The sequence below is a fragment of the Devosia sp. 2618 genome (assembly GCF_040546815.1).
Lineage (GTDB): Bacteria > Pseudomonadota > Alphaproteobacteria > Rhizobiales > Devosiaceae > Devosia.
The window spans coordinates 2,978,788-3,034,177 of sequence record NZ_JBEPOO010000001.1; the positions used below are offsets into that span (position 1 = coordinate 2,978,788).

The following is a 55,390-nucleotide window of genomic DNA, read 5'->3' on the forward strand; positions in this document are numbered from 1 at the left end:
GATCGCGTCGGTGAGGTAACGGAAGTCGATGATCGAGACGAGTTGCTCGGGCGTCATGTCGGCGACGAGTTGCCAAACCGGCTTGCCGGCATCCTTGGCGAGCAAGTCCCAGACGGCATTGACTACAGCGCCGGTTGCCAGATGCATCGCGCCCTTGTCTGGGCCGATCCAGCGCAACTGGCTGTCGCCCGTTACATGTCGCCAGAAGCGGCCCGGGTTCTCGGCAATCCAGCTGAGTTCAAGACCAATCACTCGGCTTTCCAGCGCCTTGATCGCCGCAACCACAACTTCATTGCCGCGCCCGATGGAGAAGGTCAGCCCGTGGCCTTCATGCGCACCGTCGGTGCCGAGGATCACATAGGCCGCCGAGTAATCGGGATCCGGGTTCATCGCGTCCGACCCATCGAGCGAGGCGGAGGTGGGGAAACGCAGGTCGTGGGTGGAAAGGGTGGTGATCTTGGTCATTGGATACTCGGTGGCAAGACCGCGTGGTTCGGCGCGCGGCACCATGGGGTCTACTGATAGGTCTGTGTGCGGCTCAAAAAGTCTCAGTAGACCTCATCCCGAGCCTGTCGAAGGACGAGGTCGTGCTATCGAAATCAGGCCGTCCAGCCGCCATCAATGATCTGGACCTGTCCGGTCGTGTAGGTTGCTCCCGCCAGATAAACTGCGAGGTCGGCGACTTCGTCGGGACGCGCGATGCGGCCGATCGGCTGGCGGGCGATGAAGGCCTTTTTGGCGGCTTCAAAGTCGCCGGTGGCGTGCCAGCGCTCATGCAGGCTTGGGCTTTCCACCGTGCCGGGGCAGATGGCGTTGACGCGAATGTTCTGCGTCACATAGTCGGCAGCAACCGACTTGGTGAGGCCGACGACGGCAGCCTTGGAGATGGAGTAGGCGGCGCGGTTTGGCACGCTTTTGACCGAACTGGCGACTGTGGCCATGTTGATGATGGCGCCGTCCTGGCGTTCGATCATCTGCGGCAGCACAGCCTGAATGGTTCGGATCTGGGCGCGTACATTCAGGTCCAGTGCGAAATCGAGGTCCTTATCGCTCATTTCAAGCACGGTGCCGGAATGGACCACGCCTGCGCAGTTGAACAAGACATCGATCCGGCCGATCTCGGCAACGGCAGTCTTGACCGCATCAGCCGACAAAACGTCTAGCAGGCGGGTTGTGACACCCGGAACGCCATCGAGTTCCGCAAGCTTGGCTGCATTAACGTCAGTCGCGATCACCTTGGCGCCCGCCTTGACGAAGGCTTCAACCGAGGCGCGGCCAATGCCCTGTGCGGCGGCGGTGATGAGAACGATTTTGCCGGTGAGGTCAGACATAGAGGATTTCCTGCAGAGAGAATGGGCCGGACTTTGCCGCCCGGCCCGGTTATTTTAGTCGTAGAGAACCGCCGCGATGTCGGCGTCGTTCATGTTCTTGGCGTCGTAGAAGTAGAAGCCAGTGTCGATGATTGGAGGCAGGGTTTCGCCCTTCAGCGCCTTGACGGCAGCCGAGACGGTTTCGTAGCCGATGCCAACCGGGTTCTGGGTAATGGCGCCGGCCATGACGCCACTTGCAACCATGGCCTTCTGGGCTGCACCGGAGTCGAAGCCGATAACCACGACGTCGCTGTTCAGCTCCGTCTTGCCATTGGCCACACCAATGGCGGAACCTTCGTTGGCGCCGAAAATGCCCTTGAGGTCAGGGGTTGCAAGCAGGATCGACTTGGTGATTTCAGTCGACTGCAGTTGGTCGCCGCCACCGTACTGGACGGTCACCACTTCGATGTTGGGATAGGCTTCCTTGATGCGGTTGACGAACCCGTCAACGCGATCAATGCCGGTGCGGCTGGTCTGGTCGTGGGCGACGACGGCAACCTTGCCCGAACCGCCGATGAGTTCGGCCATCTTGTCGGCGGCCAGTGCGGCAGCCGCGACGTTGTCGGTGGTGGCGGTGGTCAACGGGATGTCGCTGTCGACGCCGGAGTCAAAAGCGATGACCGGAATGTTGGCGGCCTTGGCCTGTTCCAGCAGCGGGATAGCAGCCTGGCTGTCGAGCGCGGCAAAACCGATGGCGCTTGGCTTACGGGCAAGAGCTGCGGCCAGCATATCGATCTGACGGTCGACCTGGGTCTCATTGTCTGGACCTTCGAAGGTCACCGTGACGCCGAGTTCAGCTGCGGCCTTGTCGGCACCGGCCTTCACAGCCTGCCAGAACTGGTGCTGGAAGCCTTTGGAGATCAGCGCGATGTCGTACTTTTCCTGGGCGGTGGCGAAACCGGTCGCGGCCAGGAGCGAAATGGCGCTAAGGGCGCCGAGCAGGGTGCGTCTGGTGAACATTGTTAGTCCTCCCGTTTGAGTGATGGTCGTCATCAGGCGGAGCTTAGGCTCTCTTGTTGGCGCCCGAAGGCGCATGGATCGTCGGCGCCTAAAGTGTGCGGCGCCGCAGGATATCGGCATAGACCGCCAGGATGATGATCGAGCCGGTGACCACCGTCTGCCATTCCTGGGGGACCAAAAGGATGCGCAGGCCACTGGCCAGCACGGCGATGATCAGCGCGCCAATCAGCGTGCCAAGGATGGTGCCGCGACCGCCACTGAGCGAGGTGCCGCCAATGACCACGGCCGCGATGGCATCAAGCTCATAGCCCTGCCCGAGGGCTGGCTGCGCCGAATTGAGGCGCGAGGCGATCAAGAGACCTGCAACACCGCAGATGGCGCCGGCGGTCGCGTAAACCGCGATCTTCCAGCGATCGACATTGACGCCCGAGAGCCGCACGGCTTCTTCATTGCTGCCGAGCGCGAAGGTATAGCGACCCAGTGCCGTCTTGCTCAGAACGAAGGCGGCAATAATGGCGACAGCGAACAGGATCAACACGCCATTGGGGATGGGAACAGCCGGGAAGACATTGCCGACGATCGAACCGAGCGCGATCTGGTTAAAGCCCGGCGTGCCGTTAAAGTAGATCGGCTTGGTGCCCGAGATCACCAGCGACAGGCCCTTGAGCACCATCATCATGCCCAGCGTGGCAATGAAGGGTGGCACCTTGAGCTTGGCAATGATGGTGCCCGAGACCAGGCCACAGGCGGTGCCGGCGAGGATCGAGGCCAGCACACCCAGTGGTAGCGGCAGACCGAGATAGGTCAGCACCACACCGGTGATCACGGCGCAGAAGGTCATCAGCGTGCCGACCGACAGATCGATGCCGCCGGTGATGATCACCAGGGTCGCGGCAATCGCCAGCACGCCATTGACCGAGGTGGCCTGCAGAATAGCCAGAATGTTCTGGGTCTGCATGAAGTTAGGCGAGGCCAGCGAGAACACCACGACCAGCGCGATCAGGCCGGAAAAGGCCAGCAGCCGATGGAAGGCGCCCGAAATCTTGATGCCGCCAGACTTGGTTGCGGGGGCTGCAGTGTCGGTCATGCTGACCTCCGTTCAGGGGTTGGTTCGGCAACGGCGCTGGGGCGCAGGGTGGCCAGCCGCATGATCTCTTCCTGCGAGGCGCCGCCGGGCAGTGTGCCGGTCAGGCGCCCTTCGCACATCACGGCGATCCGGTGCGACAAGCGCAGCACTTCCGGGAGTTCCGAGGAGATCATGATGATCGCCTTGCCCTCGGCGGCCAGTGCATTGAGCAGTTTGTAGATTTCTGACTTGGCGCCGACATCGATGCCGCGGGTGGGTTCGTCAAAGATCAGGATATCGCAATCGCGCAGCAGCCATTTGGCAATGACCACCTTTTGCTGATTGCCGCCCGACAGCAGCCGGGCTTCCTGCGCATCGCTTGGCGTCTTGATGGCCAGCTGCTTGATGTATTGGACGGCGGTGTCGTGGATGGCGCCATCATTGAGCACGCCACCAATCCCTGTGAACCGCGACAGGCTGGGCAGCGCGATATTGTTGCGGACATCCAACCCGGTCGCGAGGCCGAAATTCTTGCGGTCTTCGGACAGATAACCAATGCCGGCCCGCACGGCATCCTGCGGCGAAGAGATGCCGACGCGGTTGCCATTGACCCAGATCTCGCCGCCCTCGCGTCGATCGGCGCCAAAGATGGCGCGGGCGACTTCGGTGCGCCCTGCCCCCATCAGTCCGGCAAAGCCGAGGATCTCGCCTTTGCGCACCGAAAAGCTGACATCGCGGATTTCGCGGCCACGGTTGAGGTTGCGCACTTCGAGCGCCACCGGCGCCGCCGAGGTGTTGGGGAACACCGGCTTTTCATTGCTGAGGGTCCGCCCCACCATCATCGAAATGATGGTCTCGATGGAGGTTTCCGCCGCCGGCACTGTCCCGACAAACTCGCCATCGCGCATGATGGTGACGCGGTCCGAGATGCGTTTGATCTCGTCCATCTTGTGCGAGATGTAGACGATGCCAACGCCTTCGGCCTTGAGCCGATTGATGATGGCGAACAGTTCGGCAATCTCGGCATCGTTGAGCGCAGCCGTCGGCTCATCCATGATGAGCACCCGCGACTTGTAGCTCAGCGCCTTGGCGATCTCGACCATCTGCTGGCGGGCAATGGTCAGGGTTTCCACCTTTACCGTCGGGTCGAGCTTGAGGTTCATCGAGTCAAAGATCGTCTGCGCCCGGCGATTGAGCTCGCGCTCATCGAGCCAGAAGGCCCGACGCGGTTCGCGGCCGATGAAAATGTTCTGCGCCGCCGTCAGGTCGCGCATCAGCGCCAGTTCCTGATGGATGATGCCGATCCCCATATCCTGGGCCTGGCGCGGGCTGGTGATCTCCACCGGCTGACCATCGAGACGGACCTCGCCAGCATCCCGCGTGTAGACGCCCGCCAAAATTTTCATCAGCGTCGACTTGCCCGCGCCGTTCTCCCCCATCAGGGCATGAACCTCACCGGGGCGCAGATCGAAACGGGCCTTCGACAGCGCCCGAACGCCTGGAAACGACTTGTCGATATCCTGCATCTCGACAAGCGGCTGCACGTCATCATGCGCCGAGCTGGCGGGGATAAGCGGCATTGATCGAAAGTCCTCCCAGCACATTCTTGCGATGCGCATACGAACAATCTATTCATAAATGAAACAAGCTGGCAAGGACCAACCGTGCCAAGCCATAGTGCACACGAAAACGTGGGGAGGCGAAGTGACGAATGGGAGAGGAACCCGAAGACCGCTACCGCGCGCCGGCGCTGGACAAGGGGCTCGACATTCTCGAGCTGCTGGCAGCCACTGCGGATGGGCTGAGCCAAGCCGAGATTGCCAAGGCGCTCGACCGCTCGCCCAATGAAATTTACCGCATGCTCGACCGGCTAGTGCGCCGCGACTATGTGCGCCGCACCAGCGAGGATCGTTATGAGGTGACGCTCAAGCTGTTCGAGCTGGCGCATCAGCGGCCGCCGCTGCACCGACTGGTCAGCCAGGCGACGCCCGTGCTGCGCGGCTTTGCGTTACGAGCGGAGCAGGCGGTGCATCTGGTGGTGCAGGATCGAAATCTTTTGGTCGTCATCGCCCAGTTCGACAGTCCCGGCTACTGGAACGTCTCGATTCGCATCGGCTCCCGCATCAGTCTGGTCAATACCGGTTCAGGCCATGTGTTCCTGGCCTTCGCCTCGCCCGAGGAACGCAAGCTGATGCTGGAAGAACAAGGTCTGGACGGTCCCGAAAAAATGCCCAAGGGGTTGGAGGCTCGGCTCGTCAGCATTCGTGAGCAGGGCTACGAGACCATGCCCAGCGCCCAGGTCAGCGGCGTGTTCAACCTGACGGTGCCAATCTTTGGGCCAATGGGCAGTGTGCTTGCGGTTATCACTTGCCCTTACACGCAACGACTGGACAAATACGACGCGCCAGACATGCAGCGCGCTCTTGAGATGCTGCGCGATGCCGGGCGCGAGATTTCTCAACGTTCCAAAGGATAGTTCATGCGTCTTCTCGATACCCATCTGCACCTGATCTATCCTGATTGCTTCACCTATCCGTGGCTGGCCAATGCGCCCGCGCTCAACAAGCCATGGAGCCTTGAGAGCTATTTTGCCGAGGCGGTGCCGCTGGGGATCGAGTCGGCGCTGCATATGGAAGTCGACGTCGCCGAGGCAGACATTGTCGGCGAAACCGAATTCGTGCTCGGCCTACCGCGTATTGCCGGCGCGATTGCCGCCTGCCGCCCGGAACACATGAATTTCGTCGACCAGATCGAGCGCCTGAGCGAGCATGCGCATATCAAAGGTGTGCGGCGCATTTTGCACGAGTCACCCGACGATCTCAGTCAGTCAGACCTGTTTGTCGAAAACCTGCGCCACCTGCCCGATTACGACCTGAGCTTTGATCTCTGCCTGCGCGCTGACCAGCTGCATCTGGGCGTTGATCTGGCACAGAAGGCGCCGGACGTGACCTTCATTCTCGACCATTGCGGCAATCCCGACATCAATGGTCTGGGGCTCGATCCATGGCGGGCGAGCCTTAAGGAAATCGCCAAGAACCAGAACGTGGTCGGCAAGATTTCCGGCATCGTCAATCACTGCAATCCCGGCTGGACGGCCGAAACCCTACGCCCTTACGTGGAGCATGTGATCGAAAGCTTTGGCTGGGATCGCGTGGTCTGGGGTTCGGATCATCCCGTGGCGACGGTGACCCGCGGCACGCTGACCGATTGGGTCAAGGCCATCAGGCACATCGTCAAGGATGCCAGCGAAGACGAGCAGGCCAAGCTGTTCCACCGCAACGCGGAGCATTTCTACAAGGTCTGATTGTTTGCCAGTCTGAACGGATACTTTCACCCGCTTCGGCGTTATCCCAGCACCATAAATACAAGGAAGCAGCCATGCCTCAGATCAGTGCCGACCGTATCGCCGTCTCAACCTGGTCGCTGCACCGACTGCTTGGAGCCGTCTATCCGCATGATCTGACGACCAACGAGATCGGTCCGATGACCGAGACGTATGGTGAGGGCGAGGAGTCGCTGCTCGGGCTGCCTTCAGTGCTGGCCAATCACGGCTATAACAGGCTCGAAATCGTGTCGTTTCACCTGCGCAGCCGTGATCCGGTTTATCTCGGCGAGTTGCGCGACCAGCTCAAGATCGCCGACGTGAAACTGCAGACGCTGCTGATCGATGCGGGCGACATAACCGACCCCGTGCATGGCCTGCGTGACCAGAAATGGATCGCCGGTTGGATCGAAGTGGCCAACGAGCTGGGCGCTGAAAAGGCGCGCGTTATCGCCGGCAAGCAGAAGCCGACCAGCGAAACGCTGGACCGCTCTGCACGAGCGCTCAACGAGTTGGCGGCCGGAAATGCCGGATCGTCGGTGCGGCTGGTGACCGAGAACTGGTTCGAACTGCTGTCCGAACCTGCCCACGTCCACTACTTGCTCGACCGGCTGGAAGGCCGTGTTGGCCTGCTGGGCGATTTCGGCAACTGGAGCGGGCCGGAAAAATACAGCGACCTCAAGTCGATCTTCAGCCGGGCAGAGCTTTGCCACGCACGGGCGAATTTTGTCGATGGCGATTTGGATGAAGCCGACTACGGCGCTTGTGTAACGCTGGCGGAAGAAGCCGGCTACAAGGGTCCCTACACGCTGATCTTTGACAATGAAATTCCCAACGAGTGGCACGGCCTTTCGGTCGAGAGGGACTTCATCACCTCGCGCGATCTTTAAGCGCGATCAGGTCAGCGGCTTGAGATCGGCCAGCAAGGTCGGGATCAATTCGCTGACGGTCGGGTGAATGTGCACCGTGTGCATCATGGTGGTGTAGGGCGTGCCCGCCACCATCAGTTGCAGCAGGGAATGCACCACTTCATCGCCCCCAATACCCAAAAGGGCGGCGCCGAGGATTTTCTTGGACTCGGCGTCGACCAGAACTTTCATCAGGCCCTGCGTTTCACCGCGCTCTCTGGCACGAGCGACCTTGGCCATCGACATGACGCCCATCAATGCCCTCTTGCCCGACTTGCGGACTTCGGTTTCGCTCATCCCGATGCGGCCCAGCGGCGGGTCGATGAACAGTCCATAGACCGGCACGCGTCCGGCTATAGAGCGCTTGCCGCCGTCGATGACATTGTCAGCCACGATTTCGAAGTCATTGTAGGACGTGTGGGTGAAGGCGCCGCGACCGTTGACGTCGCCCATGGCCCAGATGCCTTTGACCTCGGTGCGGAGGTGATCGTCGACCGGGATGTAGCCGCGTTCGTCGGTTTTGATCCCGGCAGCGGCCAGGTTGAGGTCGGCGCTGTTGGGCGTGCGACCCAGCGCCACCAGGAGGTGCGAGCCTTCCACGGACGCGAGGCGTTCGCCGCGCCGGATCGACAGAAGCACGCCATGCCCGGCCTTGGCCACCGCTTCGATAGTGCTATCGAAAAAGAAGGTGACGCCTTCGGCTTCGAGAATGGCACGAATGGCGGCCGAGATATCCTCGTCTTCGCGCGAGGCCGGGCGCGGGCCGCGTTCGATGACCGTGACCTTGGCGCCGAAGCGGGCGTACATCTGCGCAAATTCGAGGCCGATATAGCTGGCGCCGGCAATGATGAGATGGCTCGGCAGCGTATCGACATTCATCATCGAGGTATTGGTCAGATAGGGCACGCTTTTGAGCCCCGGCCAATCGGGGATCGTGGCCGTTGCGCCGGAATTGATGAAAATCTCGGGCGCGGTCAGGGTGCGTTTGCCGACTGTCACTTCGGTAGGTGAAATAAAGCTGCCGGTGCCCTTGATGTATTCAAGCGTCTTGAGGCCGCCCAACCAGTCGGTGAGGCTTTTGACGGAAGCGTTGACGACGCGATCCTTGCGCGCCTTGACCGCCTTCATATCGACGCTGATCTGGCCCTTGATGGTCACACCGAAATCGGCGGCATGGCGGGCGGACCAGGCGGCGCGGGCACTGGCGACGAGCGTCTTGGTTGGGGTGCAGCCATCGTTGACGCAGGTGCCGCCAATGTGTTGGCGCTCGATGACGGCGACCTTGCGCCCGGCTTCGGCCAGACGGGCCGCAAGAAAGGGGCCGGATTGACCAGCCCCTATGACAATTGCATCGAATTTCTCTGACATGGCACCCCTCCAAATCCATGCAAGCTTACGGCGATGCCAAATCGCGCGCCAGAGGATTTGAGGGGCGTGCATCACCGCAATCCGTCTAAGACGACTGGTGTTGAGCGGCTACGTTATTGCGGGCGATTGACACGCTGGCGCTCGAGGCTATGGTCCGCTCGAATTCATCCAAGGAAACAGCCATGTCTCACGCCGATCTCGCCAAGACCATTGATGCCGCCTTCGAGGCGCGTTCCGAGATCCGTTTTGACACCAAAGGGGAAGTGCGTGATGCCGTGGAAACGGCGCTGCGTCTGCTCGATACCGGCGCAGCCCGCGTGGCCGAAAAGGTTGACGGCGCGTGGCAGGTCAATCAGTGGCTGAAGAAAGCCGTGCTGTTGAACTTCCGCCTCAACGACAACAAGCTGATCGAAGGCGCACCCGGTGGCTCGCACTATTGGGACAAGGTCGACACCAAGTTTGAAGGCTGGGGCGAGAGCGAATTCCGCGCCGCTGGCTTCCGCGCCGTTCCCGGCGCCGTGGTGCGCAGCCCGGCCTATATCGCCAAGAACGTCATTTTGATGCCAAGCTTTGTCAATGTCGGCGCCTATGTCGATGAAGGCACGATGGTCGACACCTGGGTCACCGTCGGCTCCTGCGCACAGATCGGCAAGAACGTGCATATCTCGGGCGGCGTCGGCATTGGCGGCGTGCTGGAGCCACTGCAGGCCGGTCCCGTCATCATCGAGGACAACTGCTTCATCGGCGCGCGTTCGGAAGTTGTCGAAGGCGTTGTCGTCGGCGAAGGCGCCGTGATTTCGATGGGCGTGTTCATCGGCGCATCGACCAAGATCGTCGACCGCAGCACTGGCGAAATCCACATTGGCAAGGTGCCACCCTACTCTGTGGTCGTCTCGGGCTCGCTGCCCGGCAAGCCGCTGCCAGATGGCACGCCCGGCCCCAACCTTTACTGCGCCGTGATCGTCAAGACCGTGGACGCACAGACCCGTTCCAAGACCGGCATCAACGACCTGCTGCGCGACTAAGCCGGACTGGCGGGTTTCTTGCGATTCACCTAAGGTATGGACGCGTTGGATGGGTCCCGACGCGTTCATTTTCCGAGGGGGAAATCCATGGACACTCTGAAGGCTCTCTACACCAATTCTGACGGCCGTATTTCGCGCAAGCAATGGTGGCTGGGCACTCTGGGCCTTATCGTCGCCAGCATCGTGCTCAGCGTCATCCTGTCCTTCGTCGGGCTCAGTGCATTTTCGGGCGCGGCGCAGTTCGATCCCACCGCCAATGCCGAAACAATGGCCGCCTTTGCCAATGCGTCGATCCGCAATAGCGCCTGGGGCAATCTGGTCATCTTCGCGATCCTCGCCTATCCGGCCTATTGCCTGTCGCTGAAGCGCCGGCATGATCGTGGCAGCGCCGGCAAGGACGTGCTGATCTATGTGGGGATCACTCTGCTTTCGCTGTTGTTGCAGGTGACAGGACTGACAATGACCTTTGCAACGTTGGAGTCGGGCGTGGTTATGCCCCCTCAGTTGGCGTTCTGGTTTGCCCCCGTCGCCTTCGCGCTTGGCATCTTCGCGATCTATCTCTTTGTCGTGCTTGGCTTTTTGCGCGGCACAAATGGTACCAATGCATACGGCGCCGATCCGCTCGGCTACGCCGTTGCAGCATGAATGAACAAGGACGGGATTGCCTGTGACTGTTGAACGACCGGACGATCCCGTCCGCCTACTCAAGCGCCTGATCGCCTGCCCCTCGGTGACGCCCGAGGAGGCAGGAGCCCTCGATGTGCTCGATGAAGCGCTCAGCGCTATCGGCTTTGCGGTGACGCGGCTGCGCTTTGAGGGCGATGGGTCCTATCCGGTCGACAACCTCTTTGCCATTCGCGGCGCAGGCGGACGGCGGTTGCTGTTTGCCGGCCATACCGACGTGGTGCCACCGGGTGATCACGCCCTCTGGACTTCGGACCCGTTCGAGCCGCGCGAGGCCGATGGCACGCTCTATGGGCGCGGCGCGGCCGACATGAAGTCCGGCATTGCAGCATTCGTTGCGGCGGCCGCTGCCGTTCCGGCCGATGCCGGCACCGTCATGCTGGCCATCACCAATGACGAAGAAGCCGACGCCATCAATGGCACCGACAAGCTGATGGTCTGGGCCGAGGCGCAGCAGCATCGGTTCGACTTTGCCATCGTCGGCGAGCCAAGTTCGTCGGCGCTGTTGGGTGACAGCATCAAGATCGGGCGGCGCGGCTCGCTGTCGGGCACCATTACGGTGACCGGCACGCAGGGGCATGTCGCCTATCCAGAGCGGGCCAATAATCCCCTGCCCGTGCTGGCCCGGATCGTGACCGCGCTCGATACCAAGATCGACGATGGCACCGAGCATTTTCCGGCGACAAATCTGGAAGTGACGTCGATCGACGTGGGCAATGCCGTATCCAACGTCATCCCCTCGGCCGGCACCATTCGCTTCAACGTCCGCTACAACGATCTCTGGACGCCCGAGACGCTGGCTGACTGGGTGCGCGGCCGCATCGCAACGGTCGATGCTGCGGGCGCCTCAGTGGCGTTCGCCGTTGCCGGCAAGCCATCGCGGTCGTTCCTGTCGCCGCTGAGCGGCGATGTGGACACGCTGACCGATGCCATTGCCGAGGTTGCAGGGCACCGCCCAGCGCTATCGACCGGCGGCGGCACCTCCGATGCCCGCTTTATCGCGCAATACGGCCCGGTGGTCGAATGTGGCCTTGTGGGCCCATCCATGCACAAGGCGGACGAGCATATCGCCATCTCGGACCTCACTGGGCTGACCGAGATCTATCGCAGCTTTATGGTCCGCTTTTTTGGAGCGACGGCATGAAGCTCTGGGGCGCGCTGAGCAATGCGGTGATCGGCTGGGTGATGATCCTGCGCGGCGACGACAGCTGGCGAGAGCATTTCAAACTGACATGGCCGGGGCTGGCGACCAGCCTTGTCATCTTCCTGTTCGCTGCGTTTCTCGCGATAGCCTTGGCTTCGTCCTATCAGGGCATGCCGGGCGGGTTGGCGATCATCGACGCGCTGCTGGCCCAGAGCATCTGGATCATCGCCGTCATCATCGGCATGCGCGTCACTGCCGCGATCTTAAAGACCAAGATCCGCAATCTCGATGTGCTGATTCCGGCCATTTATCTGCTGGTTGGATATCTGGCTGTCGGGTCGCTGCTCAACATGGCATTTCCCATCGTTGTGTTACTACTGACGATTGCCCTGCTCTATCCGATGGTCCAGCTTGGCCGCATGGCAGCGAGTTGGCCGCTGCCCAATGCCATCGGTTTCGCGGTTTTGACCGTGGTACTGCTTGTCGGATTGCCCCAGGCACTCTACATCGTGACCAACGCTTCCGCCCTGCCGCCCACCTGACCATCGAGACAAAAGCCCTTGGCCAAATCTACCGCGACATTCTTCGATGAACTGATGGCGGCCACTCGTGGCTGTATTGCTCTTCTGGTGGGGAACCGTCAGGCGCCATCCTATTTCGATTTCAGCCAGCGCGGCCTGATCGGCAGCCTGATCGCGACGGTGATTGCCGTTGGTCTCGCCGGTTTTGGGCCCTTGCTGGCCGGCGTTCCGCTGCCTCCCGGCTCTGCGACGCAGTCGATAATCGTCAATGGCGTGCTGTTTGTGGCGCAGGCCGCGACCGCTTATCTGGCGTTGCGCCAGATGGGACGGCATGACGGGTTTATCCCCTATCTGGTGGCGTCCAACTGGGTCACGCTGGCCTCGGCGGTACTGCTGACCCTCTCGACATTCCTCGGGCCGCTGGGCATTCTGATCCTGGTGCTGGTGGTTATTCTGGCGCTGGCGACCTTCGTCAATATCGGCCGCTTCATCGTGACGCTGACGCCGCTACAGATCGGCATTCTGTTCGTGTCGCAGGCCGTGGGCGTGTTCTTTGCGCTGGCTATCGTTGCCGTGCTGATCGGACCGCCGGTTCCGGCGGTCTAGTAGTCGACCCGCGTCAGATAAAGCCCCGATGACGGCGCCATGGCGCCGCAACGGCGGCGATCCCTGGCGTCGAGCGCAGCCCGGAAATCGGCGGGCCGCCACTTGCCCTCACCCACCATTTTGAGCGAGCCCACCATCGAACGCACCTGATGATGTAGGAAGCTGCGGGCGCTGGCGGTGATGACGATGTGTTCCAGCTCGCGCCGCACGGCGAAAGCATCGAGCGTGCGGATCGGTGAGTTGGCCTGACATTCCGACGAGCGAAACGTCGTGAAATCGTGCGAGCCGAGGATCAGCCCGGCGGCATGATCCATCGCGTCGGCGTCAAGCGGCATGGGCAGGTGCCAGACATGATTGCGCTCGATGACTGGAGGGGCGCGGCGATTAAGGACGCGATACTCGTAATGGCGCGCCTTGGCCGAAAAGCGAGCCTCGAAGCTTTCGTCGACCGCCTCGGCCAAAATGACGGCAACCGGATCGGGACGCAGGTGATAGTTCAGCGCTTCCCGGATGCGGAACGGGTCCCAGGCTTTCGAGAGATCAAAATGTGCCACCTGCCCCAGACCATGCACGCCCGCGTCGGTGCGGCCGGCTGCCTGGGTGTTCACCCGCTCGCCGGACATGGCAAAGATCGCCTCTTCGAGCGCCTGCTGCACGCTGGGCCGCTCGGTCTGGCGCTGCCAGCCTGAGAAAGGCGTACCGTCATATTCGATGGTGAGTTTGTAGCGGTGCATTTAACGGACTGTCGGCGGCAGGGCCCCGGCTCCGCGCAGGAACGTCGCGGCATCCATGGCGCCCTTGCCTTCGCGCTGCACCTGGGTGAGGCGGACGGAGCCGGTGCCGCAGGCGATGGTGAGATTATCGAGCAGCGTGCCGGGAGCGCCGTTGCCCTGACCGATGGTTGAGCGCAGCGCCTTGACGCGCACAGGCTTGCCGCCGAGGTCAAGCTCGAACCACGCGCCGGGAAATGGTGAAAGGCCACGAATGTGGTTGTGCACCTCAGCCGCGGGCAGCGACCAGTCGATACGCGCTTCGGCCTTTTCGATCTTCTTGGCGTAGAGCGCGCCCTCGTCGGGCTGCGGTTTGAAATCGAGGCTGCCGCGTTCAAGGGCCGCCAGTGCCCGGCCCATCAAATCGGCACCAACGCGCATCATAGTATCGTGCAATTCACCGGCGGTGGTATCGGGGCCAAGCGGGATAACTTCGCCAACGGCGACCGGGCCGGTATCGAGCCCTTCATCCATCTGCATGACCATGACGCCCGTCTGGCTATCGCCGGCCATGACGGCGCGCTGGATGGGCGCCGCGCCGCGCCAGCGTGGCAGGAGCGAACCATGCAGGTTCAGGCAACCATATTCGGGCGCATCGAGCACCGGCTTGGGCAGCAACAGACCATAGGCGACGACGATGGCGACTTCGGCCTGATGGCTGGCAAAGATGATCTGCTCGGCCTCGCCCTTGAGCGAACGCGGGGTATAAACCGGAATGCCAAAGCCTTCAGCGGCCAGATGTACCGGCGATTTGCGCTCTTCCTGTCCACGACCGGCTGGTTTTGGCGCGCGGGTATAAACCGCGACGACCTCATGGCCGGAGGAAACGATCTCGGTCAGCGTTGGAACGGAAAAATCCGGCGTGCCCATGAAAACGACGCGCATATGTTGGGCTTTCTCTTGTTCCTCTCCCCATCGGGGAGAGGGTGGATCGCCCGGAGGGCGAGACGGATGAGGGGGACTATTTCACCCCTCACCCTCATCCGGCGCTGCGCGCCACCTTCTCCCCAATGGGGAGAAGAACAGGTGCGTTAACCAGCGGCGCGCTTGGCTTGTTTGTCGAACTTCTTGATGACGCGGTCGCGCTTGAGGCGGCTGAGATAGTCGATATAGAGCACGCCATCGAGGTGATCGAGTTCGTGCTGGATGCAGACGGCGAGCTTGCCTTCGGCTTCCTTGACGACTTCGTTGCCATCGAGATCGGTGTATTTCACCGTAACCTCATTGGGCCGCTCGACTTCGTAATAGAGCTCGGGGATCGACAGGCACCCTTCTTCGGTGACCTGCATCTGTTCGCCAAAATGTGTGATTTCGGGATTGATCAGCACCATTGGCTCAGGCGTTTCGCCTTCGGCAGCAAGGTCCATGACGACGATGCGCTTCATTACGCCGATCTGTGGCGCGGCAAGGCCGATGCCGGGCGCGTCATACATTGTGTCGAGCATGTCCTTGGCCAGCGTCTTGATTTCGTCGTCGACCTCGATGATCGGATCGGCAACAGCGCGCAAGCGGGCATCGGGAATGACGAGAATGGGGCGTACAGCCATGGCAAAGGTCCGGCAGAAAGGGAGTTGCCTCTCGATATGGTATTTGACGCGCCGCGGTCAACTCTTGCTGGGTATAAATGGGAACATTCCGCGAACACCCGAATCGGCGTAACAAGGAGGCATGGACAATGTGCTCTTTATCCTCGGCGACGCTTCGATAACCCTGGCGACCGCCATTGCGGGCGGACTGGCGCTGGTCGGCGTGCTGCTGGTGGTGATGCTGGTGGCGCAGGCCCGCACCGGGCGCGAACGGGCTGACGAAGCCCATGAAGCGCTGGTACGTTCGGCCGAGATGGAGCGTCATCTCGCGGGCATGATGCAGGTGCAGTCGGAAATGACCGGCCGCATGCAGACGATGTCGGAGATTTTCGGCTCGCGAACGTCTGATCTGGCGCGGCTGGTCAATGAGCGGCTTGATTCGACCAGCCAGCGTGTCGGGCAGGCTCTGCAGGAAACGCGTGCCAAGACCGACGAGGGGCTCAACAAGCTGCATGAGCGGCTGGCGGTGATCGACCGGGCGCAATCGACCATGACCTCGCTGTCGGGCGAGATCGTGTCGCTGCAGTCGATCCTATCCAACAAGCAGACGCGCGGGGCGTTTGGGCAGGGGCGGATGGAGGCGATCATTGCCGATGGGCTGGCGCCGAACGGCTATTCGTTCCAGTCGATGCTATCGAACGGCTATCGCCCGGACTGCCTGATCATGATGCCCAATGAGGCGCCGACGTTGGTGATCGACGCGAAATTTCCGCTCGAAAGCTGGCAGCGGATCAGCGCGGCGAGCAATCCCGATGAGTTGCGGCAGGCGCAGGCGGGCTTTCGCTCTGATGTGGGCGTGCATGTCAAAGCCATCTCGGACAAGTACCTGATCCCCGGCGAAACGCAGGACACGGCCTTTATGTTCGTGCCCTCGGAATCGATCTTTGCCGACCTGCACGAGCATTTCGAAGACGTCGTGCAAAAGGCATCGCGGGCGCGGGTGGTGATCGTGTCGCCCGCGCTGCTCATGCTGTCGATCCAGGTCATTCAGGCTCTGCTGCGCGATGTGCGGATGCGTGAACAGGCCCACTTGATCCAAAAGGAAGTCCGCGAACTGCTCGCCGATATTACACGGCTGGATGATCGCGTGAATAAGTTACAGACCCACTTCACCCAGGCCAGTGCCGACATCGGCAATATCCTCACCTCGACCGGCAAGATCGCGCGGCGCGGCGAGCGGATCGACGCGATGGATTTCGAGGAGCCGCAGCGGCTGGCCGGGGAATGAGCTTTTCCTCTAAAGGATGAAATCGCTACCAGTCAGATTGAAATGGCCGATGAGTTCAAGCTGGAAGTCCGCAATTTTATCCCCATCGCGGTCGCCCGAGATGATGGTGCGAGCCGTGTCACCCGAGCCGATCTTGTCCCAGTAAAGCTGGCCGGCGGCACCGGTAAACCCGCTCTGCTCGCCACTGCGCAGCGTGAAGGCCTGATTGCCGGACACTTTGGTATTTGCGTCGATGGCCGAAAAATCGATTTTGTCGGAGCCCCGAACGAAGTCAGTGATGACGTCGCGTTTGCTGGAGGTTGCTGTCTGCGAGATCTCGGCGACTGATTTGAATACAAAGCGATCGTCACCACTGCCGCCGGTCAAGGTGTCCTTGCCCTCACCGCCACGTAGTTTGTCGTTCCCGCTTCCACCGTTGAGTTTATCGTTTCCGGCCCCGCCGTTTAGAGTGTCGTTGCCACTGTCGCCTTTGAGGTCGTCGTTGCCGTCATCGCCTGAAATCACATCGGTGCCAGAACCGCCCTGCAACAGATCGTTGCCGCTGCCACCTTCCATCGTGTCGTTACCAGCCTCGCCGAACAGCTTGTCACTACCGCTGTCCCCAAACAGTTTGTCGTTCCCGTCCTCGCCAAAAAGTCGGTCATTGCCAGAGCCCCCGTGCAGCCGATCATTGCCGGCACCACCCTGCAATTCGTCATTGCCGGCGCCGCCCTTGAGAATGTCGTTACCGCCCAAACCGGCGATCAGATCGTTGCCGCCGAAGCCTTCGAGCAGATTGGCGACGTCGTTGCCAACGATAGTGTCGGCATTGTTGCTGCCGCGGACATTTTCGATGCTGATCAAGGTTTCGAAGGTGGCGTTGCCGGTAAAGGCCTTTCCCTCGTTGAGGCGGACGTCAACCCCAGTGCGGCCGATGGATGTGGTTTCGTCGCTGCGTGGTACGTAGCTGATGGTATCGCTGCCACTGCCGCCATTGAATGTGTTGCTGAAACCAATCGACTCAAACAGATCATTGCCGCTGTCGCCAAAATACTGGCTGGCGCGGGTCTCCACCCCTATTTGGTCATTGCCGGCACCAGCGCGAACGATGTCCCCGACACCAAAATTGAAGCCGAAGTTCACATAGATATCATTGCCGCTGCCGAGCAGGATTTCGTTGCCACCTTCGAAGTGGTTGATCACAGTGTCGTTGCCGCTGCCGGCATCGACGAAATTATTCCCGCCAGTATCCCCGGCGCTCAGCAGCCGGACAATGTCGTTGCCACCGAGCGCGCGAACGTCATTGTTGCCGTGGCGAACATCAATGGTGTCCTTGCCATTGGTGCCGTTGATTGCAGTTCTCGCCATGGTGTGATCCGTCCGAGTTTGCGGGTTTGGTGCCGAATTCTAGAAAATCACGGCAAGGCGGGCATCGGACACATGTTCGATACCGATCACGAAATGGACGCTTATCGAACCCTCCGGCGCGAACTGCGTTGTGGTGAAACACACCAAGCACGGGAGACGAGAATGGCACAGCATCACGACCATCGCGGCACCATGGTGCCGCAGCAAACCAATTTCGATAATGCCGACCAGCCCGGAATTGCTCAGCCTTACAGCCAGAGCGAGATAGAGGACCTGCTCTATGGCGATAATCGGCCAGCCGCCGAGCGCCTGGCGCGCTTGCGGGAATTGCGCGATGAATCGAGCATTCGCGAGAGCGGTGATTGGGGCGATCAGGACCCGGCGGCCATGCTGGACGAACTGGATCGGGCCATAGACGAGCTCAGCGCCAGCATTGCCAATGACGAAGACAGCGAAGATTATGCGGGGCTGGGCACGAGCTTTGACAACGATCCGGCCGACCGGCTCGATGCTTTATCCCCCGACGATGAAGAGGCCCGCGAGGCTATTGAAGGGGATGAGGACCCCGAGGAGAAGCCCTGGGAGGGGAGCGATGAGTTCCGGCCGGACCGGGACTTCCACTAGATATTGGTGCGGGCGCGCAATGCCTGGCTGAGCGTACCTTCATCAAGGTAATCAAGCTCGCCGCCCACGGGGACACCGTGGGCGAGGCGGGTGATCTTGATGCCGGAGCCGGCGAGGCGGTCGGTGATGTAATGCGCCGTGGTCTGGCCCTCGACGGTGGCGTTTACGGCGAGGACGATTTCGGTGAAATCGGGGGCGCGGGCAAGCAGGGCCTCGATGGTGATATCATCGGGGCCGACGCCATCGAGGGGGGACAGAACCCCGCCCAGAACATGGTATTTTACCGCGCCGACGCCAGCGCGCTCGAGTGCCCATAAGTCGGCGACGTCTTCGACGACGATCAGCATTCCAGACTCCGCGCGGCGCGGGTCCGAGCAGATCGAGCAGGGGCTGATGGTATCGACATTGCCGCAGATTTCGCAGCTTTTGACGGCGACGACGGCCCGGTCGAGGGCCGCCGAGAGCGGGATCATCAGCTGTTCTTTTTTCTTGATCAGCTGCAGAACGGCACGGCGAGCCGAGCGCGGGCCAAAGCCTGGAAGGCGGGCCATGAGCTGGATCAGCTGTTCGATTTCGGGTCCGCCGGAAGCCATTTTCTCGTTAACTCAAGGCTGAATTGGCTAGCACATTGTTAGCGTTGACGCAGAAACGTGCGGTTTTTTTAGAACGGCAGCTTCATGCCGGGAGGCAGCGGCAGGCCGGCGGTGACTTCGGACATCTTGGCCTGGGTCTCGGCTTCGGCTTTTGCCTTGGCATCGGCGTGAGCAGCGATGATGAGATCTTCGAGGACCTCGACGTCATCTTCCTTGAACAGCGATGGGTCGATCTTGAGACCCTTGAGCTCGCCCTTGCCGCTGAGCGACACGGTGACCATGCCGCCGCCGGAACGGCCTTCGACGACCAGATTGGCAAGCTCGGCCTGCATGGCCTCCATCTTGCCTTTCATCTCGCTGGCGGCCTTCATCATACCCATGATGTCTTTCATTCGTCGTCCTCTTCGGGTGGGGGCGGTGGATTTTCAGGCGCGGTGGCGGTTGCGTCATCGCGCACCGTCACATTGACGACCTTGGCACCGGGGAATGTATCGAGAATGGCTTTGACCAGCGGATCTTCGTGGGCGGCCGCATGGGCTGCCTCGCGGCGCTGGGCGGTCTCCTGCCGGATGGTGAGACCCTCAGGCGGCTTGGTCGAGACCATGACCAACCAACGCTCGCCAGTCCAGAGCTGGAGGCGCGCGGAGAGCGTCGCGATCATGCCAGGATCGGCGCCTTCGGTGAGGGCAACTTCGATACGGCCCTGCTCAAAGGAAATCGGGCGCATCTGGCCTTCGAGGGCCAGCTTGACCAGCACGTCGCGCTTGGCCGTGGCCAGCGCAATGAGTTCTTTATAGCTGGCGACGGTCGCCATGGCAGGTGGCGGCACGGCAGGCTGGGCGACGGCATCGACCGGACGCGGGGCTTCGACCCGCATCGCCGAGGGACCACCACCACCGCCGCCACCGCCCGATGGGCCGCGCGACATGGGCGCGGCAGGCGGCAGGCTTGGCGCGGGAGCCGGCTGATTGGAGAGCCTGGCGATCAGATCGTCAGGGCTGGGCAGGTCGGCGGCATAGGCCAGCCGGATCAGCGCCATTTCGGCGGCCTGTAATGCATTGTTGGCGCGGGCGACTTCGTCGTGGCCCTTGAACAGAATTTGCCAGGCGCGGGTCAGTGCGCGCATCGGCAGCTTGCCGGCGAGTTCGGCACCGCGCTTGCGCTCGTCGGGGGTGAGCGAAACGTCATCGGCAGCGGCGGGCACGACCTTGATGCGGGTCACCAGATGGGTGAAATCGGCGAGGTCGGCGACCAGTGTCTGGGGATCGGCGCCCATGTCGTAGAGCGAGCGCATGGTGTCGATGGCCTGACCGATCTGGCCGCCCATCAGTTCTTCGAACAGGTCGATGATGCGGGCGCGGTCGCCGAGGCCGAGCATGGCTTTGACGGTGGCCGCGGTCACCGTGCCATTGCCGTGGGCGATGGCTTGATCGAGCAGGCTGAGGTTATCGCGGGCCGAGCCTTCGCCGGCGCGGACGATCATCGCCAGCGCCTCGGGTTCGAAGGTTATCCCCTCCTGCCCCAGGATCGATTCGAGATAGGCTGTCATGATCTCGGGCGTGATGCGGCGCAGGTCGAAGCGCATGCAGCGGCTGAGGATCGTCACCGGCACCTTGCGGATTTCGGTGGTGGCGAAAATGAACTTCACATAGGGCGGCGGCTCTTCGAGCGTTTTGAGCAGGCCGTTAAAGGCCGCCGTCGAGAGCATGTGCACTTCGTCGATGACGTAGACTTTGTAGGGCGCGGACGACGGCGCGTATTTCACCGAGTCGATGATTTCGCGGATGTCGTTGATGCCGGTATTGCTGGCGGCGTCCATCTCGATGACGTCGACATGGCGGCCTTCGATGATGGCGCGGCAGTGTTCGCCCTCGACGCTCAGATCAAGCGTGGGGTGGGGACCGGTCGCGTCTTCATAGTTGAAGGCGCGGGCCAGAATACGGGCCGTGGTGGTTTTGCCGACGCCGCGAACGCCCGTCAGAATGAAAGCGTGGTGGATGCGGTTCTGCGCAAAGGCATTGCCCAGCGTCTGGACCATCGCATCCTGGCCGACAAGCGTGGTGAAGTCGCGCGGCCGATACTTACGGGCGAGAACGAGATAGGGCGACGAAGGGGAATCGGGACCAGCCATTTCGCTTTCTTACCACATCGGGTGGGAAAGCCTCTGCTTGAGCCGCTCGAAACAGCTTGAATGGGCAAAAGGCCGAAGTAGGAGGCTGGCATCGACCCGTGAAGGTCTCGTTGGGGCTGCTTCCTTCCGGACCTGACCCGGTTGGCGAGGAACACGTCCGCGCCAACCTCCCGACAGCTATATGCGAACAAAACGTGGCTTTGGCAAGACCCGAAGACCACACTATTGGGCGTAACCCACCCAGCCGCGAAAGCTGAATGCGGCATAGAACTGGCTGACGCCGGTAAATCCGGCTTCGGCCAGCAGCCTCTCCTCTTCCTCCGGCGCCAGAACCGGCAGCTTTGTTCCGATGGACTGGGCGGCGATGGCCAACTGCTCGGGCGGCGTGTTGTCGGGGGAGCCAAAGGCGATGTGACGGGCCGTGGCCAGCGAGCGCTCGGGCTCGGTCTGGGGAAAACTAATATGGGCCGCAACAAACGGCGCGCCCGGCTTCAGGCGGCGGCGAATCTGGGTGAGCGTTTCGAGACGCTGATCACGCGGCACGAAATGAAGGGTGAGGATGCAGCTGGCAGCATCAAACGGCCCGTCCGGCGCTGCGTCGATATAGCCTTCATGCAGATGCACGCGATTGGCGTGGGCGCCGACCGTGCTTTCGGCCAGCCGAAGCATCGGGCCGGAGGGGTCGACGCCATCAAACTTCCAGCCGGGCTGCATATCGGCAAAGGCTTTAAGCTCAAGGCCGCCCCCTGCCCCCAGCACCAGCACGCGCGCGTCGGAGGGCGCACGCTCGGCCAGCAACATGGCGGTCATCCGCAGCAGGCTCGTATAGCCGGGCACCTTGCGCGGGGGGCCATCGAGATAGTTCGCAGCCGCTTGTTCGCCGAAGAAGGACGACATCAGAGTGCTCCAGGTGATTTCATGTAACTTATTCTGTTACATTAAAGTCGGAAGCGTCAAGGGCTGGTGATGGGGAAGTCGAAATAGGTGTCCGGGAACGGTTCACTGGCGAGGGTGTAGTGCCACCATTCTTCGGCATAGGGCTTAAAGCCATGGCGGACGAGAAGGTCGGACAGCTGCTGGCGATTGGCGGTTGCCTCGGCGGAAATGCCGCTGGCGCCGTGATGGGCGCGGTCGTCGAAACAATCATAGCCGGTGCCGAATTCGAGAACGCCGTCATCGAACCTCTCGGGGGAGGCGCAATCGACGAGCGGATCGCCACTTTGCCAGCCGAGGCGTGGGATTTCGCCGAGTGCTTCGATAGTGAGGTCCACCGTGCTGCCGCGACTATGGCCGGAGCGCTCGGCGATATAGCCCAGCTCGAACAGGCGGGATTTATCGACGCGGGGATAGAATTCGGCCTGCATGGTCAGATCAGCGAGATCGCTGGCCCATGCGACGAAATCGGCGACGGCGCGGGCGGGGCGGTAGCAATCATAAACGCGAAGGTTGAGACCGAGGCTGACGAGATCGGCGGACGCTGCGGCCAGCGCGTCGGCGGATTCGCGGGTCAGGATACATTCGGCGGCGTCATAGCCGGTAATCGGGCGGCCGACGAAATTGTGTTCGCCGGCATATCGGATGTGCTGGCTGATTTCGGGGGCGACGTCGCGCAGATGGACAAAGCCGTCTGGCAGGCCGGTTTCGTTGGCGAAAGCCGGTGAGGCGGCGATGGCAAGCGTGACGGCAAGGACAATGGAGCGGTTTTGCATCGGGCACTCGGCAGATCGGGACTTCGGCCCGACCTTAAAAGCTTCAGCCTTTGCAACAGCCTAACGGCGGCCGCGTTGCGGCGTAAACCATAAGAGCATTTCGGGCGCGACGAAGGGGGCGGCGGCGCGTTAAGCTTTCGTCAACCATATGCGGGAGCCTGCCATGCGTGTTCCATCCATCGGCCAGCCACTTGATGAACGCCTGATCGTGCGGGAGGGCTATCGTCTGGCCGAGCGCATGATGCGGGACTATCAGGACCCACCGAGCATTTTTGCCATTATCGGCAGGTGGGTGTCGCAGGTTCGCATCACGGTTCTGGCGCGGCATTAGGCTCGGGCTGATAGGCTTTGGGCGGATGCACCAGCGTCACCAACACCACTGAAATCAGCATCAGCAGATACCACGAGCCCAGCTTTGCCCAGCTGACCAGCGCCCAGCCATTGGCCTGATCAGGATAGATCCAGGCGCGGGACCAGGTGCCGATGTTTTCGGCGATCCAGATGAACAGCGCGACCAGCAGAAACGCCAGCAGCATGGGCATGCGATGGCGGAAGCGGAACACGCGATAATGCATGGAGCTGTGGAAGTAGAGCAGCGCCACCACGGCAAACAGCAGCCAGCGGAAATCGTAGATGAAATGGTGGCTGAAGAAATTGACGTAGATGGCCGCCGCCAGCAGCACCGTCAGCCAGACCGGCGGGTAGTTGGTGAAGGTGATGTCGAAAATGCGCTGGATGCGGGCCATGTAGGAGCCGACACAGGCATACATGAAGCCCGAGAAAAGCGGCACGCCGCCGATGCGGAAAAACGCCTCTTCGGGATAAATCCATGAGCCGGCGGCAGTCTTGAACAGCTCCATGCCCGTGCCGACGACATGGAAGATCAGGATGACCTTGGCCTCGCTCCAGGTTTCGAGCCGAAACACCAGCATCAGGATTTGGATGAGGAGCGCTGCGAGAAAGAACACGTCATAGCGATCCAGCCCATCCTCGGGCCACCAGAGGCGGGTGACGATGATCATGGCCAGCATCAGCCCGCCAAAGAGGCACGCCCAAGCCTGCTTGAGGCCAAAGACCAGGAACTCGACGAGGCCATCGGCAACCTTGCCGCGTGGCAGGCGCGCCAGCACGACATGTGCCACCGCATCGATGCGCGATTCCAAACTCGTGAACCGGTTCCAGCGCACTGCCCTTGCTCCCCTGCCTCGGGCTGGTTATGCCCTGTGCAAAGTTTCGGAATTGTGGCACGCGCCTGGTTCGGAGCAGCAATTGGAGAAGCCCCGCATGGCCAAACGTCGCCCCACATCGTTGCGCAGCTCGGCCGAGGACGTGGCCGCATCCAAACGCGCCCCGTCGACACCCCAGACCGAGTCGGCAGCGTTTCGTCTCGCCTTTGCCGACGACGAGTTCATGACCTCTGAAGACACGCGCGGCATCCGCTTCCAGCTCGAATATCAAAAGACCGAATATCGCCTGCGCGAGAGCGGCATCAGCTCGACCGTGGTGCTGTTTGGCGGCGCGCGGATTCCTGCACCGGGCCAGCCCGCCTGGGCGGCCAAGAATGAATTGCAGAAGACCAATCTTGAGGCCGCTTCGCGCTATTACGACGAAGCGCGGCGCTTTGCGCAGCTGGCATCGATCACCTCCAAATCGCTGAACTACAAGGAATATATGGTGGTGACGGGTGGCGGGCCCGGCGTGATGGAGGCGGGCAATCGCGGCGCGGCGGATGTCGGGGCGCCCTCGATTGGGCTCAATATCGTTTTGCCGCATGAACAGGCGCCAAATCTGTTCGTGACGCCGGAGCTGAGCTTTAACTTCCACTATTTTGCGACGCGCAAAATCCACTTCCTGATGCGGGCCAAGGCCGTGGCGGTGTTCCCCGGTGGTTTCGGCACGCTGGACGAGTTTTTCGAGACGCTGACGCTGATCCAGACCGGGCGCATGGACAAGGTGCCGCTGCTGCTGTTTGGGGCGGAGTTTTGGGGCAAGGTCATCAATTTCGAAGCGCTGGCGGAAGCCGGGACTATTGCGCCCGATGATCCAAAACTGTTCCATATCGTCGATACGGCCGAAGAGGGCTGGGACGTGGTGCGCGAGTTCTACGGCCTGCCCGAGATCGACGCGGCGCTGCCGGGAGACACGAAATGACGACGACGAAAACCATTGCCGCCGTATTGATCGGGGCTGGGTTGATGCTGGCGGGCGGGCAGAGCGCCTGGGCCAAGACCAAGATCGCCGAGGAAACGCTGACCGATACGGACCGGTTCGCGCTCGAAATGGCGACGACCGCCTGTACCGAAGGCAATGTGGCCGAACTGGTTCGGGCCATGGCGCTGTCACAGGTGGTGGTCGAGCACTATAGCGCCGAAACGATCAGCGTGACGCGCAATGGCGAGACCAAGCAGGTGGCGCGCGGGGACTATGTGTTTCCCATCGGCATGCTGGATTACAGCTTTTTCACCCCAGAATCGGTCGCTGCCTGGGAAAGCGATGACGCGGCCGAGCTGACTTATCTGGAACTCGAATTCAACCAGAGCCAGAGCGAACAATGGGCGGTGGACTGGGTGCCGGTGCGCTGGGAAGGGGAATCGGAGGGTGAAGACCCCGGCGATGTCGCCATTCCGATTGGCCAGCCCGGCACGCTGCTGTTTCAGCCGGTCGGGACGTGCTGGCAGCTGGACGATGATTTCGTCGCGGCAGAGTAAACATAAGGGGCTGAACCTGACCGGTTCAGCCCCTTTGCTTTTTAGTAGGACTCGGCGGCTGGATAGACGCCGAGAACCTTGAACTGGTCGGTGAAGAAGCCAAGCTCTTCAAAGGCATGCACCACGCCCGGATCGGTCGGGTGGCCTTCGATGTCGGCGTAGAACTGGGTCGCGGTGAAGGCGCCGCCGACCATGTAGCTTTCGAGCTTGGTCATGTTGACGCCATTGGTGGCAAAACCGCCCATGGCCTTATAGAGCGCGGCCGGAACGTTGCGGACGCGGAAGATGAAGGTGGTCTTGACCTTGCCGACATTGGCCGGGGCTTCCTTGGGCGTCGGCGACAGCACGAGGAAACGCGTGGTGTTGTGGGCCGCGTCTTCGATATTGGTGGCCAGCACGTTGAGGCCGTAGATTTCGCCGGCAAAGCGCGAGGCGATGGCGGCGACCGATTTATCGGCCTTCTCGGCGACTTCGCGGGCGGAGCCGGCGGTATCGACCGCATTGATGGTTCGATAGCCCTTGTCGGCGATGAACTTGCGGCACTGGCCGAGCGCAACCGAGAGCGACTGCACCGATTTGATATCGTCCAGCGTCGCACCGGGGACGGCCAGCAGGTTCATCTCGACGCGCAGATAGGTCTCGCCGATGATATGAAGGCCGCTTTCGGGCAGCAGGTGGTGAATATCGGTGATGCGGCCATAGAGCGAATTTTCCACCGGCACGACGGCAAAATCGGCGCGGCCGGTCTGGACCGCGTTGAGCGTCTCCTCAAAGGTGACACAGCCGATCGCATCTTCGCCGGGGAAAAAATTTGAGGCGGCCGCATGGCTGAAAGCGCCGGGTTCACCCTGGAATGCGATCTTCTTGGTCATCTGGAGGTCCGTTTCGTGTAGGCGAAAGGCTTTTGAACCCGCCGAATGGCGGAGTCAATTGAAGGTGAGGGCGTCGGGACAGACGCCAGCGTCACAACCTTGTTGCCCAAAAACGCCGAACTGGAGCAATTTTCCCCAAGGGGGCGGCCGTGCCATTCGAGCGTAGCTCTCTTGGCCTTCTCGCCTAAAATCGCTCCACAGGAGCGATTTTCCCCAAGGGGGCGGCTCGAAGTGTCGCAGTTGGGCTTTGGACGGTTGCGCCGGACCGGCCTTGCGACTATCTTCCGGCGCGCGTCGAGCCCCTCCGTTGAGGCGATTTTCCTTTTGGATATCGAAAGTTGAGCTGGGTTCGACTAAAAGTCCTCAGGGGATGGACCGGCAGAGAGACCAAATGGATTCGTTCGAGCTTAACAAAATCATGGGCGCCGTGCTGGGCACGTTGTTGTTCGTCATGGGCGCTGGCTTTGTCGCTGAGGCCATCTACCACCCTATCGAGGGGAAGGGTCCGGGCTATGCCCTGCCTGAACCCGAGCCAGTTGCGACAGGCGTAGTGGCGGAAGCCGCTCCGGTAATTCCGCTGGGCACCCTGCTGGCAAGCGCCAGTGCGGAGCGTGGCGCTGCAGCAGCCCGCAAGTGCCAGTCGTGCCACAATTTCGGCGAGGGCGAGCCCAACAAGCAGGGTCCGCACCTTTACGACATCGTGAACCGTTCGGAAGGTTCGATTGCGGACTTCGCATATTCGGACGCCATGGCTGCCCATCACGCGGCAGGCGACGTCTGGTCGTATGAGAACCTCAACCACTTCCTGACCAAGCCAAGCGATTACGCTCCAGGCACCAAGATGAACTTTGCCGGTATCCGTACCGCTGAAGAACGCGCGGACATCCTGGCGTATCTGCAGACGCTGTCGCACAACCCAGTGCCATTCCCGGCCGCTGAAGAAGCCCCTGCTGCGCCAGCAGCGGAGGACGCAGCACCAGCCGGCGCCGGTGAGCCTGCTCCAACAGCAGCGCCAGCCGATGCCCCTGCGGTTGCACCAGCTGTAGTGACCGAGACGCCTTCGACCACATCGACGGAAACGCCGGTGGAAGGCACGCCAGTGACCGGCGCTCCAGCGCCAGCCCCTGCGGCTGAAACGCCAGCGCCTGCCGCTGCGGCCCCAGAGGCACCAGCTGCCGAGCCTGCACCAGCGCCAGAAGCTGCTCCACCAGCAGCGCCTGCGCCCACGCCAGGGCCAAGCGTCAATACGCTGCAGCCCTCCGGCTAATGCTCGCGGTCTTTACGACAGCGTAAAACACACAGTTCCGGCCGCGTCCTTCAACGGGCGCGGCCTTTTTCATGCCCGAGGAGTGAGCCATCCATGCTGTTGCTGCACCTGTCTGACGTCGATGAAGCCAACTGGGCCGAAAAGTTCAGGGCCGCCCTTGGCGCCTATCCCGTGGTGCGGCGCGGCGATGACTTCGATCCGGCAGACGTGCGCTATATCTTTGTGTGGAAGCCCAAGGCCGATGCATTTGACGGCCTGACGGGACTTGAAGCCATTCTGTCGCTCGGCGCGGGCGTTGATGCCCTGCTCAAGCATCCCAACCTGCCCGACGCCCCCGTCGTGCGGTTTGTCGACAGCGATCTCAGCCAGCGCATGAGCGATTATGTGGTGGCGCATGTGACCATGCATCACCGGCTCTACACCCGCTTCCGCGCCGACCAGAAGGCGCGGCGCTGGAACCAGATCTATCCGCCCGCCGCTTCGGAAACGACGGTCGGCATCATGGGCATGGGCGTGCTCGGGCAGGACGCGGCCAAGAGGTTGGTGCCGCTCGGGTTTGACCTGCGCAGCTGGAGCCGCACGCCCAAGGCCATCGACGGGGTTGAGGGCTTTGCCGGCGCCGAGAGCTTTGACGCGTTTCTGGCGGGCACCGACATTTTGGTGAACCTTCTGCCGCTGACGCCTGAAACGACCGGTATCCTTAACAGCGCGACCTTTGCCAAGCTGCGGCGCGACCGGCTCGATGGTGGTCCGGTGATCATCAATGCGGCGCGTGGCGGGCATCAGCGCGAGGCCGATATTGTGGCTGCGCTGGCCGATGGCACGCTGGGCGCGGCGAGCCTTGATGTGTTCGAGACCGAACCCCTACCCGCCGATAGCCCATTGTGGGCAATCGAAAATTGCTATGTGACGCCCCATATCGCCGCGATTTCCAATGAAGCGACGGGCGTTCGCTATTTCACCAAAATCATCGAAGACCACAAAGCGGGCAAGCCGCTGATAAACGTCGTCGATCGCGATCGTGGATATTAACGGGAACGTTATTCGGATATCTCGAAAGCTATGCAATGTGTTAACCGCTGCGCGATTTCATTGCGCAGCAGGCATTTGACAAGGTTCAAGACCGCATGACCGATAGCTCCGTGCAACCGAAGAAGCTCAAGCTCTACGACCGACTGAAGCTGGCGACGCAACACAGGCTGGCAGAACCGATCCTGGCGCTGCTGTGCTTTCTCGAAGCAATGATCCTGCCGATCTTCCCGGAGATCATGCTGGCCCCGATGATCGTGGCCAACCGGATGCGCGCCTGGCGACTGGCCACCATCTGCACCATTTCGTCCGTGCTGGGCGGCCTTGCGGGCTATGCCATCGGCTATTTCCTGTTCGACACCGTCGGCAAGGCAATCATCGATTTTTATGGCGCGGGCGACGGCTTTGCATCGCTGACCAAGAGCTTTAACGACAACGGCCCGCTGATGGTGCTGATCGGGGCGGTTTCGCCCATCCCCTACAAGGTGATCACCATCACCAGCGGCGTGGCGGGGCTCGATCTCTGGACCTTCATTTTCTACGGGCTGATCGGGCGCGGCGCGCGCTATTTCATCCCCTGCGGGTTGTTCTATTTCTTCGGCCCAGCCGCCAACAAGTTCATCGAAAAGCACAAGGCGCTGGCCGGCTGGGGCATGCTGGTGCTGGTGATTGCGGGCTTTGCCATGGCGCCGCTGCTGTTCCCCAAATCGGGCGCAGAAGTGCAGGAAACCGTACAGGCGATTGACGAAGCAACGCCTGCCGATTTCTCGTTGCCACAGCTCTAAAACATTGCGACGACGCTATCCGGCCTAGGCCGGGTAGCGCTTTTTGAGGACGCCGTAGACAGCGCGAATGCCCTGATCGGTGCCGCCATGGGTGCGGCCGGGGCGAGGTTCGGGGGCCCAACCATAAATATCGAGATGGACCCAAGCCGCTGCATTGGCCACGAAGCGGCGCAGGAACAGGGCCGCCGTGATCGAGCCGGCAAAACCGCCTGAGCCGGCATTGTTCACGTCGGCGACTTTTGAACTCATCATCGAATCATAGGGCGACCACAGCGGCAGCTGCCACAGCGGGTCGTCCGAAACCGCCCCGGCATCCATCAGAGCGCGGGCGAGCCTATCGTCGGTGCTGTAGAGCGGCGGCAGATCGGGGCCGAGCGCGACGCGGGCTGCGCCGGTGAGCGTTGCCATATCAAGCAGCAGTTCGGGGCTTTCCTCATCAGCCAAAGCCAGGGCGTCGGCGAGTATCAGGCGGCCTTCGGCATCGGTATTGCCGATTTCGACGGTGATACCCTTGCGGGACTTAAGGATATCGCTGGGGCGGAAGGATGCGCCGGCGATGGCGTTTTCAACCATCGGGATCAGCACGCGGAGGCGCACCCGCAGCTTGGCCGAAACGATGGCGTGGGCCAGACCCAGAACGTTGGCCGCGCCGCCCATGTCCTTTTTCATCAGCAGCATGCCGGCAGAGGTCTTGATGTCGAGGCCACCGGTATCGAAGGTGACGCCCTTGCCGACGAGGGTGACTTTCGGATCGCCTTCCCTGCCCCAACTCAGATCAACCAGACGCGGCGCTTGCGCGCTGGCGCGGCCGACGGCGTGGATCATCGGGAAATTCTCGGTGAGAAGATCGTCGCCGCGCGTGACTTTGGCGGTCATGTTGCGGGCGTTGGCGAAGGCGAGGATTTCGGCCTCAAAGGCATCGGGGCCGAGTTCATTTGCGGGGGTATTGATCAGATCGCGGGCAAGGGTTGCAGCTTCGACCAGGCGGTCGACTTCGGCGGTGTCGGCGCCGTTGCAAGCGATCAGTGTTGGGGCGGGCTTGGCGTCCTTGAAGCGGTCAAAGCGGTAGGCGCCGAGGCGGAAGCCGACGGCGGCGAGCGTGGGGTCGCCGAGGGCGCCATCGAGGCGATAGGTGCCTGCGACAAGGGCTGCGCCGGCAAGACCCGTGACGAGTGCTGGGCGGCCTTCTGGAGCGCCGGTGCCGAAGAGATAAGCGCCGAGGCTGCCATCGGCTTCGGGAAGCGCCAGGAGGCGACCGCGCTGGCCGGTAAAGCCATTGGCCTCGGCCCAACGCTGGCGTGTTGCGCCCAAATTTGCCTCTGCGAGGCCGCCCTCTTGCACGCAAATGACGGGAATGATGGGGGCGTCGGACATGGCAAACCTCGGACTGTGATGGCGCCAGTTGTAGCGGGCGGCGGGGCTTGCGGCAACGCTGGCAGAGACAGCTTTAACCGGCTGTTAGGGTTAATGATTTATTGAGTGGAGGACGGTGCCGCCTGGCCCGAGGAGTCGCCCGTGACGTCGCTGAACAGCTTTTACAGACCCCTGCGGACGCTGATGTTGGCCGGCGTGGCTGTTGTGGCCATCAGCGGCTGCGCCCTCAATCGCGGCAGCATGCCCTCCCCCGACTATTCCGGCATGCCGGCTGGCCAAGGCCAGCAGAGCGTGGCCGAACTGACGGCGCGCTACAAAGCCAATCCCAAGGACAAGGTTGTCGCCATCCATTACGCCGCTGCCTTGCGCGCGGCCGGACAGAGCCAGCAGGCCGTGTCGGTGCTTGAAATCAGCATGGGTTTTTACCCGCGCGACGTCGATATCTCGGTGGCCTATGCCAAGGCCCTGACCGCCGAAGGGCGGTTTGAACAATCGCTGCAGCTGCTCGACAATGTGATCCGCCCGGAAGCGCCGGACTGGAATGCGCTCCTGGTCAAGGGCGCAACGCTCGACCAGCTGGGGCGCAATCAGGAAGCGCGGGCGATCTATGCGCAGGCGCAGGTCTATGCCCCGGGCGAGGCATCCATTGCCGCCAATATGGGTCTGAGCTTTGCCATGACCAATGAATTGCCGGCCGCCGAGCAGCATCTGCGCCGGGCCGTGCAGATGCGTGGCGCCACAAGCCAGATCCGCCAGAACCTGGCGCTGGTTGTGGGCCTACAGGGGCGGTTCGAAGAATGTCGCGCGCTCTATGCGGCCGAGCTGCCACCAGCGCAGGTCGAGAGCAACATGGCCTATGTGCGGGCCCTGCTGACCCAGCAGAACCGCTGGGATCTCATCGCCAAGAGCTGATCGCCGGGCCTCAAGGCTTTTGCATTTTCATTTGATGAATTGTCGTACCCGCGGCGGCAGGATTTCCCTTTGATGAAAGGGAGATTCCCGCTTTCGCGGGAACGACGTTGTGGGGTGCGGGTGTTGCCGTGTCGGGCTTAGTTGCCGCCGATGGTGCTGGCGACGGGGCCGCCGAAGACCTTGATCAGGGCTGGCGCAATGATCACGATGAACAGCACCGGCAGGAAGAACAGGATCAGCGGCACGGTGAGCTTTGGCGGCAGCGAGGCGGCCTTCTTTTCGGCTTCCATCATGCGGCCTTCGCGACCTTCTTCGGCCATGACGCGCAGCGCCTGACCGACGGAGGTGCCGTAACGGTCGGCCTGGATCAGGGCCGTCATCACCGAACGCACGCCATCAAGACCGGTACGACGACCGAGGTTTTCGTAAGCGCGGCCGCGATCTTCAAGGAATGACAGCTCGGCCGTGGTCAGCGTCAGTTCTTCGGCAAGAGCGGCGCTCTGCTGGCCGATTTCCTTGGCGACGCGCTTGAAGGCATGTTCGACCGACATACCGGCTTCAACGCACAGCAGCAGCAGATCGAGGCAATCGGGCCAGGCGCGCTTGATCGAGAACTGGCGCTTTTGCGTGGTGTTCTTGAGCATGACCACCGGCAGATAGGCGCCGACAATGCCCGCGCCGATCGAATAGGCGAGATTGAGATAAAGCGGACGGCCGCCCGGCGCCATGAAAATGGTGTAGAGCGCGGCGAGCAGGAAAACGCCCAATGGCGTGGCAAAGCGCATGAACAGGAAAGTGGTCAGGTGGCCCTGCCCGCGGAAGCCGGCCATCGCCAGCTTGTCGACGGTCGCGTCGTCCTGAAATGCCTTTTTGAGGTCGAAGCGATCGACCGTGTTCTTCATATAGGTCTTGGTTTCGGTGGCACGACGAATGCCGCGCCCTTCGGTGGCGCCACCGCCCCGCAGGCGCGCCATTTCCTCGGCGCGCATCTTTTCGCGCTCGAGGGCCACGCGCTTGATGCGCTGCTTCATCTCGGACTTGACGATGAAGGTTGAGCCGAAAGTGAACACCACAGCTGCCATCGAGACGGCAGCCAGAACGGCAATCAGGAAATCGCGCTGGGTCAGAAGTTGAACGATGTTCATCGCGTGGTGTTCCCTTGTCCGATCAGTAGTCGAACTGGATCATTCGGTTCATGACGAAAATGCCCATGCCCAGCATGAAGACACCGATACCGAGCCAGATATGACCCAGGGTGGTGGTAAAGAGCGGGGCCAGATAGGTCGGCGTCACGATACTGACCAGCGTACCCACGAAGAAGGGCAGCGAGCCGATAATACCGGCCGAGGCTTTGGCTTCGGACGACATGGCTTTGATCTTCTGCTTCATCTTCTTGCGGTTGCGCAGCACCTTGGCGAGGTTGCCCAGCGCTTCCGACAGGTTACCGCCGGCCTGCTGCTGCACTGTGATCACGACGACAAAGAAGTTCACTTCCGGCAGCGGCACGCGGTCGAGCATCACGGTGACCGCCTCAGTCATCGACATGCCGAAGGACTGCTGATCGAGCACGCGCTGGAACTCGGACTTGACCGGCTCCTTGGCATCCTTGGCGACGACGCGCATGGAATCGTTGAGCGGCAGACCGGTCTTGACGCCACGTACGATGGCTTCGACGGCGTTTGGCAGCTCGTCGAGGAACAGGCTCTGATACTTCTTGCGCTTGCGCTTGACCCAGAAGCGCGGCAGCAGATAGCCGGCCGCGACGCCGAAAACCGGCGCGAGGAAGATCGGCACCTGCACCACGATCAGCACGACAGTCACCACCGCACCGAAAATGATGCTGTTGCGGATGAACTTGGCTGGCTTGATGGTCATGCCGGCCTGGAAGATCAGCTGCGGCAGGGTAACGCGCTTTTTCTCGTTCAGCGCATTGTTCTGCGCCTTGAGAACCTGCTGCACGCTCTTGCGACGGTCATCGCGGGTGCGGGCGGCATTGGTTTCCATGCGGTTGGCGCGGATATCGCCCTGCAGCGCCTTCATGCGCTTCTGCGCCCGGCCGCTGCCACCAAGGGCAGACGGAACCAGAGCAAAACCCGCCGCGCCGACGGCGACCATGGCCAGGATGATGAGGAGGAATGTCGTCATCAGGAATCCAGGAGCTGAAGGTGTTCAGTATTGGACTTTTCGAGCGCTTCGACGAGGTTGGCTTCTTCGTTGAAGTAACGGGCGCGCTCGGCAAACTGTGGCTTGGTGATGCCGGTGGAACGGTGCTTGCCCATCAGCATGCCGTTGGCGTCTTCACCCAGAATGTCATAAACGAAGATGTCCTGCGTCACGATCACATCGCCTTCCATGCCCAGGATTTCGGTGATGTGGGTGATGCGGCGCGAACCATCACGCAGGCGGGCGGCCTGCACCACGACGTCGATGGACGACGTGATCATTTCGCGAATGGTGCGGCTTGGGAGGCTATAGCCGCCCATGGTGATCATGGATTCAAGACGGGAGAGGGCTTCGCGCGGGCTGTTGGCGTGGAGCGTGCCCATCGAGCCATCGTGACCCGTGTTCATGGCCTGGAGCAGATCGAAGCTCTCGGGGCCACGGACTTCGCCAACGATGATGCGTTCTGGACGCATACGCAGGCAGTTCTTGATGAGATCGCGCATCGTAATCTCGCCTTCGCCTTCCAGGTTTGGCGGGCGGGTTTCGAGGCGCACCACGTGCGGCTGCTGCAGCTGCAATTCAGCCGAGTCTTCGCAGGTGATGACGCGTTCGTCTTTTTCAATGAAGGCGGTGAGGCAGTTGAGCAGCGTGGTCTTGCCCGAACCGGTACCGCCCGAAATCAGCACATTTGCGCGCACGCGGCCCAGGATGCGCAGCACTTCGGCACCTTCAGGCGAGATGGAATTGTATTTGACCAGCTGCTGGAGGGTCAGCTTGTCCTTCTTGAACTTACGAATGGTGAGCGTTGCGCCATCGATCGACAGCGGCGGGGCAATGACGTTGACGCGCGAACCATCTGGCAGACGGGCGTCGCAGATGGGGGAGCTTTCATCGACGCGGCGGCCGACCTGGCTCACGATGCGCTGGCAGACGTTCATCAGATGCGCATCGTCGCGGAAGCGCACATTGGTCAGGCGCACCTTGCCGGCGACTTCGATGTAGCACTTCTGGGAGCCGTTCACCATGATATCGGCGATGTCGTCGCGCGCCAGCAGCGGCTCAAGCGGACCATAGCCGAGCACGTCGTTGCAGATGTCTTCAAGCAGGTCTTCCTGCTCGGAAATCGACATGATGATCGACTTGAGCGCGATGATTTCAGCGACGATGTCGCGGATTTCTTCGCGAGCGGCTTGCTGGTCCATACTGGCCAGCTGGCTGAGATCGATGGAGTCGATCAGGGCATTGAAAATGGCCGACTTGGTGAGGAAGTATTCCTTATCGCGCGCGGCATCGGCCGGGGCGCGGACATCGACAACCTCGTCGCCACTGCGCATGCGCGCAGCCATGGCGTCGCCATCGGCGGCACGTCTGGACGGCGCAGGGGCTTCGGCACGCGGCGGGGGGCTGGCAACCGGGCGCGCAATCTCGCTGACGCCTGGAGTGTTGCCGCCGAAGGATGTGCGCTTACCAAACATGGTCGTCCTACCGTTCTAGTTGGCCCGAAACAGACGTATCGGAGCCTCAGGCCCGCTTCTTGAGGAAGGCGGGCAGTTTCATCAGGCTGGCTGTCTTGCTGCTATTGCTTGCGGCCTGTCGCCCGGTCACATGCATGCCGATATTGCGATAAACTTCGTTGATCTTGTTGCTCGCCGCGACCTCGGCGATCATCTGCCCGTTGTTGGCAGCGGTGCCGAAAAGAGCCGCATCGAAGGGGATCTGGCCGAGCAGCTGGCATTCGATCGAAGAGGCAAATTCGCCGGTGTTGATTTCGGGGCGGCGTGGCATGCCGACCTTGTTGAGCACCAGCGATGGCGCCTTTTCGGCCGGACGCAGCGCGCGCACGGTGTCGGCAATGTTTTTGGCATTGCGCAGGTTGGCCAGATCAGGCTCGGCGACGATCACGACCTCATCGACAGTCGCCAGCGTCTGGCGAATCCAGGCGTTCCAGGCGTGCGGAATATCGAGCGCCACAAAGGGCATGGTGTTCTGGCACATCTCAAGGATCTGCTCGAACTCGCGCTCGTTGAAATCGTAGGTACGATCCAGCGTCACCGGGGCGGCCAGCAGGTTGATGTGGTTGGCCGCCTTGCTCATCAGGCGGTCCAGCATGGTCTGGTCGACCTTCTGGTTGACCGAAAGTGCATCGATCAGGCCGTGTGGCGGGTCCTGATTGAAGTTGAGGCCCGCAGTACCGAAGGCCAGATCCATATCAAGGATCAGGCTATCCTGACGGAGCGTGGTCGCGATGGCCCAGGCCACGTTGTGCGCGACAGTCGAGCTGCCGGCGCCGCCCTTGGCGGAGACAAAGCCGACCGTGCGCCCGATCGGGGCGGAATTTTCCGAAGCAAATAGGTCGGTGATGGCACTGACGATCTGCTGGGCCGTTGCCGGCAGCACGATGTATTCTGAAATGCCGGAGCGGATCAGTTCGCGATAGAGCAGCACGTCATTGACGTGGCCGAGCACGACGACGCGGGTCGAGGCATCGCAGACTTCAGCGAGACGCTCGAGCGCGGACGCGATCTCGCTGGTTGGCAGCGAGGTTTCGACAATGATCAGGTTGGGCGTCGGGTTGGACTTGTAGGTCTCCACCGCACCCTCGATGCCGCCATTGTGAGTGGTCAGCGCCACCTTGGACATGCGGCGATCATGGATCGCGCTTTCGACCAGTTGGGCGGTCTGGGAATGCTCGCAGAACGCCTGAATGGTGATGCGCGGAATGAGGCGCGCACCGCCGACGATGTCGGCTGCGGCTTCTTCAACCACTGCGGGTTCGGATGACAGGAAACTCATAGACAAACTCCCAAGACGGCCAGTCTCAATCTAGGACGAAACCAACCGAACCGCTAAAACCGCCACGCATCGCGCCGGTGCTGCCAACGCCGTAGATATTTTCGAGACGTCCGAGGAAAATCCCTTCGGCATCGCTGGCCACGGCCGACCGATCCGTCGGCACTTCGATCGAATTGACCGGGCTTGGATTGACCAGATATGGCGTGACCAGGATCACCAGTTCGGTCTGCTGGGTCTGGAAATCGCGCGAGCGGAACAGAGCACCAAGGATCGGGATATTGCCCAGGCCCGGCATCTGGTTGATCTGCTGACGGGACGTTTCCTGCAGCAGGCCGCCGATGGCCAGGGTGGTTCCAGCTGCCAGCTCGACCGAGGTATTGGCCTGGCGGCGGGTCAGCGAGCCATCCGACTGCGGATCAGACACAGATGTGTCGATCGTGATGGCGATCGTGCCGTTGGACTTGACCACTGGGGTAAAGCTCAGCTCGACGCCGTATGGCTTGAACTCCACCGTGCGGTTGTTGGGGTTGTTCGAATCGAACGTATAGTAGGGCAGCTCGCCACCAGCCAGGAACTTGGCTGGCTGGCCAGAAATGGCGGTGAGCGTAGGCTGCGCCAGAACACGCAGGCCACCGCGCGTTTCGAGCGCCCGGATGGCCGCGTCGATCTGCAGATTGCCAATACCGAACTTGCCGGTAGCGTCATTGGTGGTGAAGCCGGCGCCCGTGGCGACGTTGTTGAAGCCAAAGTTGGCGTTGCCGACGCTGAGCGTACCCGACAGATTGATGCCGAGCTGCTTGGCCACATCGCGCTTCACTTCCGACACGGTGACCTGCAGCATGACCTGCTGAGAACCCTTGACGTCGATGATATTTGCGACGTTTCTCTCATCGCCGGCGAATTGAACGGCTACGGCCGTGGCACGGGCGCTATCTTCGCCGGACAAGACAGTACCGGTCAGCACGACGCGATTGGTATTGCCACCCAGCGTGACCGATTCAACGCGGATATTGGAACCGGGAATAACGCGCGCCAGGGCGAGTTCAAGAGCGTTGCCGACCTGGGAGGGCTCCTCCATCACCTTGACGTCGAGCACGGCAATAGTGCGGCCCTGATCGTCGAGGAAGAAGATATTGGTGTCGCCACCGGTAATGCCTTGAACCAGCGCCCGGGTGCGGCTGCGCATGATGGCTGCCGCGACGTTGGGCTGGGACACGATGACTTCGGCTGCGCCTGCAGGCAGGTCGACCAGCACGGTCTTGTTGAGATGGATTTCAACCCGACGGGTCGCACCATAGGAGGCTGACGAAATCGTCACCTGCGTTTCCTGGGCGTATGCGGGCAGGCTGGGCAGCGCAAAAAGGGTCGCCAGAACGGTGACGGCCAGTGTCGCAGCGGCGTGGCGGCGGAAAGTGCTGAGTTGTGCGATCATGATCATCTCCGCCCTACTCGGGCACCACCTGGGGATCGACAGTTGCCAGACCCTGGTACACATTGTTTGTCTGATGGGTGTCGGCGTAGGGCTCGGGGGTTGCGGCCGCGTTCACGACCGGGATTCCCAGAGCGGAATTGGAGCCAGCCATGATCGACTCGTCGCGGCCGAAACGGATCAGACGGACCGTCTGATTTGCGTTGGGGGTCTGCGCCGTAATCGTTTCGTTGAAATCGACGACCGAGCGCAGCGTCAGGCTGAGCTGGCCGAGCGTCGATGCATTGATCAGCTTGTCAGCCTGGGATGGGTTGAGCTCAAGCGTTGCAATGGTCGAGTTGTCGAAGGTCACCGGGGTCGGCCCTGGCGAGTTTGGATCTTCCTGACCGCCGCTTGCGCCCATTTCACCCAGACGCGTGCCAATGGCGAGAACGCGGACATTGGCGAGAATGACTTCGGAATGCTGACCGGCCGTCGACTGGGTGGTCAGCACGACGTCGACGTGATCGTTGGGCACCACAAAACCGCCGGCGCTCGATACGGCGGTGACGCCAACAGAGACGCCGCGCATGCCCTGCGACAGGACCGCGGACAGATAACCCTGATCGGAGCGTACGAGCTTGGCTTCGCGGATCGGCTCGCCGGGGAAGAATTCAAAGCGGGCAACAGAGCCCTTGAGCTGCTCGGGTGCATCGGGCAGCGCGGAAATGGTCACATATTCGGAGCGAATGGCGCCTTCTGGCCAATCCTGCCACTCGACGTTTGACGGCCCGAGCCGCTCACCCATGCCGATTGGTGTCTTAGCGACGAGAATCTTTGTGCTGGTTTCCCGGACATATTCGGTCTGGGCCACTGCCGGAGCATCACCGCCGCCACGCGTAACCAGAAAGGCCGCAAGGCCACCAGCGACCAGCGCCACAAGCAACAGTATCAAACGCGCCGGTTTCATGACTCACTCCGGTTGCACTCGGGCATAACAAGCCCAGTTCCACGGCGTGAACTTTGCACCCAAAGGGTCAAAGTTTGGTTAACCGGGTCTTTGCGACTTCAGTTAACAAGATATAAATTTCAGCTGATTTTGATCATATGCAGTAGAGCAATAAAAAATGGCCCAGTATTGGGCCATTCAATTCTTCCAGAGTGTCGGTCGGTTATCAGGCAGCGAGCCGCTCGAATATTGGCGAGCTGGCATAGGTCATCATGCCGGCGATGGCCAAGGCGATACCGTAGGGTACGCCCGACTTGGGGTTGTAGAGGCGCTCGAGCCACACATAGCGCATCAGCATCGGCGTCATGGGCAGGCGGCGCAGAGCCAGGATGATCAGCGTCAGCAGACCGCCGAGCAGAGCGGCATATACCAGATAAGGCAGGGTGAGGCCAAAACCGAGCCAGAGCGCAGTTGCCGCGGCGAGCTTGGCGTCGCCACCACCCACCCAGCGCAGGGCGAAGAACACGAAGCCGACGGCCAATACAGTCAAGGCACACACGATGTGCATGGCAAATTGCTGCAGTGGCAGGTTGATCGCCATCGCCACGATGCAGAACGCAACGACGAGAAGCAGAACGAGTTTGTTGGAAATCCGCATCGTCAAAAGATCGGACGACGCCGCAAAGGCCATGCCAAGGGGAAAGAGGAACAGCGCAATAGTGGACATTCTCGGTACTCCCGTCAGCAAGAAGGCTGGCGCCGCCAGTGTGCCAATGCGCAGTTAAGAAAGCTCAAATAAAAAGGGAGGAGCAAACTGCTCCTCCCCATACCTAGACAAGTCGCACAACTTAGGTGGTTGGCGTCTTTGCCTTGAGGGTGGTGCCGAGGTAGTTGAAGAGGTTACCAAGGTTGCCACCGAGAGTGGTTGCAGCGGCAATGATGCCGACAGAGATCAGAGCGGCGATAAGGCCGTATTCAATTGCGGTTGCGCCGGACTCGTCCTTGGCGAAACGTGCGAAGATGTTCATTCCCAGGCTCCATTTTTATCTGCGCCATTTGCTGGCGCTCATCGTCCGACACGTCACACATCGAACATGTATGAAACTAACTTTGACCTGTTGAGATTGAGTTAATTGGAACGCGAGAACTGACAAAGATCGACGCGCTTTTTACTATGCTAATCAGAGTGTTAACGCGATCGATTGCATTTTACGGAACAACCCTGGAGCGCTCTATATTATATATAAGGCAGCTTTTATGGCGCATCCGAGCCGACAACTCCGAATGAATTTCCACGACGCTATGTTACTTGGTTAAATTCTTGATATCGAGCCTCACTGTCTTTGAAGAGGTCGTTTGCCAATTATAAACCATTCGCGCTGAAAATAGGGACATCGCGTATCAGTACCGCCGGATATCATCATGCGTCCCATGCTCACCGCCGCCTTCGCCTTCAGCCTCATGCTGGCATCGAGCCTGGCGCCAGCTACGGTCTTTGCGGCGGATGGCGCGATCAACGTCAACGTCAACATGGCGCGCATCCTGCGCATCAATGCGGCGGCGGCAACGGTGATCATCGGCAATCCCGGCATTGCCGACGTAACCATTCAGGACCCACAGACGCTGGTGCTGACTGGCAAGAGCTTTGGCCAGACTAATCTCATCGTGCTTGACAATAACGGCAACCCGATCGCCGATACCATGATCGAAGTGGTTCAGATGCAGGCGGGCACCGTGACGGTATTCCAGGGACAGGCGCGGACCAGCTTGTCCTGCGCGCCAACCTGCCAGGCCGTGGTGATGATGGGCGACGACACCGATTTCTCTGCCAAGGCCGTGGCATCGTCCCAGATCATTCAGCAGCTCGGCAACTAAGCTGCATCTTCTGCAATGACTCCGGGCGACTACTTACCAAGGCCGTCCATACTCCTTTAACCACCATAGTATTTGCAGACTATTGAAAGCCGATTCCTAACTTTCGATTAGCCAAGGCGGGTTAGCGTCCGTCCATTGCTATAGAGCGTGGATCATGGCTGGAAAGATTGCATCACTAATCGGACGCGCCGTGCTGCCTCGGCGGCGCAGCTTCGTACGCGATGAACGTGGCGTCACCGCTATCGAGTTTGGCATTCTGGCGCTGCCATTCTTTTCCATTCTCGGCGCGATTTTTGAAACCTCGATGGTTTTTCTGTCGGGTCAGATTCTCGAAAGCGCAGTGCAGGACGCCAGCCGGGCTATCCGCACCGGACAGGCTCAGGCCGCCAGCATGAACTTGAACGACTTCCGCAGCCAGGTCTGCAATAGACTTTACGGACTGTTTTCAGACTGCAGCGGACTGCATGTCGAAGTGCAGGTTCTTGGCAAATTCAATGCCGCATCGATCAGCCCACCGGTCGACTGGACGTGCAAAACCAATTGCGGCTGGAGCAGGCCAGACAGCTTCACCCCCGGCCTGACCTCAAGCATCATGCTGGTTCAGGTCTACTACAAATGGCCGACCGTCATGCCCACGATCGGCATGAGCCTCGCTGACCTGCCAGAGGGCAAGCGCCTTCTAGGCGCGGCTGCCGTGTTCAAGAACGAGCCCTTCTGATGAAAGTGTTGTGGCGGACATTTATTGAACGCGTGCGTCAGTTCACCTTCGTTCAGGAGGGGGTGGCAGCGGTAGAATTTGCGCTGATCCTGCCAGTCATGCTGTTTGTCTACATTGGCTCTGTAGAAGCGAGCGCGCTGATCACCATGGATCGGCGGATGCAGACCATTGCCGGTACAGTGGGCGATCTGGTGGCGCGCTCGGAAACCAGTATCGATACTGCTACGCTGCAGGACTATTTCCTGGCGTCCGGTGGGATCATGACCCCCTACCCCTCCACCGACCTCAAGCAGATCGTGACGCAGGTGCTGGTCAAGACCAACGGCACTGCAGAAGTGGTCTGGTCACGCGAATATTCCGGGGGCAAAATGACCACTCCTTCGGCCTATCCGAAGGGCATCGCGTACACACTTCCCAAGGAAATGGTGGAGATTGCGCGCGGCCAGTACGTTATCGTCTCGCAGGCGAGCTACAACTATCTGCCGCTTTATGGCATCGTCTTTGAAAAGAAGATCCAGCTGGCGCGCGAGAACTACTTCATCCCCCGTTTCCGGCGCGTCATCGATATCAAATAGGCTGCTTGCGCGCCTGTGGTGCGCATGTCAAAAGCCGTGATCTCCCTATATGATCGGCGGCATATCTCATGAGCGATACACTTGTTCCCGTATTCGACCTTGGCGGCGTTTTCGTCGACTGGAACCCGATGTATCTGTTCCGCAAGCTCTTCGAGACCGAAGAAGATGCGCTGTGGTTTCACCAGAATATCTGCACGCTGGACTGGAACCTCGAATTTGACGCCGGCGAGATCTATTCCGAGGGCGTGGCCAAGCTGATCACCCGCTTCCCCAAGTATTGGCGCGAAATTCAGGCGTTTGACTCGCGTTGGAAAGAAACGCTAGGCGGCTTCATTCAGGGCACGATCGACATCCATGACGAGTTGATCGAACAGGAAGTGCCAACCTTTGCCATCACCAACTTCTCCTGGGAGAAGTGGGTCAGCTGCCTCGGCGAATGGCCATTCCTTGAAAAGTTCGATGGCGTGGTTGTGTCTGGCCTTGAAGGCCTGGTGAAGCCTGATCCACGGCTTTATCGCGTGTTCTGCGAACGCTATGGCATGTCGCCTGAAAGCTGCGTCTTCATCGACGACAACGAGGCCAATATTGTTGCCGCCCGCAAGTTCGGCATGCACGCCATCCACTTCACCGACCCGGCCAGCCTGCGCAAGGAACTGATCGCGCTCGGCCTGCCGCTGCAGGCCCGCTAAGAGTAATTACACTTCTCCCTTCGGGGAGAGGTTTTCTACCGGTGATGGGGGCATTGCCGCATTCGGTGAAGGCCCCTCACCCGACCCGAAGGGTCGACCTCTCCCCCGAAGGGAGAGGTGAAGAGGGCTTAGCGGAAGCGACCGCCTTGCTGGATGACTTCGATCTTGTAGCCATCGGGGTCAGTGGCGAAGAAGAACTGGGCGACCGGGGTGTCGCCGTTCTTGAAATCGACCAGCTTGCCGACCGTCAGGCCCTCAGCTGAAAAGCGGGCATATTCGGCTTCCACGTCATCGACAACCACCGCCAGATGGCCATAGCCGTCGCCCAGATTGTAGGGCTCGGTGCGGCCGTGATTGATGGTCAGTTCCAGCTCGAAAGCGCCGGTGTCGTTGGCCAGATAGACCAACGTAAAATCGGCGAAGGCGAGCCGATCGACGATTTCGAGACCGAAGGCGCGGCGGTAATAGTCGACGGAGCGTTCTTCATCGATGACGCGGATCATCGAGTGGACGAGCTTGGCCATGGGTGCCTCTTGTTTAATAACGTGGTGGCGCTGAGAGATGCGGACATGGATTCCGGCCTTCGCCGGAATGACTCCCCGTTTTGGGAGACCGCTGGACGAGCGCAGCGAGGACCCCGCGCGTGGCGCGCCCCGTCTGGAGCGCGACCAGCGCGTGAAGACTTATTTCGTGCCGTACATGCGGTCGCCGGCGTCGCCGAGGCCGGGGATGATGTAGCCCTTCTCGTTGAGGTGGCTATCAATCGCCGCTGTATAAACCGGAACGTCAGGATGCGCGTCGGTGAAGCGCTTGACGCCTTCCGGTGCGGCCAGCAGGCAGAGGAAGCGGATATTGTTGGCGCCGAGTTGCTTGAGCTTGTCGATGGCGACGGTCGCCGAGTTGGCGGTGGCCAGCATTGGGTCGACCACGATGATCAGACGATCTTCGAGGTTTGACGGCGCCTTGAAGTAATATTCGACCGGCTCAAGTGTTTCGTGATCGCGATACATGCCGATATGGGCGACGCGGGCGGCGGGCACCAGATCGAGCATGCCATCAAGCAGGCCATTGCCGGCACGCAGGATGGAGGCGAAAACCAGCTTCTTGCCCTTGATGGCAGGCGACTTCATCGGCGCCATTGGCGTCTCGATGTCGATCATTTCGAGCTCGAGATCGCGGGTCACTTCATAGCACATCAGATGCGCGATCTCGCGCAGCAGGCGACGGAAACCCGCGATTGAGGTCTCCTTGTTGCGCATGATGGTGAGTTTGTGCTGGATCAGCGGGTGATCGATGACGGTTACATTGCTCATTGGGACCACCCTTTAGAGGAAACTTTTGCCGTGACGGCCCGGCGTGAGGCCAAGCCAGGCGGCAATGCTTTCGCCAATATCGGCGAACGTGTTGCGAATGCCAATCTCGCCTTGCGACAGGCTTGGGGAAAAGACCAGGATCGGCACCTGTTCGCGCGTGTGATCGTTGCCCGGCCAAGTCGGATCGTTGCCGTGATCGGCGGTCAGCACCAATAGATCGTCGTGGCGCATCTTGGAAATGATCTCAGGCAGGCGGGAATCGAAGTATTCGAGCGCGGCGGCATAGCCGGGCACATCGCGGCGATGACCATATTCGCTGTCGAAGTCGACGAAATTGGTCATGACGAAGGCGCGGTCGTCGGCCATTTCCATGGCGTCGAGCGTCTTGTCGAACAGCTGCGGCAGGCCGGTGCCCTTGATCTTGTGGGTGACGCCGTGGGCCGCGTAAATGTCGGACACCTTGCCGATGGCATAGACCTGGTGGCCGGCCGCCTGATTGCGGTCGAGCAGGGTCGGTTCGGGTGGCGAGATCGCGAAGTCGCGACGATTGCCGGTACGCTTGAAGCTGGCAGCATCTTCGCCGACGAAGGGACGGGCTATGACGCGGCCGATGATCAGTGGCGCGGTGAGCTCGAAGGCGATCTGGCAGATCTCGTAGAGCCGTTCGAGGCCGAAATGGCTTTCGTGGGCGGCGATCTGGAACACGCTATCGATGGAAGTGTAGCAGATCGGCTTGCCGGTGCGGATGCTCTCTTCGCCCAGTTCGGCGATGATATTGGTGCCCGAGGCGTGCTTGTCGCCCAGAATGCCGGGCAGGTTGGCGCGGCGGACGAATTCGGCGATCAGGTCGGGCGGGAAGGTGGGTTCGGTCTGGGGGAAATAGCCCCAATCGAACGGCACTGGAACGCCAGCAATTTCCCAATGGCCGGACGGAGTGTCCTTGCCCTTGGAGACTTCGCGGCCAACGCCGAAGCGACCGCCCTTGGCGGTAGCGGACAGGCCCGGCGGCAGCGTGCCGGTGGAGAGCTGGATGGCGGCGCCAATGCCCAGCGCATCCATATTGGGCACGTTGAGCGCACCAGCGCGCAGACCCTCGCGGTCGGCTTTACCGGTGGCGGCCCATTCGGCGATGTGGCCGAAGGTGTTGGAGCCCACGTCGCCGTATTTTTCGGCGTCAGGGGCGCCGCCAATGCCGACGCTGTCGAGAATGCAAAGAATGGCGCGTGGCATGTTTTACTCCGTTGGCGAGATATATGCCGGGATTAGCTCAGATTGAGGGGGCTTGTCACCAAGGCGGTAGGCGGTTTTGAGGCGGGTTTCGGCATCCGCGGCGGACGCATGGTCGCGGGCGTGGATGCGGGCGATGGGTGTGTGGCTGTCTGCGGTGGCGCCGAGACCCAGCAGGCGGTCAAATCCGACACTGTGATCGATGCTGTCGGTGGGCGTGGCACGACCGCCGCCGAGGGCGACCACGGCCATTCCGACGCCCCTGGTGTCGATGGCGGCAATGGTGCCCTGCCCGTCTGCATACACATCGCGAATGATGGGCGCAGGGGCGAGATAGCTGTCCATCTCGTCAACGAAATCGGTGGGGCCACCCAAGGCGGCGACCATGCGGCTGAAGCGTTCGGTGGCGCGACCGCTGTCGAGAGCGTCGTCCACCAGCTTGCGGGCGGAAGCGCCATCGGCGGCAAGGCCGGTCATGGCGGCGGCTTGCGCGCAGAGAGCCAGGGTCACTTCGCGCAGGCGCGGGTCCTGATGCTTGCCAGTAAGGAAATCGACGGCATTGCGGACTTCGAGACCATTGCCGGCGGCGGAGGCCAGCGGCTGGTTCATGTCGGTAATCAGCGCCATGGTTTTGAGGCCGGCACCATTGGCGACATCGACCAGACTTTGCGCCAAAGCCTTTGATTTCTCCAGCGTCGGCATGAAGGCGCCGGAGCCGGTTTTGACATCAAGCACCAGCGCGCCAAGGCCAGCGGCGAGCTTTTTGGAGAGAATGGAGGCGGTGATCAGGGGGATCGATTCCACCGTCGCCGTGACGTCGCGGATGGCGTAGAGCGCCTTGTCGGCGGGGGCGAGATCGGCGGTCTGACCAATGATGGCGCAGCCCGCTTCGCGCACGACCTTGCGGAACAGGGCATTGTCGGGGCTGGTCGTATAGCCGGGAATGGCGTCGAACTTGTCGAGCGTGCCGCCGGTATGGCCGAGGCCACGGCCGGAAATCATCGGCACATAAATGCCGATGGCGGCAAGAATTGGCGCCAGCATCAGGCTGACATTGTCGCCAACGCCCCCGGTGGAGTGCTTGTCGGCGACAGGGCCATCGAGATCAGACCAATCGAGCACTTCGCCGCTATCGCGCATGGCAAGGGTGAGTGCCACGCGCTCGGGCATCGTCATGTCTTTGAAATAGACCGCCATCGCGAAGGCGGCGGCCTGCGCGTTGGAGACTGTGCCCTTGGCGAAGCCGGAGATGAAGGCTGAGATTTCGTCGGCGGAGAGGGTTTGGCCGTCACGTTTTTTGGCGATGACTTCTTGGGGGAGGAAGACCATGTGCGGTTCGTTTCTAGGGGATACCCCCTCCTAGCCTCCCCTGATAGGGGGAGGGACTGATCAAGTTTTGTGGCGCGATCCTGCCTAACCAACGGGCGCATTCCTCCCCCTGTTCAGGGGGAGGTTAGGTGGGGGTATTCTTAGGCCCCGTATGGAATCCAGACGTTCTTGACCTGCGTGGCCTTGCCCAGAAGGTAGTCATCCTCAAACCGACGATCGGACAGATCATAGGCCAGACCGCGTGTGGTCCAGGTTTGCTTGAGGTTGGACACCGAGGCTTTTTCGACCATGGTCGAGGCTTCGGCGGAACCGGCGAACCAGAGGCCATCGACGCCGTCGTGTTCGGCCAGGGTCTTGGCCAGCGTCACGCTATCGCCGGTGACGATATTGATGACACCGTTGGGCACGTCGGAGGTTTCGATGACCTGATAAAGATCGGTCAGCGACAGCGGCGACTGGCTGGATGGGACCAGCACGACCGTGTTGCCCATGGCCAGCGCGGGAGCGATCAGCGCGATCGAGCCGAGCAGTGGCAGGCTGGTGGGCGCGACAATGCCCATGACGCCGAGCGGTTCGATCATGGCGGCGGCGACGGCGCGCATGGGAGGGTTGTGGACCGCGCCATCGTATTTGTCGGCCCAGCCGGCAAAGGCGAACAGGCGCTCGACCGACTGGGCGACTTCATCGCTGCCGTCTTCGCCGGTCTGGGCCTTGATGCGGGCAGCGAATTCGTCGCGGCGGTAGTCGAGGTTTTCGGCGAGGAAATAGAGGATTTGCGCGCGCGAATGGGCGGCGGTCGTGGACCAACCGAGCGCAGCGCGGGCAGCTTCGACGGCGTTGCGGATGTCCTTGCGGTTGCCTTCGCCGACTTCGCCGATCAACTGGCCCTTGGGGCCCAGGACAGGGCGTTCATAGGCGCTGTCGGGGCGGGCCTGCTTGCCGCCGATGTACATTTTGGCGGTCTGGTCGATGTGGGTGTCGAGGGGGTTTGCCCGACCTCGTGGTTCGACAGGCTCACCATGAGGTCTCACCGAGGCCGGTTTCAGGTCTTTTTCCCAAGCAGGCTTAAGGTAGGCGCTCATGCCTTCGCGGCCACCTTCGCGGCCGAAGCCGGATTCCTTGTAGCCGCCGAAGCCGACGGCGGCGTCGAAATTGTTGGTGCCGTTGATCCAGACCACGCCGGCCTTGATCTTGGGGGCGATGTCGAGGGCGAGGTTGATGTTCTCGCTCCAGATGGTCGCGGCGAGACCGTATTTTGTGTTGTTGGCCAGTTGCACCGCTTCTTCGGGCGTGCGGAAGCTCATGGCGACCAGCACGGGCCCAAAGATTTCCTCGGCGACCAGCGTATTGGCGGGCGAGACATTGGTGACGAGAGCGGGTTTCAGGAAACAGCCCTTGGCGGGGACCGGGCCATCGGCCTCGTAGATCACTGCGCCTTCGGCAGCGCCGCGCTTCATCAGGTCGCGAATGCGTTCGACTTGAACCGGGGCGACCAGCGCGCCGATGTCGATGGACTTATCGAGCGGGTCGCCGACGCGGAGAGACGCCATGCGGGTCTTGAGCTTGGCGATGAAGCGCTCTTCGATGCTTTCCTGCACCAGAAGGCGCGAACCGGCACAGCAGACCTGGCCCTGATTGAACCAGATGGCGTCGACGAGGCCCTCGATGGCGCTGTCGATGTCGGCATCTTCAAAGACGATGTAAGGGCTTTTACCGCCCAGTTCGAGGCTGAGGCCCTTGCCGGTGCCGGCCGTGGCGGCCCGGATGGCCTTGCCCACTTCGGTCGAACCGGTGAAGGCGATCTTGTCAATGCCGGGATGGGCAACGATAGCCTCGCCGGTTTCGCCTTGGCCAGTCACGATATTGACCACGCCCTTGGGCAGGCCGACGCGTTCGCAGATTTCGGCGAACAGCAAAGCCGTCAGCGAGGTGAATTCGGCGGGCTTGAGGATAACCGTATTGCCGGCGGCGAGCGCGGGGGCGATCTTCCAGGACAGCATCAGCAGCGGGAAATTCCACGGAATGATCTGGCCGCAGACGCCATAGGGCACTGCGTCAGGGAATTCGCGGGAGAGGTGCTGCGCCCAGCCGGCGTGGTGGTAGAAATGGCGGGCGACGAGCGGAATATCGACGTCGCGGCTTTCGCGGATCGGCTTGCCATTGTCCATGGTTTCGAGCACGGCGAAGAGGCGGGCATGCTTCTGGACGGCGCGGGCGATGGCATAGAGATATTTGCCGCGCTCGTAGCCGGACAGCGCGCTCCACGGCTTGAAGGCGGCGCGGGCGGCCTTGACCGCTGCGTCAACGTCTTCGGCGGTGCCTTCGGTGATCTGGGCGAGGCTTTCGCCGCTGGCCGGATTGTCGGTCGAGAAGGTCTTGCCGGGCGCGGTCCATTTGCCATCGATGAAATGGCCGAACGTGCGACCGTGGCTGTCGAGCCAGGCATTGGCCTGCTCGGGGCCTTCGGGCGCCGGACCGTAGTCGAGGGATTGGAAGATTTGCGCGATCTTGTTCATGTCATTCTCCTCGGCGCGGCATTGCGCGCCATCCCCCTCATCCGCCCTTCGGGCACCTTCTCCCACGAGGGGAGAAGGAAGAGGCATTGTGCATGCGGCTTGTCTGCGCCCTGCGAGCATAGCTCTCCGGGCGTTCTTCGTTCAAAACAGTCCACCGGACTGTTTTCTGGGCGCAAACGCGCCCAACACTCATCACACCATCGGCTGACGATAATCCGCCGCGTAGTGGCCGGTGAGGCCGTGTTCGAGCTGGCGCTCGATATCGGTCAACAGGCTCGATGCACCAAAGCGGAACAGGTGGGGTTGCAGCCAGTGGGTGCCCAACTCTTCCTTCATCAGCGCCATGTATTTGGTGGCGTCGCCAGCCGTAGCGATGCCGCCGGCGGGCTTGTAGCCGATTTCGATGCCGGTTTCCTCGGCAAACCAGCGGATCATGCGGATCATGGTCAGCGAGGTGACTAGATTGGCATTGACCTTTTCCTTGCCGGTGGAGGTCTTGATGAAGTCGGCGCCGGCCATCATGCAGACGAGTGACGCCTTGGCGATATTGGTCTGGGTGGCGAGTTCGCCCGTGCCCAGAATGGTCTTGATATGGGCATCGCCGCAGGCTTTGCGGAAGGCCTTGACCTGGTCGTAAAGGCCCTGCCAGTCGCCGCGCAAAACCATGCCGCGCTCGATGACGATGTCGATTTCCTTGGCGCCATCGGCCACCGAAAGCTCGATTTCGCGCAGCTTGGTTTCGACCGGGGCAAGGCCATGTGGGAAGGCGGTCGAGACGGCGGCAACCGGGATGCCGGTGCCTTCGAGGGCGCTGACGGCGGTCTTGACGAAGTTGTGGTAGACGCAGACTGCGCCCGGCAGGATGCGCAGGTCGCCGATGTCGAGCTTTTCGAGGATATCGGCACGCAGCGGATGGCGCGCCTTGGCGCAGAGGCGTTCGACGCGGCCATCGGTGTCGTCGGAATTGAGCGTCGTCAGGTCGATCAGCGTGATGGCCTTAAGCAACCAGGCCAGCTGATAGTCCTTTTTGACGGTGCGGCGCGCGCCGATGGAACCGGCGCGGCGCTCCAGCGCCGAGCGGTTCATGCGGACCCGTTCGACCCAATCGAGATCGAGCGGGAAGCCGGGATTGCGCTTATGCGGGGTATGGGTCGGCGCGTTGGTTTGGGCCGTCTTGTCGATAACGCGTAGGTTCATAGCTCCTCCACCAGCGCAGGAATAAGCTTTTTGAGCTTTTCCGCGCCTTGTACCGCCATGGTCTTGGTGTGCTCATGGCTGATGTTCTCGGTCGACAGCCCCGCACCCATATTGGTGATGGACGAGCAGGCCCAGACCTTCATGCCAAGGAAACGCCCGAGAATGACCTCTGGTGCCGTCGACATGCCAACTGCGTTGGCGCCGAGGCGAATGGCCATCTGGATTTCGGCGACGGTTTCAAAGCTCGGGCCGGAATACCAGAGGTAGATGCCTTCCCCGATCTTGATGTCGAGGCGTTCGCCGATGGCCTTGGCCTTGGCGCGCAGATCGGGAGCGTAGCAATCGACCATGTTGACAAAACGGCGGTCGGTTGGCTCGCCGATCAGCGGGTTCATGCCGGCATAGTTGATGTGATCGGAAATCAGCATCAGATCGCCGGGGTGGAAACGCTCGTCGAGCGAACCGGCCGAATTGGTCAGCAGCATGCTTTTCGCGCCGAGATCGGCCATGGCTTCGAGCGCCGGGCGCATGGCGGCAGGATTGCCATGCTCATAATAGTGCTCGCGGCCGGTGAGGATGGCGACGCGCTTGCCGCCCATGGTGCCGATCAGAAGGTCCCGGCCATGGCCGGACACGCCGCCACCGGGAAAGCCCTTGAGCTCGGAATAGGGAATGGTGACCTTGTCGGTCAGCAGATCGCCAATGGCGGACAGGCCCGAGCCCAGCACGATGGCAGCAGCGATTGGTTCATTGCCCGCGATTTTCTGAATCGTCTTGGACGCTTTAGTCATTTTGGTAGGTACTCCGGGCCGAAACTATGCGGCAGTAATTGTTCGAGGGTGCAGATGAGCGGCTCGCCATCGACGCCATGCGAGATGATCTGCACGTCAAGATCGGCAAATTCACGAATGCGCTGACGGCAACCGCCGCAAGGGGTGACCGGGGCGGAGCCCGGGCCGGTAACATAGACGCGGGTGATGCGCTTGCCGCCGCCAGCCACCATGGCGGCGATAGCGGAGGCTTCGGCGCAGTTGCCCACAGGATAGGCGGCGTTTTCGACATTGCAGCCTGAATAGATTTCGCCGTCATCGGCCAGCAGCGCCACGCCCACATGGAAACGCGAATAGGGCGCATGGGCCCGGGCGCGAACGGCTTCGGCGGCCTTGAACAGGGCCTGATCAGTCGGTGTATTCGGCATCACTCACTTCTCCTCGTGCCCCACTTCCCTTCTCCCCTGAGGAGAGAAGGTGGCCCGCAGGGCCGGATGAGGGGTTCAGCATCGCTGCCATATTGCGGGGGCTTCACCCCTCACCCCAACCCTCTCCCCTGAGGGGCGAGGGGGCGATGGGGCCGACACGTCTATTATTGCGGGGCGCTAAACTAGCGCTCCTTGGTATAGGGCACACCGCCTGCCTTGGGGCCAACGGCCTTGCCGATGAAACCAGCCAGCAGGATGACGGTGAGCAGGTATGGCAGCGCCTGAATGGCCTGAACCGGGATTTCCACGTCGTAAAGGCGCGCGCCCTGCAGACGGATCTGCAGCGCATCGAGAAACCCGAACAAAAGGCAGGTGAACATGGCCGGGACGGGCTTCCACTTGGCAAAGATCAGCGCGGCAAGCGCGATATAGCCCTTGCCCGCCGTCATGTTGTTGCCAAAGCCAGAACCCTGCGCGATGGAGAAATAGGCGCCCGCCAGCCCGCAGAGCAGGCCGGTGATGATCACGGCCTGATAGCGCAGCAGGACAACCGAAATACCGGCCGTATCGACCGCCTTGGGGTTTTCACCCACAGCGCGGAGGCGGAGACCAAAGCGGGTCCGGTAAAGCACAAAGGCGGTAACCGCGACCATGATGAAGGCGACATAGACCAGAATATAGTGGCCCGAAATCAGCTCGGAGTAGATCGGGCCAAGGATCGGGACATTCTGCAATTCATCGGCAAAGGGCAGCGTGATGGGGGTGAAACGGCCACCATCGCCCAAAGGCGGCGTGCGACCGCCCTGCCCGAACCAAGTCTGGCCAAGGAAAGTGGTGAGGCCCGCGGCCAGCATATTGATGGCCACGCCGGCGATCAGCTGATTGCCCTTGAGCGTGATGGCCGCAACGCCCTGCAACAGCGCGGTCGAGAGCGAGACGGCCATGCCGGCCATCAGGCCAAGCCAGGCGGAACCGGAAATGGCGGCCACGGCGCCAGCGGCAAAAGCAGCCGCCAGCATCTTGCCTTCAAGGCCGATATCGAACACGCCAGCGCGCTCGGAATACATGCCGGCAAGACATGCCAGCAGTAGCGGAGTCGACAGGCGGATCGTCGCGTCAAGAATGGAGAGGATTGCTGCAATGTCCATGTCAGCTCTCCGTCTTGGCGGTGGAGACCGCGACGGCGTCGGCCTTTTGTTCAGGCGAGAAGGTCATGAAAGCTCGCTCGAGCGCGGGGCGGAACAGCCCTTCCATGGCACCGGTAAAGAGGATCACCAGCGCCTGGATCACCACGATCATTTCGCGGGTAATGCCGGGGATGACGAACTGCAGTTCCTGCCCGCCCTGATAGAGCGCGCCGAACAGGATGGCGGCGAGCGCAATGCCGATGGGGTGGTTGCGGCCCATCAGGGCGACGGCGATACCGACGAAACCGGCGCCGGCCACGAAATCGAGCACCAGACGGTTTTGCACGCCCATGACTTCGTTGATGGCGACCATGCCGGCCAGAGCGCCCGAAATGGTCATGGTGATCATGATCATGCGAGAGTTGGAAATGCCGGCGTAGCGCGAGGCGGTCGGGTTGGCGCCGAGCACGCGCATGGCATAGCCAAACTTGGTGTGCCAGACGAGGATATAGACCCCGATCAGCGCCAGAATGGCGATGACGATGGAGAGGTTGACCGGCGAATAGCCAAAGAACGAGAAGAACTGGCGCAGCTGCGGCACGCGACCACCAACGTCGATGGTGGCCGATTCCGGCGCCATGCTGGAGGCGGGCTTGAGCACGCGATTGACCATGTAGACCATCAGCGCCGCAGCGATGAAGTTGAACATGATGGTGGTGATAACGACGTGGCTGCCGCGCTTGGCCTGAAGCCAGCCGGGGATGAAGGCCCATGCGCCGCCCATGGCGCCAGCCGCGATCACGGCGAGCGGCATGGCCAGCAGCCAATGGGTCTGGTCGAGCGCCAGTGCCACGACGATAGCGCCGAGGCCGGCGACATAGGCCTGCCCATCACCACCGATGTTGAACAGCCCGGCATGGGCGGCGACAGCCACCGCCAGGCCGGTGAAGATGAAGTTTGTGGCGTAGTAGAGCGTGTAGCCGACGCCCTCGCCATAGCCAAACGCGCCATAGATGATGACCTGAATGGCATGGAACGGGTTCTCCCCGACCAGCAACACGACCAGCCCCGAGACGAGGAAAGCCAGCGTCAGGTTGATGGCCGGCAGCAGGGCAACATCGGCCCAGCGCGGAATAGGTCTACGCGCACTCATTGAGCTGCCTTCTGGTCTTTGCCGATGCCAGCCATCATCAGGCCGAGTTCGCCTTCGGTGGCGGTGGCCGGGTCGGCTTCGCCGACGATGACGCCGTCGAACATCACGAGGATGCGGTCGGCGAGGGAGCGGATTTCGTCGAGCTCGACGGAGACGAGCAGGATCGCCTTGCCCTCGTCGCGCATCTTGATGATTTCCTTGTGGATGAACTCGATGGCGCCGATATCGACGCCGCGCGTCGGCTGGCCAATGACCAGAACGTCGGGGTCACGCTCCATCTCGCGGGCCAGAACGATCTTTTGCTGGTTGCCGCCCGAGAACAGCGACGACTTCAGATTGATATTGGCGGGGCGCACGTCGAACAGCTTGATGTGCTCGGCAGCAGCCTTTTTGGCGGCTGCAATATCGAGGAACGGGCCTGTGCCGTATTGCGGGCTGTCCTGATAGCCCAGAATGGCGTTTTCCCATTCGGCAAAGGACGTGACCAGCCCCATGCGCTGGCGATCTTCGGGCACGTGGGCGAGCCCCGCGGCGCGGGCGCGGTAGGCGCCATCATCGCCCTTGAGCGAGAGGGTCTGCCCCTTGAGCACGACATCGCCCTTGGCCTGATCGCGCATGCCGGAGACGGATTCCAGCAGCTCGCTCTGGCCATTGCCCGATACGCCGGCGATGCCGACGATTTCGCCGGCGCGGATGGCAAAACTGACATCCTTGACGCGGGTGACGCCCATATCGTCCTTGACGACGAGATTGCGCACTTCGAGCAGGGTTTCGCCCGGATTGGCGGGTTGTTTGTCAACGCGCAGCAAGACGCGGCGGCCGACCATCAGTTCGGCGATTTCTTCGGGATTGGTATCGGCGGTCTTGAGCGTGGCCACCATTTCGCCCTGGCGCATGACCGACACGCTATCGGTGATGGCCATGATTTCACGTAGCTTGTGGGTGATCAGGATCACCGTCTTGCCTTGGGCGCGCAGGGTTTCGAGCACGCGGAAAAGATCGTCGGCTTCCTTAGGGGTCAGGACGCCGGTGGGCTCGTCGAGAATGAGGGTCTCGGCGCCACGATAAAGGGCCTTGAGGATTTCGACGCGCTGCTGCTGGCCCACAGAGATATCCTCGATGATGGCGTCGGGATCGACCTCGAGGTCATATTCGCTTTCGAGACGATCGAGTTCCTTGCGGGCGCGGTCCAGACTTGGCTTGATAAAGCCGCTGTCCTCGGCGCCAAGAACGATGTTCTCGAGCACGGTG

Annotated in this window: 58 protein-coding genes and 1 other RNA gene (2 of these 59 running past the window's edge); 21 read left to right on the top strand and 38 right to left on the bottom strand. The window is 61.4% G+C overall.

All coding sequences use genetic code 11. From position 1 onward, the window contains the following. From ABIE28_RS14785 to ABIE28_RS14805, 5 genes are all read right to left on the bottom strand, one after another. Positions 1 to 465 carry the 5' portion of an L-fuconate dehydratase gene (locus ABIE28_RS14785; RefSeq protein ID WP_354064197.1) on the bottom strand. The gene continues 810 nt to the left of window position 1, outside the view, so only the first 465 of its 1,275 coding nucleotides appear in the window; the start codon lies at positions 463 to 465; the stop codon falls past the left edge of the window. A gap of 134 nt (positions 466 to 599) precedes the next feature. Then, complete coding sequence (locus ABIE28_RS14790) at positions 600 to 1,331, bottom strand: SDR family oxidoreductase (protein WP_354064199.1); 732 nt, start codon at positions 1,329 to 1,331, stop codon at positions 600 to 602. A gap of 54 nt (positions 1,332 to 1,385) precedes the next feature. Beyond that, entirely contained in the window at positions 1,386 to 2,330 is a 945-nt protein-coding gene (locus ABIE28_RS14795) for an ABC transporter substrate-binding protein (protein ID WP_354064201.1), read from the bottom strand. A gap of 88 nt (positions 2,331 to 2,418) precedes the next feature. Next, entirely contained in the window at positions 2,419 to 3,417 is a 999-nt protein-coding gene (locus tag ABIE28_RS14800; RefSeq protein WP_354064203.1) for an ABC transporter permease, read from the bottom strand. Further along, positions 3,414 to 4,976 carry a sugar ABC transporter ATP-binding protein gene (locus ABIE28_RS14805; protein ID WP_354064205.1) on the bottom strand — a complete coding sequence of 521 codons (1,563 nt, stop codon included), beginning with the start codon at positions 4,974 to 4,976 and terminating at the stop codon, positions 3,414 to 3,416. Before ABIE28_RS14805 ends, ABIE28_RS14800 begins: the two co-directional genes overlap by 4 nt. A gap of 131 nt (positions 4,977 to 5,107) precedes the next feature. Between ABIE28_RS14805 and ABIE28_RS14810 the strand changes: the two genes are divergently transcribed. The 3 genes from ABIE28_RS14810 (at position 5,108) to ABIE28_RS14820 (ending at position 7,608) form a co-directional block, all read left to right on the top strand. Next, positions 5,108 to 5,872 carry an IclR family transcriptional regulator gene (locus ABIE28_RS14810; protein ID WP_354064207.1) on the top strand — a complete coding sequence of 255 codons (765 nt, stop codon included), beginning with the start codon at positions 5,108 to 5,110 and terminating at the stop codon, positions 5,870 to 5,872. Between the two features lie 3 nt (positions 5,873 to 5,875). Beyond that, positions 5,876 to 6,700 (top strand): amidohydrolase family protein, encoded by an 825-nt coding sequence (locus tag ABIE28_RS14815; RefSeq protein WP_354064209.1) that lies wholly within the window; start codon positions 5,876 to 5,878, stop codon positions 6,698 to 6,700. A 74-nt stretch (positions 6,701 to 6,774) separates the two neighbouring features. After that, entirely contained in the window at positions 6,775 to 7,608 is an 834-nt protein-coding gene (locus tag ABIE28_RS14820; RefSeq protein WP_354064211.1) for a sugar phosphate isomerase/epimerase family protein, read from the top strand. 6 nt (positions 7,609 to 7,614) lie between these two features. Here ABIE28_RS14820 and ABIE28_RS14825 read toward each other — a convergent pair whose 3' ends face one another. After that, positions 7,615 to 8,994: an FAD-containing oxidoreductase gene (locus tag ABIE28_RS14825; protein WP_354064214.1), complete on the bottom strand. Its 1,380-nt coding sequence runs from the start codon at positions 8,992 to 8,994 to the stop codon at positions 7,615 to 7,617. 182 nt (positions 8,995 to 9,176) lie between these two features. Between ABIE28_RS14825 and dapD the strand changes: the two genes are divergently transcribed. The 5 genes from dapD (at position 9,177) to ABIE28_RS14850 (ending at position 12,974) form a co-directional block, all read left to right on the top strand. Then, entirely contained in the window at positions 9,177 to 10,019 is an 843-nt protein-coding gene (gene dapD / locus ABIE28_RS14830) for a 2,3,4,5-tetrahydropyridine-2,6-dicarboxylate N-succinyltransferase (protein WP_354064216.1), read from the top strand. 87 nt (positions 10,020 to 10,106) lie between these two features. After that, positions 10,107 to 10,664 carry a DUF805 domain-containing protein gene (locus tag ABIE28_RS14835; protein WP_354064218.1) on the top strand — a complete coding sequence of 186 codons (558 nt, stop codon included), beginning with the start codon at positions 10,107 to 10,109 and terminating at the stop codon, positions 10,662 to 10,664. Positions 10,665 to 10,686: 22 nt separating this feature from the next. Continuing rightward, positions 10,687 to 11,847, top strand: a complete 1,161-nt coding sequence (dapE, locus tag ABIE28_RS14840; protein ID WP_354064220.1) for a succinyl-diaminopimelate desuccinylase — start codon at positions 10,687 to 10,689, stop codon at positions 11,845 to 11,847. Beyond that, positions 11,844 to 12,389 (top strand): hypothetical protein, encoded by a 546-nt coding sequence (locus ABIE28_RS14845; protein ID WP_354064222.1) that lies wholly within the window; start codon positions 11,844 to 11,846, stop codon positions 12,387 to 12,389. Before dapE ends, ABIE28_RS14845 begins: the two co-directional genes overlap by 4 nt. An 18-nt stretch (positions 12,390 to 12,407) precedes the next feature. After that, the gene (locus ABIE28_RS14850) at positions 12,408 to 12,974 is read left to right on the top strand and encodes a hypothetical protein (protein WP_354064224.1); all 567 of its coding nucleotides are present in this window, start codon (positions 12,408 to 12,410) and stop codon (positions 12,972 to 12,974) included. Here the strand turns inward: ABIE28_RS14850 and truA are convergent. The 3 genes from truA to def all read right to left on the bottom strand — a co-directional run bounded on the left by truA (position 12,971) and on the right by def (position 15,291). Then, on the bottom strand, positions 12,971 to 13,708 hold the full coding sequence (truA, locus tag ABIE28_RS14855) for a tRNA pseudouridine(38-40) synthase TruA (RefSeq protein ID WP_354064226.1): 738 nt from the start codon (positions 13,706 to 13,708) through the stop codon (positions 12,971 to 12,973). The two genes, ABIE28_RS14850 and truA, sit on opposite strands and share 4 nt — an antisense overlap. After that, positions 13,709 to 14,629 (bottom strand): methionyl-tRNA formyltransferase, encoded by a 921-nt coding sequence (fmt, locus tag ABIE28_RS14860; protein WP_354064228.1) that lies wholly within the window; start codon positions 14,627 to 14,629, stop codon positions 13,709 to 13,711. It abuts the gene before it with no gap. 146 nt (positions 14,630 to 14,775) lie between these two features. Further along, positions 14,776 to 15,291, bottom strand: coding sequence for a peptide deformylase (gene def, locus ABIE28_RS14865; RefSeq protein ID WP_354064229.1), 516 nt, complete (start codon positions 15,289 to 15,291; stop codon positions 14,776 to 14,778). A gap of 121 nt (positions 15,292 to 15,412) precedes the next feature. Here def and ABIE28_RS14870 point away from each other — a divergent pair, with 121 nt between their 5' ends. Next, positions 15,413 to 16,558: a DNA recombination protein RmuC gene (locus tag ABIE28_RS14870; RefSeq protein ID WP_354064231.1), complete on the top strand. Its 1,146-nt coding sequence runs from the start codon at positions 15,413 to 15,415 to the stop codon at positions 16,556 to 16,558. Between the two features lie 9 nt (positions 16,559 to 16,567). On the opposite strand, the gene ABIE28_RS14875 is transcribed toward ABIE28_RS14870, so the two are convergent. Beyond that, complete coding sequence (locus ABIE28_RS14875; RefSeq protein ID WP_354064233.1) at positions 16,568 to 17,905, bottom strand: calcium-binding protein; 1,338 nt, start codon at positions 17,903 to 17,905, stop codon at positions 16,568 to 16,570. Positions 17,906 to 17,977: 72 nt separating this feature from the next. Here ABIE28_RS14875 and ABIE28_RS14880 point away from each other — a divergent pair, with 72 nt between their 5' ends. After that, positions 17,978 to 18,529 carry a hypothetical protein gene (locus tag ABIE28_RS14880; RefSeq protein ID WP_354064235.1) on the top strand — a complete coding sequence of 184 codons (552 nt, stop codon included), beginning with the start codon at positions 17,978 to 17,980 and terminating at the stop codon, positions 18,527 to 18,529. On the opposite strand, the gene recR is transcribed toward ABIE28_RS14880, so the two are convergent. From recR to ABIE28_RS14910, 6 genes are all read right to left on the bottom strand, one after another. Further along, on the bottom strand, positions 18,526 to 19,122 hold the full coding sequence (gene recR, locus ABIE28_RS14885; protein WP_354064237.1) for a recombination mediator RecR: 597 nt from the start codon (positions 19,120 to 19,122) through the stop codon (positions 18,526 to 18,528). The two genes, ABIE28_RS14880 and recR, sit on opposite strands and share 4 nt — an antisense overlap. Positions 19,123 to 19,190: 68 nt before the next feature. Continuing rightward, positions 19,191 to 19,514 (bottom strand): YbaB/EbfC family nucleoid-associated protein, encoded by a 324-nt coding sequence (locus ABIE28_RS14890; RefSeq protein ID WP_354064239.1) that lies wholly within the window; start codon positions 19,512 to 19,514, stop codon positions 19,191 to 19,193. Next, positions 19,511 to 21,253 (bottom strand): DNA polymerase III subunit gamma/tau, encoded by a 1,743-nt coding sequence (locus ABIE28_RS14895; RefSeq protein ID WP_354064240.1) that lies wholly within the window; start codon positions 21,251 to 21,253, stop codon positions 19,511 to 19,513. The genes ABIE28_RS14890 and ABIE28_RS14895 overlap by 4 nt, the downstream gene beginning before the upstream one ends. Before the next feature lie 76 nt (positions 21,254 to 21,329). Beyond that, an RNA gene (ffs, locus tag ABIE28_RS14900) (signal recognition particle sRNA small type) lies at positions 21,330 to 21,425 on the bottom strand. Between the two features lie 50 nt (positions 21,426 to 21,475). Further along, entirely contained in the window at positions 21,476 to 22,150 is a 675-nt protein-coding gene (locus ABIE28_RS14905) for a class I SAM-dependent methyltransferase (protein WP_354064242.1), read from the bottom strand. Between the two features lie 56 nt (positions 22,151 to 22,206). Then, positions 22,207 to 22,962, bottom strand: coding sequence for a M15 family metallopeptidase (locus ABIE28_RS14910; protein ID WP_354064244.1), 756 nt, complete (start codon positions 22,960 to 22,962; stop codon positions 22,207 to 22,209). Positions 22,963 to 23,125: 163 nt separating this feature from the next. Between ABIE28_RS14910 and ABIE28_RS14915 the strand changes: the two genes are divergently transcribed. Next, positions 23,126 to 23,293, top strand: a complete 168-nt coding sequence (locus ABIE28_RS14915; protein WP_354064246.1) for a hypothetical protein — start codon at positions 23,126 to 23,128, stop codon at positions 23,291 to 23,293. Here ABIE28_RS14915 and ABIE28_RS14920 read toward each other — a convergent pair. Next, positions 23,271 to 24,125, bottom strand: a complete 855-nt coding sequence (locus tag ABIE28_RS14920) for a DUF817 domain-containing protein (protein WP_502913392.1) — start codon at positions 24,123 to 24,125, stop codon at positions 23,271 to 23,273. The genes ABIE28_RS14915 and ABIE28_RS14920 overlap by 23 nt on opposite strands. Positions 24,126 to 24,246: 121 nt before the next feature. Here ABIE28_RS14920 and ABIE28_RS14925 point away from each other — a divergent pair, with 121 nt between their 5' ends. Then, on the top strand, positions 24,247 to 25,113 hold the full coding sequence (locus tag ABIE28_RS14925; protein WP_354064249.1) for an LOG family protein: 867 nt from the start codon (positions 24,247 to 24,249) through the stop codon (positions 25,111 to 25,113). Then, the gene (locus ABIE28_RS14930) at positions 25,110 to 25,670 is read left to right on the top strand and encodes a hypothetical protein (RefSeq protein WP_354064250.1); all 561 of its coding nucleotides are present in this window, start codon (positions 25,110 to 25,112) and stop codon (positions 25,668 to 25,670) included. The genes ABIE28_RS14925 and ABIE28_RS14930 overlap by 4 nt, the downstream gene beginning before the upstream one ends. 41 nt (positions 25,671 to 25,711) lie before the next feature. Here the strand turns inward: ABIE28_RS14930 and ABIE28_RS14935 are convergent, their stop codons facing one another. After that, positions 25,712 to 26,542 (bottom strand): prephenate dehydratase, encoded by an 831-nt coding sequence (locus ABIE28_RS14935; RefSeq protein WP_354064252.1) that lies wholly within the window; start codon positions 26,540 to 26,542, stop codon positions 25,712 to 25,714. A 391-nt stretch (positions 26,543 to 26,933) separates the two neighbouring features. Between ABIE28_RS14935 and ABIE28_RS14940 the strand changes: the two genes are divergently transcribed. From ABIE28_RS14940 to ABIE28_RS14950, 3 genes are all read left to right on the top strand, one after another. After that, on the top strand, positions 26,934 to 27,809 hold the full coding sequence (locus tag ABIE28_RS14940; protein ID WP_354064254.1) for a c-type cytochrome: 876 nt from the start codon (positions 26,934 to 26,936) through the stop codon (positions 27,807 to 27,809). A 93-nt stretch (positions 27,810 to 27,902) separates the two neighbouring features. Then, positions 27,903 to 28,841 (top strand): 2-hydroxyacid dehydrogenase, encoded by a 939-nt coding sequence (locus tag ABIE28_RS14945; RefSeq protein ID WP_354064256.1) that lies wholly within the window; start codon positions 27,903 to 27,905, stop codon positions 28,839 to 28,841. 95 nt (positions 28,842 to 28,936) lie between these two features. Next, complete coding sequence (locus ABIE28_RS14950; protein ID WP_354064258.1) at positions 28,937 to 29,623, top strand: YqaA family protein; 687 nt, start codon at positions 28,937 to 28,939, stop codon at positions 29,621 to 29,623. Between the two features lie 24 nt (positions 29,624 to 29,647). Here ABIE28_RS14950 and ABIE28_RS14955 read toward each other — a convergent pair whose 3' ends face one another. After that, positions 29,648 to 30,997 (bottom strand): leucyl aminopeptidase family protein, encoded by a 1,350-nt coding sequence (locus ABIE28_RS14955; RefSeq protein WP_354064260.1) that lies wholly within the window; start codon positions 30,995 to 30,997, stop codon positions 29,648 to 29,650. A 141-nt stretch (positions 30,998 to 31,138) separates the two neighbouring features. Here ABIE28_RS14955 and ABIE28_RS14960 point away from each other — a divergent pair, with 141 nt between their 5' ends. Continuing rightward, positions 31,139 to 31,909, top strand: coding sequence for a tetratricopeptide repeat protein (locus tag ABIE28_RS14960; RefSeq protein ID WP_354064262.1), 771 nt, complete (start codon positions 31,139 to 31,141; stop codon positions 31,907 to 31,909). Positions 31,910 to 32,046: 137 nt separating this feature from the next. On the opposite strand, the gene ABIE28_RS14965 is transcribed toward ABIE28_RS14960, so the two are convergent. The 8 genes from ABIE28_RS14965 to ABIE28_RS15000 form a co-directional block, all read right to left on the bottom strand. Continuing rightward, on the bottom strand, positions 32,047 to 33,054 hold the full coding sequence (locus ABIE28_RS14965; RefSeq protein ID WP_354064264.1) for a type II secretion system F family protein: 1,008 nt from the start codon (positions 33,052 to 33,054) through the stop codon (positions 32,047 to 32,049). Between the two features lie 22 nt (positions 33,055 to 33,076). Next, a complete protein-coding gene (locus ABIE28_RS14970; protein WP_354064266.1) occupies positions 33,077 to 34,054 on the bottom strand; it encodes a type II secretion system F family protein in 978 nt (325 codons plus the stop codon). Next, complete coding sequence (locus tag ABIE28_RS14975; protein ID WP_354064268.1) at positions 34,054 to 35,547, bottom strand: TadA family conjugal transfer-associated ATPase; 1,494 nt, start codon at positions 35,545 to 35,547, stop codon at positions 34,054 to 34,056. Before ABIE28_RS14975 ends, ABIE28_RS14970 begins: the two co-directional genes overlap by 1 nt. A 46-nt stretch (positions 35,548 to 35,593) precedes the next feature. Continuing rightward, positions 35,594 to 36,865, bottom strand: coding sequence for a CpaE/TadZ family protein (locus tag ABIE28_RS14980; RefSeq protein WP_354064270.1), 1,272 nt, complete (start codon positions 36,863 to 36,865; stop codon positions 35,594 to 35,596). 25 nt (positions 36,866 to 36,890) lie between these two features. After that, positions 36,891 to 38,297, bottom strand: a complete 1,407-nt coding sequence (locus ABIE28_RS14985) for a type II and III secretion system protein family protein (protein WP_354064272.1) — start codon at positions 38,295 to 38,297, stop codon at positions 36,891 to 36,893. Between the two features lie 13 nt (positions 38,298 to 38,310). Next, positions 38,311 to 39,243, bottom strand: a complete 933-nt coding sequence (gene cpaB / locus ABIE28_RS14990) for a Flp pilus assembly protein CpaB (protein ID WP_354064274.1) — start codon at positions 39,241 to 39,243, stop codon at positions 38,311 to 38,313. Positions 39,244 to 39,448: 205 nt separating this feature from the next. Further along, positions 39,449 to 39,949, bottom strand: a complete 501-nt coding sequence (locus tag ABIE28_RS14995; protein ID WP_354064276.1) for an A24 family peptidase — start codon at positions 39,947 to 39,949, stop codon at positions 39,449 to 39,451. 121 nt (positions 39,950 to 40,070) lie between these two features. After that, entirely contained in the window at positions 40,071 to 40,250 is a 180-nt protein-coding gene (locus ABIE28_RS15000) for a Flp family type IVb pilin (RefSeq protein WP_354064278.1), read from the bottom strand. A gap of 394 nt (positions 40,251 to 40,644) precedes the next feature. Here ABIE28_RS15000 and ABIE28_RS15005 point away from each other — a divergent pair, with 394 nt between their 5' ends. The 4 genes from ABIE28_RS15005 (at position 40,645) to ABIE28_RS15020 (ending at position 43,079) form a co-directional block, all read left to right on the top strand. Further along, entirely contained in the window at positions 40,645 to 41,097 is a 453-nt protein-coding gene (locus ABIE28_RS15005; RefSeq protein WP_354064280.1) for a pilus assembly protein N-terminal domain-containing protein, read from the top strand. 154 nt (positions 41,098 to 41,251) lie between these two features. Next, entirely contained in the window at positions 41,252 to 41,815 is a 564-nt protein-coding gene (locus ABIE28_RS15010) for a TadE/TadG family type IV pilus assembly protein (RefSeq protein ID WP_354064282.1), read from the top strand. Beyond that, entirely contained in the window at positions 41,815 to 42,390 is a 576-nt protein-coding gene (locus ABIE28_RS15015; RefSeq protein WP_354064283.1) for a TadE/TadG family type IV pilus assembly protein, read from the top strand. Before ABIE28_RS15010 ends, ABIE28_RS15015 begins: the two co-directional genes overlap by 1 nt. A gap of 68 nt (positions 42,391 to 42,458) precedes the next feature. Then, positions 42,459 to 43,079: an HAD family hydrolase gene (locus ABIE28_RS15020; protein ID WP_354064285.1), complete on the top strand. Its 621-nt coding sequence runs from the start codon at positions 42,459 to 42,461 to the stop codon at positions 43,077 to 43,079. 128 nt (positions 43,080 to 43,207) lie between these two features. Here ABIE28_RS15020 and ABIE28_RS15025 read toward each other — a convergent pair whose 3' ends face one another. The 11 genes from ABIE28_RS15025 to ABIE28_RS15075 all read right to left on the bottom strand — a co-directional run. Next, on the bottom strand, positions 43,208 to 43,603 hold the full coding sequence (locus tag ABIE28_RS15025; protein WP_354064287.1) for a VOC family protein: 396 nt from the start codon (positions 43,601 to 43,603) through the stop codon (positions 43,208 to 43,210). 159 nt (positions 43,604 to 43,762) lie between these two features. Continuing rightward, positions 43,763 to 44,392: a uracil phosphoribosyltransferase gene (upp, locus tag ABIE28_RS15030; protein WP_354064289.1), complete on the bottom strand. Its 630-nt coding sequence runs from the start codon at positions 44,390 to 44,392 to the stop codon at positions 43,763 to 43,765. 12 nt (positions 44,393 to 44,404) lie between these two features. After that, complete coding sequence (locus tag ABIE28_RS15035) at positions 44,405 to 45,622, bottom strand: phosphopentomutase (protein WP_354064291.1); 1,218 nt, start codon at positions 45,620 to 45,622, stop codon at positions 44,405 to 44,407. A gap of 3 nt (positions 45,623 to 45,625) precedes the next feature. Then, positions 45,626 to 46,948 carry a thymidine phosphorylase gene (gene deoA / locus ABIE28_RS15040; protein WP_354064292.1) on the bottom strand — a complete coding sequence of 441 codons (1,323 nt, stop codon included), beginning with the start codon at positions 46,946 to 46,948 and terminating at the stop codon, positions 45,626 to 45,628. 140 nt (positions 46,949 to 47,088) lie between these two features. Next, complete coding sequence (locus tag ABIE28_RS15045; protein ID WP_354064294.1) at positions 47,089 to 49,464, bottom strand: aldehyde dehydrogenase family protein; 2,376 nt, start codon at positions 49,462 to 49,464, stop codon at positions 47,089 to 47,091. 192 nt (positions 49,465 to 49,656) lie between these two features. Then, positions 49,657 to 50,661 (bottom strand): deoxyribose-phosphate aldolase, encoded by a 1,005-nt coding sequence (gene deoC / locus ABIE28_RS15050; RefSeq protein ID WP_354064296.1) that lies wholly within the window; start codon positions 50,659 to 50,661, stop codon positions 49,657 to 49,659. Beyond that, complete coding sequence (locus ABIE28_RS15055; RefSeq protein WP_354064298.1) at positions 50,658 to 51,452, bottom strand: purine-nucleoside phosphorylase; 795 nt, start codon at positions 51,450 to 51,452, stop codon at positions 50,658 to 50,660. Before ABIE28_RS15055 ends, deoC begins: the two co-directional genes overlap by 4 nt. Continuing rightward, positions 51,449 to 51,859, bottom strand: coding sequence for a cytidine deaminase (locus ABIE28_RS15060; RefSeq protein WP_354064300.1), 411 nt, complete (start codon positions 51,857 to 51,859; stop codon positions 51,449 to 51,451). The genes ABIE28_RS15055 and ABIE28_RS15060 overlap by 4 nt, the downstream gene beginning before the upstream one ends. Before the next feature lie 182 nt (positions 51,860 to 52,041). Further along, positions 52,042 to 53,007: an ABC transporter permease gene (locus ABIE28_RS15065; RefSeq protein WP_354064302.1), complete on the bottom strand. Its 966-nt coding sequence runs from the start codon at positions 53,005 to 53,007 to the stop codon at positions 52,042 to 52,044. 1 nt (position 53,008) lies between these two features. Continuing rightward, positions 53,009 to 54,139: an ABC transporter permease gene (locus tag ABIE28_RS15070; RefSeq protein ID WP_354064304.1), complete on the bottom strand. Its 1,131-nt coding sequence runs from the start codon at positions 54,137 to 54,139 to the stop codon at positions 53,009 to 53,011. After that, positions 54,136 to 55,390, bottom strand: partial view of an ABC transporter ATP-binding protein gene (locus ABIE28_RS15075; RefSeq protein WP_354064306.1) — the 3' portion only. Its footprint extends 326 nt past the window's final position; 1,255 of the gene's 1,581 nt are visible here — the last part of the coding sequence; its start codon lies beyond the right edge, outside the window; its stop codon occupies positions 54,136 to 54,138. The genes ABIE28_RS15070 and ABIE28_RS15075 overlap by 4 nt, the downstream gene beginning before the upstream one ends.

Bases quoted from the DNA above. Each gene is read 5' to 3' on its own strand.
- ABIE28_RS14810 (WP_354064207.1), top strand. From the start codon at position 5,108: ATGGGAGAGGAACCCGAAGACCGCTACCGCGCGCCGGCGCTGGACAAG.
- ABIE28_RS14815 (WP_354064209.1), top strand. From the start codon at position 5,876: ATGCGTCTTCTCGATACCCATCTGCACCTGATCTATCCTGATTGCTTC.
- ABIE28_RS14795 (WP_354064201.1), bottom strand. From the start codon at position 2,330: ATGTTCACCAGACGCACCCTGCTCGGCGCCCTTAGCGCCATTTCGCTC.
- ABIE28_RS14965 (WP_354064264.1), bottom strand. From the start codon at position 33,054: ATGAACATCGTTCAACTTCTGACCCAGCGCGATTTCCTGATTGCCGTT.
- ABIE28_RS14910 (WP_354064244.1), bottom strand. From the start codon at position 22,962: ATGCAAAACCGCTCCATTGTCCTTGCCGTCACGCTTGCCATCGCCGCC.
- ABIE28_RS15020 (WP_354064285.1), top strand. From the start codon at position 42,459: ATGAGCGATACACTTGTTCCCGTATTCGACCTTGGCGGCGTTTTCGTC.
- ABIE28_RS14985 (WP_354064272.1), bottom strand. From the start codon at position 38,297: ATGATCGCACAACTCAGCACTTTCCGCCGCCACGCCGCTGCGACACTG.
- ABIE28_RS14870 (WP_354064231.1), top strand. From the start codon at position 15,413: ATGGACAATGTGCTCTTTATCCTCGGCGACGCTTCGATAACCCTGGCG.
- ABIE28_RS14930 (WP_354064250.1), top strand. From the start codon at position 25,110: ATGACGACGACGAAAACCATTGCCGCCGTATTGATCGGGGCTGGGTTG.
- ABIE28_RS15070 (WP_354064304.1), bottom strand. From the start codon at position 54,139: ATGAGTGCGCGTAGACCTATTCCGCGCTGGGCCGATGTTGCCCTGCTG.
- ABIE28_RS15055 (WP_354064298.1), bottom strand. From the start codon at position 51,452: ATGACTAAAGCGTCCAAGACGATTCAGAAAATCGCGGGCAATGAACCA.
- ABIE28_RS14820 (WP_354064211.1), top strand. From the start codon at position 6,775: ATGCCTCAGATCAGTGCCGACCGTATCGCCGTCTCAACCTGGTCGCTG.
- ABIE28_RS14880 (WP_354064235.1), top strand. From the start codon at position 17,978: ATGTTCGATACCGATCACGAAATGGACGCTTATCGAACCCTCCGGCGC.
- ABIE28_RS15005 (WP_354064280.1), top strand. From the start codon at position 40,645: ATGCGTCCCATGCTCACCGCCGCCTTCGCCTTCAGCCTCATGCTGGCA.
- upp (WP_354064289.1), bottom strand. From the start codon at position 44,392: ATGAGCAATGTAACCGTCATCGATCACCCGCTGATCCAGCACAAACTC.
- ABIE28_RS14970 (WP_354064266.1), bottom strand. From the start codon at position 34,054: ATGACGACATTCCTCCTCATCATCCTGGCCATGGTCGCCGTCGGCGCG.
- ABIE28_RS14975 (WP_354064268.1), bottom strand. From the start codon at position 35,547: ATGTTTGGTAAGCGCACATCCTTCGGCGGCAACACTCCAGGCGTCAGC.
- def (WP_354064229.1), bottom strand. From the start codon at position 15,291: ATGGCTGTACGCCCCATTCTCGTCATTCCCGATGCCCGCTTGCGCGCT.
- ABIE28_RS14915 (WP_354064246.1), top strand. From the start codon at position 23,126: ATGCGTGTTCCATCCATCGGCCAGCCACTTGATGAACGCCTGATCGTG.
- ABIE28_RS15000 (WP_354064278.1), bottom strand. From the start codon at position 40,250: ATGAACATCTTCGCACGTTTCGCCAAGGACGAGTCCGGCGCAACCGCA.
- ABIE28_RS15025 (WP_354064287.1), bottom strand. From the start codon at position 43,603: ATGGCCAAGCTCGTCCACTCGATGATCCGCGTCATCGATGAAGAACGC.
- ABIE28_RS15045 (WP_354064294.1), bottom strand. From the start codon at position 49,464: ATGAACAAGATCGCGCAAATCTTCCAATCCCTCGACTACGGTCCGGCG.
- ABIE28_RS14890 (WP_354064239.1), bottom strand. From the start codon at position 19,514: ATGAAAGACATCATGGGTATGATGAAGGCCGCCAGCGAGATGAAAGGC.
- ABIE28_RS14805 (WP_354064205.1), bottom strand. From the start codon at position 4,976: ATGCCGCTTATCCCCGCCAGCTCGGCGCATGATGACGTGCAGCCGCTT.
- deoA (WP_354064292.1), bottom strand. From the start codon at position 46,948: ATGGTCTTCCTCCCCCAAGAAGTCATCGCCAAAAAACGTGACGGCCAA.
- ABIE28_RS14875 (WP_354064233.1), bottom strand. From the start codon at position 17,905: ATGGCGAGAACTGCAATCAACGGCACCAATGGCAAGGACACCATTGAT.
- dapD (WP_354064216.1), top strand. From the start codon at position 9,177: ATGTCTCACGCCGATCTCGCCAAGACCATTGATGCCGCCTTCGAGGCG.
- deoC (WP_354064296.1), bottom strand. From the start codon at position 50,661: ATGAACCTACGCGTTATCGACAAGACGGCCCAAACCAACGCGCCGACC.
- ABIE28_RS14835 (WP_354064218.1), top strand. From the start codon at position 10,107: ATGGACACTCTGAAGGCTCTCTACACCAATTCTGACGGCCGTATTTCG.
- ABIE28_RS14925 (WP_354064249.1), top strand. From the start codon at position 24,247: ATGGCCAAACGTCGCCCCACATCGTTGCGCAGCTCGGCCGAGGACGTG.
- ABIE28_RS14945 (WP_354064256.1), top strand. From the start codon at position 27,903: ATGCTGTTGCTGCACCTGTCTGACGTCGATGAAGCCAACTGGGCCGAA.
- ABIE28_RS14980 (WP_354064270.1), bottom strand. From the start codon at position 36,865: ATGAGTTTCCTGTCATCCGAACCCGCAGTGGTTGAAGAAGCCGCAGCC.
- ABIE28_RS14800 (WP_354064203.1), bottom strand. From the start codon at position 3,417: ATGACCGACACTGCAGCCCCCGCAACCAAGTCTGGCGGCATCAAGATT.
- ABIE28_RS14790 (WP_354064199.1), bottom strand. From the start codon at position 1,331: ATGTCTGACCTCACCGGCAAAATCGTTCTCATCACCGCCGCCGCACAG.
- ABIE28_RS15060 (WP_354064300.1), bottom strand. From the start codon at position 51,859: ATGCCGAATACACCGACTGATCAGGCCCTGTTCAAGGCCGCCGAAGCC.
- ABIE28_RS14905 (WP_354064242.1), bottom strand. From the start codon at position 22,150: ATGTCGTCCTTCTTCGGCGAACAAGCGGCTGCGAACTATCTCGATGGC.
- ABIE28_RS14995 (WP_354064276.1), bottom strand. From the start codon at position 39,949: ATGTCCACTATTGCGCTGTTCCTCTTTCCCCTTGGCATGGCCTTTGCG.
- ABIE28_RS15065 (WP_354064302.1), bottom strand. From the start codon at position 53,007: ATGGACATTGCAGCAATCCTCTCCATTCTTGACGCGACGATCCGCCTG.
- ABIE28_RS14950 (WP_354064258.1), top strand. From the start codon at position 28,937: ATGACCGATAGCTCCGTGCAACCGAAGAAGCTCAAGCTCTACGACCGA.
- ABIE28_RS15035 (WP_354064291.1), bottom strand. From the start codon at position 45,622: ATGCCACGCGCCATTCTTTGCATTCTCGACAGCGTCGGCATTGGCGGC.
- ABIE28_RS14940 (WP_354064254.1), top strand. From the start codon at position 26,934: ATGGATTCGTTCGAGCTTAACAAAATCATGGGCGCCGTGCTGGGCACG.
- cpaB (WP_354064274.1), bottom strand. From the start codon at position 39,243: ATGAAACCGGCGCGTTTGATACTGTTGCTTGTGGCGCTGGTCGCTGGT.
- ABIE28_RS14895 (WP_354064240.1), bottom strand. From the start codon at position 21,253: ATGGCTGGTCCCGATTCCCCTTCGTCGCCCTATCTCGTTCTCGCCCGT.
- ABIE28_RS14935 (WP_354064252.1), bottom strand. From the start codon at position 26,542: ATGACCAAGAAGATCGCATTCCAGGGTGAACCCGGCGCTTTCAGCCAT.
- fmt (WP_354064228.1), bottom strand. From the start codon at position 14,629: ATGCGCGTCGTTTTCATGGGCACGCCGGATTTTTCCGTTCCAACGCTG.
- ABIE28_RS14845 (WP_354064222.1), top strand. From the start codon at position 11,844: ATGAAGCTCTGGGGCGCGCTGAGCAATGCGGTGATCGGCTGGGTGATG.
- truA (WP_354064226.1), bottom strand. From the start codon at position 13,708: ATGCACCGCTACAAACTCACCATCGAATATGACGGTACGCCTTTCTCA.
- ABIE28_RS14955 (WP_354064260.1), bottom strand. From the start codon at position 30,997: ATGTCCGACGCCCCCATCATTCCCGTCATTTGCGTGCAAGAGGGCGGC.
- ABIE28_RS14825 (WP_354064214.1), bottom strand. From the start codon at position 8,994: ATGTCAGAGAAATTCGATGCAATTGTCATAGGGGCTGGTCAATCCGGC.
- ABIE28_RS15015 (WP_354064283.1), top strand. From the start codon at position 41,815: ATGAAAGTGTTGTGGCGGACATTTATTGAACGCGTGCGTCAGTTCACC.
- recR (WP_354064237.1), bottom strand. From the start codon at position 19,122: ATGGCTTCCGGCGGACCCGAAATCGAACAGCTGATCCAGCTCATGGCC.
- ABIE28_RS15010 (WP_354064282.1), top strand. From the start codon at position 41,252: ATGGCTGGAAAGATTGCATCACTAATCGGACGCGCCGTGCTGCCTCGG.